Source organism: Serratia sp. H1w (assembly GCF_000633355.1).
Classification (GTDB): Bacteria; Pseudomonadota; Gammaproteobacteria; order Enterobacterales; family Enterobacteriaceae; genus Chania.
The window spans coordinates 115,344-173,014 of sequence record NZ_AYMQ01000054.1 but is presented as its reverse complement, the minus strand read 5'-3'; the positions used below and the strand labels follow the sequence as shown (position 1 = coordinate 173,014).

The 57,671-nt window shown below is 55.4% G+C and carries 48 protein-coding genes; 21 read left to right on the top strand and 27 right to left on the bottom strand.

All coding sequences use genetic code 11. The annotated features are described in order from the left end of the window. The first annotated feature begins 345 nt into the window (after nucleotides 1-345). The 4 genes from U869_RS0112500 (at nucleotide 346) to celB (ending at nucleotide 3,783) form a co-directional block, all read left to right on the top strand. A complete protein-coding gene (locus U869_RS0112500; protein ID WP_025119895.1) occupies nucleotides 346-651 on the top strand; it encodes a PTS sugar transporter subunit IIB in 306 nt (101 codons plus the stop codon). A gap of 43 nt (nucleotides 652-694) precedes the next feature. Then, nucleotides 695-1,015, top strand: coding sequence for a PTS lactose/cellobiose transporter subunit IIA (locus U869_RS0112495; protein ID WP_025119896.1), 321 nt, complete (start codon nucleotides 695-697; stop codon nucleotides 1,013-1,015). Beyond that, complete coding sequence (locus U869_RS0112490; RefSeq protein WP_025119897.1) at nucleotides 1,012-2,316, top strand: 6-phospho-beta-glucosidase; 1,305 nt, start codon at nucleotides 1,012-1,014, stop codon at nucleotides 2,314-2,316. Before U869_RS0112495 ends, U869_RS0112490 begins: the two co-directional genes overlap by 4 nt. A gap of 102 nt (nucleotides 2,317-2,418) precedes the next feature. Beyond that, nucleotides 2,419-3,783, top strand: coding sequence for a PTS cellobiose transporter subunit IIC (gene celB / locus U869_RS0112485; RefSeq protein ID WP_025119898.1), 1,365 nt, complete (start codon nucleotides 2,419-2,421; stop codon nucleotides 3,781-3,783). 40 nt (nucleotides 3,784-3,823) lie between these two features. On the opposite strand, the gene U869_RS29395 is transcribed toward celB, so the two are convergent. Next, entirely contained in the window at nucleotides 3,824-4,120 is a 297-nt protein-coding gene (locus tag U869_RS29395; protein ID WP_232785355.1) for a response regulator transcription factor, read from the bottom strand. A 66-nt stretch (nucleotides 4,121-4,186) separates the two neighbouring features. After that, complete coding sequence (locus U869_RS0112475) at nucleotides 4,187-5,083, bottom strand: LysR family transcriptional regulator (RefSeq protein WP_025119900.1); 897 nt, start codon at nucleotides 5,081-5,083, stop codon at nucleotides 4,187-4,189. A gap of 272 nt (nucleotides 5,084-5,355) precedes the next feature. Between U869_RS0112475 and U869_RS0112470 the strand changes: the two genes are divergently transcribed. The 4 genes from U869_RS0112470 to U869_RS0112455 all read left to right on the top strand — a co-directional run bounded on the left by U869_RS0112470 (nucleotide 5,356) and on the right by U869_RS0112455 (nucleotide 10,700). Further along, the gene (locus U869_RS0112470) at nucleotides 5,356-6,672 is read left to right on the top strand and encodes a M20 family metallo-hydrolase (protein ID WP_025119901.1); all 1,317 of its coding nucleotides are present in this window, start codon (nucleotides 5,356-5,358) and stop codon (nucleotides 6,670-6,672) included. Next, a complete protein-coding gene (locus U869_RS0112465; RefSeq protein WP_025119902.1) occupies nucleotides 6,669-8,120 on the top strand; it encodes a M20 family metallopeptidase in 1,452 nt (483 codons plus the stop codon). The genes U869_RS0112470 and U869_RS0112465 overlap by 4 nt, the downstream gene beginning before the upstream one ends. Nucleotides 8,121-8,209: 89 nt before the next feature. Further along, complete coding sequence (gene abgT / locus U869_RS0112460) at nucleotides 8,210-9,736, top strand: p-aminobenzoyl-glutamate transporter (RefSeq protein ID WP_025119903.1); 1,527 nt, start codon at nucleotides 8,210-8,212, stop codon at nucleotides 9,734-9,736. Nucleotides 9,737-9,881: 145 nt separating this feature from the next. Beyond that, a complete protein-coding gene (locus tag U869_RS0112455) occupies nucleotides 9,882-10,700 on the top strand; it encodes a shikimate 5-dehydrogenase (protein ID WP_025119904.1) in 819 nt (272 codons plus the stop codon). Nucleotides 10,701-10,759: 59 nt separating this feature from the next. On the opposite strand, the gene U869_RS0112450 is transcribed toward U869_RS0112455, so the two are convergent. From U869_RS0112450 to exbB, 3 genes are all read right to left on the bottom strand, one after another. Then, on the bottom strand, nucleotides 10,760-12,949 hold the full coding sequence (locus U869_RS0112450; protein ID WP_025119905.1) for a TonB-dependent siderophore receptor: 2,190 nt from the start codon (nucleotides 12,947-12,949) through the stop codon (nucleotides 10,760-10,762). 325 nt (nucleotides 12,950-13,274) lie between these two features. Next, nucleotides 13,275-13,697: a TonB system transport protein ExbD gene (gene exbD / locus U869_RS0112445; RefSeq protein WP_025119906.1), complete on the bottom strand. Its 423-nt coding sequence runs from the start codon at nucleotides 13,695-13,697 to the stop codon at nucleotides 13,275-13,277. Nucleotides 13,698-13,700: 3 nt separating this feature from the next. After that, nucleotides 13,701-14,693 (bottom strand): tol-pal system-associated acyl-CoA thioesterase, encoded by a 993-nt coding sequence (exbB, locus tag U869_RS0112440; RefSeq protein ID WP_081795913.1) that lies wholly within the window; start codon nucleotides 14,691-14,693, stop codon nucleotides 13,701-13,703. Between the two features lie 557 nt (nucleotides 14,694-15,250). On the opposite strand from exbB, the gene U869_RS0112430 reads away from it, so the two are divergent. Beyond that, entirely contained in the window at nucleotides 15,251-15,907 is a 657-nt protein-coding gene (locus U869_RS0112430) for a DedA family protein (protein WP_025119908.1), read from the top strand. A gap of 14 nt (nucleotides 15,908-15,921) precedes the next feature. On the opposite strand, the gene U869_RS0112425 is transcribed toward U869_RS0112430, so the two are convergent. After that, complete coding sequence (locus tag U869_RS0112425) at nucleotides 15,922-16,827, bottom strand: LysR family transcriptional regulator (protein WP_025119909.1); 906 nt, start codon at nucleotides 16,825-16,827, stop codon at nucleotides 15,922-15,924. 105 nt (nucleotides 16,828-16,932) lie between these two features. Here U869_RS0112425 and U869_RS0112420 point away from each other — a divergent pair, with 105 nt between their 5' ends. After that, nucleotides 16,933-17,955 carry an NAD(P)-dependent alcohol dehydrogenase gene (locus U869_RS0112420; protein ID WP_025119910.1) on the top strand — a complete coding sequence of 341 codons (1,023 nt, stop codon included), beginning with the start codon at nucleotides 16,933-16,935 and terminating at the stop codon, nucleotides 17,953-17,955. On the opposite strand, the gene U869_RS0112415 is transcribed toward U869_RS0112420, so the two are convergent. Continuing rightward, the gene (locus U869_RS0112415) at nucleotides 17,952-18,836 is read right to left on the bottom strand and encodes an AraC family transcriptional regulator (RefSeq protein ID WP_232785357.1); all 885 of its coding nucleotides are present in this window, start codon (nucleotides 18,834-18,836) and stop codon (nucleotides 17,952-17,954) included. The two genes, U869_RS0112420 and U869_RS0112415, sit on opposite strands and share 4 nt — an antisense overlap. A gap of 221 nt (nucleotides 18,837-19,057) precedes the next feature. Here U869_RS0112415 and yqhD point away from each other — a divergent pair, with 221 nt between their 5' ends. The 3 genes from yqhD (at nucleotide 19,058) to dkgA (ending at nucleotide 22,312) form a co-directional block, all read left to right on the top strand. Beyond that, nucleotides 19,058-20,221: an alcohol dehydrogenase gene (gene yqhD / locus U869_RS0112410; protein WP_025119912.1), complete on the top strand. Its 1,164-nt coding sequence runs from the start codon at nucleotides 19,058-19,060 to the stop codon at nucleotides 20,219-20,221. A gap of 141 nt (nucleotides 20,222-20,362) precedes the next feature. After that, nucleotides 20,363-21,409 carry an NAD(P)-dependent alcohol dehydrogenase gene (locus tag U869_RS0112405; RefSeq protein ID WP_025119913.1) on the top strand — a complete coding sequence of 349 codons (1,047 nt, stop codon included), beginning with the start codon at nucleotides 20,363-20,365 and terminating at the stop codon, nucleotides 21,407-21,409. An 87-nt stretch (nucleotides 21,410-21,496) separates the two neighbouring features. Further along, the gene (gene dkgA / locus U869_RS0112400) at nucleotides 21,497-22,312 is read left to right on the top strand and encodes a 2,5-didehydrogluconate reductase DkgA (protein WP_025119914.1); all 816 of its coding nucleotides are present in this window, start codon (nucleotides 21,497-21,499) and stop codon (nucleotides 22,310-22,312) included. Nucleotides 22,313-22,355: 43 nt separating this feature from the next. Here the strand turns inward: dkgA and U869_RS0112395 are convergent, their stop codons facing one another. The 3 genes from U869_RS0112395 to U869_RS0112385 are packed head-to-tail and all read right to left on the bottom strand — an operon-like array spanning nucleotide 22,356 to nucleotide 27,920. Then, nucleotides 22,356-23,201: an aldose 1-epimerase gene (locus tag U869_RS0112395; protein ID WP_029987306.1), complete on the bottom strand. Its 846-nt coding sequence runs from the start codon at nucleotides 23,199-23,201 to the stop codon at nucleotides 22,356-22,358. Further along, nucleotides 23,198-24,622: a sugar porter family MFS transporter gene (locus U869_RS0112390; RefSeq protein WP_025119916.1), complete on the bottom strand. Its 1,425-nt coding sequence runs from the start codon at nucleotides 24,620-24,622 to the stop codon at nucleotides 23,198-23,200. Before U869_RS0112390 ends, U869_RS0112395 begins: the two co-directional genes overlap by 4 nt. After that, nucleotides 24,615-27,920 (bottom strand): DUF5107 domain-containing protein, encoded by a 3,306-nt coding sequence (locus U869_RS0112385; RefSeq protein ID WP_025119917.1) that lies wholly within the window; start codon nucleotides 27,918-27,920, stop codon nucleotides 24,615-24,617. The genes U869_RS0112390 and U869_RS0112385 overlap by 8 nt, the downstream gene beginning before the upstream one ends. A gap of 108 nt (nucleotides 27,921-28,028) precedes the next feature. On the opposite strand from U869_RS0112385, the gene U869_RS0112380 reads away from it, so the two are divergent. Further along, nucleotides 28,029-29,234 carry an ROK family protein gene (locus tag U869_RS0112380; RefSeq protein ID WP_025119918.1) on the top strand — a complete coding sequence of 402 codons (1,206 nt, stop codon included), beginning with the start codon at nucleotides 28,029-28,031 and terminating at the stop codon, nucleotides 29,232-29,234. Nucleotides 29,235-29,352: 118 nt separating this feature from the next. Beyond that, a complete protein-coding gene (locus tag U869_RS0112375; protein WP_025119919.1) occupies nucleotides 29,353-29,958 on the top strand; it encodes a transglycosylase SLT domain-containing protein in 606 nt (201 codons plus the stop codon). A 14-nt stretch (nucleotides 29,959-29,972) separates the two neighbouring features. Here U869_RS0112375 and U869_RS0112370 read toward each other — a convergent pair whose 3' ends face one another. The 4 genes from U869_RS0112370 to U869_RS0112355 all read right to left on the bottom strand — a co-directional run bounded on the left by U869_RS0112370 (nucleotide 29,973) and on the right by U869_RS0112355 (nucleotide 34,765). Continuing rightward, nucleotides 29,973-31,280: a type II toxin-antitoxin system HipA family toxin gene (locus U869_RS0112370; RefSeq protein WP_025119920.1), complete on the bottom strand. Its 1,308-nt coding sequence runs from the start codon at nucleotides 31,278-31,280 to the stop codon at nucleotides 29,973-29,975. Continuing rightward, nucleotides 31,280-31,549 (bottom strand): type II toxin-antitoxin system antitoxin HipB, encoded by a 270-nt coding sequence (gene hipB / locus U869_RS0112365; RefSeq protein WP_037408351.1) that lies wholly within the window; start codon nucleotides 31,547-31,549, stop codon nucleotides 31,280-31,282. The genes U869_RS0112370 and hipB overlap by 1 nt, the downstream gene beginning before the upstream one ends. A 228-nt stretch (nucleotides 31,550-31,777) precedes the next feature. Further along, nucleotides 31,778-33,943: a YgiQ family radical SAM protein gene (locus tag U869_RS0112360; RefSeq protein WP_025119922.1), complete on the bottom strand. Its 2,166-nt coding sequence runs from the start codon at nucleotides 33,941-33,943 to the stop codon at nucleotides 31,778-31,780. A gap of 87 nt (nucleotides 33,944-34,030) precedes the next feature. Next, nucleotides 34,031-34,765 (bottom strand): GntR family transcriptional regulator, encoded by a 735-nt coding sequence (locus U869_RS0112355; RefSeq protein WP_025119923.1) that lies wholly within the window; start codon nucleotides 34,763-34,765, stop codon nucleotides 34,031-34,033. A 218-nt stretch (nucleotides 34,766-34,983) separates the two neighbouring features. Between U869_RS0112355 and U869_RS0112350 the strand changes: the two genes are divergently transcribed. From U869_RS0112350 to U869_RS0112340, 3 genes are read left to right on the top strand one after another with little or no spacing between them, the layout of a single operon-like run. Beyond that, nucleotides 34,984-36,000 carry an ADP-ribosylglycohydrolase family protein gene (locus tag U869_RS0112350; RefSeq protein ID WP_025119924.1) on the top strand — a complete coding sequence of 339 codons (1,017 nt, stop codon included), beginning with the start codon at nucleotides 34,984-34,986 and terminating at the stop codon, nucleotides 35,998-36,000. Nucleotides 36,001-36,008: 8 nt separating this feature from the next. Continuing rightward, nucleotides 36,009-37,406 (top strand): cytosine permease, encoded by a 1,398-nt coding sequence (locus U869_RS0112345; RefSeq protein ID WP_025119925.1) that lies wholly within the window; start codon nucleotides 36,009-36,011, stop codon nucleotides 37,404-37,406. Beyond that, nucleotides 37,403-38,332, top strand: a complete 930-nt coding sequence (locus U869_RS0112340; RefSeq protein ID WP_025119926.1) for a PfkB family carbohydrate kinase — start codon at nucleotides 37,403-37,405, stop codon at nucleotides 38,330-38,332. The genes U869_RS0112345 and U869_RS0112340 overlap by 4 nt, the downstream gene beginning before the upstream one ends. Nucleotides 38,333-38,368: 36 nt before the next feature. On the opposite strand, the gene U869_RS0112335 is transcribed toward U869_RS0112340, so the two are convergent. After that, the gene (locus U869_RS0112335; RefSeq protein ID WP_025119927.1) at nucleotides 38,369-39,628 is read right to left on the bottom strand and encodes a nucleoside permease; all 1,260 of its coding nucleotides are present in this window, start codon (nucleotides 39,626-39,628) and stop codon (nucleotides 38,369-38,371) included. Nucleotides 39,629-39,700: 72 nt separating this feature from the next. Next, a complete protein-coding gene (gene xapA / locus U869_RS0112330; protein ID WP_024529143.1) occupies nucleotides 39,701-40,522 on the bottom strand; it encodes a xanthosine phosphorylase in 822 nt (273 codons plus the stop codon). A 135-nt stretch (nucleotides 40,523-40,657) separates the two neighbouring features. Between xapA and U869_RS0112325 the strand changes: the two genes are divergently transcribed. Beyond that, nucleotides 40,658-41,572 (top strand): LysR family transcriptional regulator, encoded by a 915-nt coding sequence (locus U869_RS0112325; protein WP_025119928.1) that lies wholly within the window; start codon nucleotides 40,658-40,660, stop codon nucleotides 41,570-41,572. Here the strand turns inward: U869_RS0112325 and ftsP are convergent. The 3 genes from ftsP to parC all read right to left on the bottom strand — a co-directional run bounded on the left by ftsP (nucleotide 41,569) and on the right by parC (nucleotide 46,317). Beyond that, nucleotides 41,569-42,984, bottom strand: a complete 1,416-nt coding sequence (gene ftsP / locus U869_RS0112320) for a cell division protein FtsP (protein WP_025119929.1) — start codon at nucleotides 42,982-42,984, stop codon at nucleotides 41,569-41,571. The two genes, U869_RS0112325 and ftsP, sit on opposite strands and share 4 nt — an antisense overlap. 95 nt (nucleotides 42,985-43,079) lie before the next feature. Next, a complete protein-coding gene (locus tag U869_RS0112315; RefSeq protein WP_025119930.1) occupies nucleotides 43,080-43,811 on the bottom strand; it encodes a 1-acylglycerol-3-phosphate O-acyltransferase in 732 nt (243 codons plus the stop codon). A gap of 232 nt (nucleotides 43,812-44,043) precedes the next feature. Next, nucleotides 44,044-46,317 (bottom strand): DNA topoisomerase IV subunit A, encoded by a 2,274-nt coding sequence (gene parC, locus U869_RS0112310; RefSeq protein ID WP_025119931.1) that lies wholly within the window; start codon nucleotides 46,315-46,317, stop codon nucleotides 44,044-44,046. Nucleotides 46,318-46,601: 284 nt separating this feature from the next. Between parC and U869_RS0112305 the strand changes: the two genes are divergently transcribed. Continuing rightward, nucleotides 46,602-47,183: an NAD(P)H-dependent oxidoreductase gene (locus U869_RS0112305; protein WP_025119932.1), complete on the top strand. Its 582-nt coding sequence runs from the start codon at nucleotides 46,602-46,604 to the stop codon at nucleotides 47,181-47,183. A gap of 45 nt (nucleotides 47,184-47,228) precedes the next feature. Then, a complete protein-coding gene (locus U869_RS0112300) occupies nucleotides 47,229-47,534 on the top strand; it encodes a putative quinol monooxygenase (RefSeq protein WP_025119933.1) in 306 nt (101 codons plus the stop codon). Nucleotides 47,535-47,720: 186 nt separating this feature from the next. Here the strand turns inward: U869_RS0112300 and U869_RS0112295 are convergent, their stop codons facing one another. From U869_RS0112295 to nudF, 8 genes are all read right to left on the bottom strand, one after another. Next, a complete protein-coding gene (locus U869_RS0112295; RefSeq protein WP_025119934.1) occupies nucleotides 47,721-49,379 on the bottom strand; it encodes a ShlB/FhaC/HecB family hemolysin secretion/activation protein in 1,659 nt (552 codons plus the stop codon). Nucleotides 49,380-49,451: 72 nt separating this feature from the next. Continuing rightward, the gene (locus tag U869_RS0112290; protein ID WP_025119935.1) at nucleotides 49,452-51,590 is read right to left on the bottom strand and encodes a filamentous hemagglutinin N-terminal domain-containing protein; all 2,139 of its coding nucleotides are present in this window, start codon (nucleotides 51,588-51,590) and stop codon (nucleotides 49,452-49,454) included. A gap of 412 nt (nucleotides 51,591-52,002) precedes the next feature. Next, nucleotides 52,003-52,902 carry a LysR family transcriptional regulator gene (locus U869_RS0112285; RefSeq protein WP_025119936.1) on the bottom strand — a complete coding sequence of 300 codons (900 nt, stop codon included), beginning with the start codon at nucleotides 52,900-52,902 and terminating at the stop codon, nucleotides 52,003-52,005. 92 nt (nucleotides 52,903-52,994) lie between these two features. Further along, nucleotides 52,995-54,890: a DNA topoisomerase IV subunit B gene (parE, locus tag U869_RS0112280; protein WP_025119937.1), complete on the bottom strand. Its 1,896-nt coding sequence runs from the start codon at nucleotides 54,888-54,890 to the stop codon at nucleotides 52,995-52,997. An 89-nt stretch (nucleotides 54,891-54,979) separates the two neighbouring features. Next, nucleotides 54,980-55,555 carry an esterase YqiA gene (gene yqiA / locus U869_RS0112275; RefSeq protein WP_025119938.1) on the bottom strand — a complete coding sequence of 192 codons (576 nt, stop codon included), beginning with the start codon at nucleotides 55,553-55,555 and terminating at the stop codon, nucleotides 54,980-54,982. Continuing rightward, the gene (cpdA, locus tag U869_RS0112270) at nucleotides 55,555-56,382 is read right to left on the bottom strand and encodes a 3',5'-cyclic-AMP phosphodiesterase (protein ID WP_025119939.1); all 828 of its coding nucleotides are present in this window, start codon (nucleotides 56,380-56,382) and stop codon (nucleotides 55,555-55,557) included. Before cpdA ends, yqiA begins: the two co-directional genes overlap by 1 nt. A 27-nt stretch (nucleotides 56,383-56,409) precedes the next feature. Then, the gene (locus U869_RS0112265; protein ID WP_021179514.1) at nucleotides 56,410-56,835 is read right to left on the bottom strand and encodes a DUF1249 family protein; all 426 of its coding nucleotides are present in this window, start codon (nucleotides 56,833-56,835) and stop codon (nucleotides 56,410-56,412) included. After that, on the bottom strand, nucleotides 56,836-57,468 hold the full coding sequence (nudF, locus tag U869_RS0112260; RefSeq protein ID WP_025119940.1) for an ADP-ribose diphosphatase: 633 nt from the start codon (nucleotides 57,466-57,468) through the stop codon (nucleotides 56,836-56,838). Nucleotides 57,469-57,671: the final 203 nt, after the last annotated feature.

Genomic DNA, 57,671 nt, shown 5'->3' with positions numbered 1-57,671 from the left:
TGAGGCTCCCTGAACCAGGATGAAAAATGACGCACTGAACTGATGCCGAATTTGCGGGCGTAAATGGGCATATGTTCGGCTGACAGGCATGGTGCAATCGCTCCATGATAAAGCCTTGAAAATATTTTTCAATTTTTACTTTTGCCCCTAAAAGCAGCCAGAAACAACCTAATGCAATGATAAGTATAATATTATCCTATTCTCGATTACATGCAGTGACACAGAAACGCAACATCCATCACATTCGTGAAAATTATTTTCAATAACAATTCATTTTATCCCCGCAACGTGAAATAACTTTTCACAGCAAAGTTCGTCACCATCGAAAACACCAAGGGGAATTCCATGCAGAAAATTGTGTTGTGCTGTGCCGCTGGCATGTCCACCAGCATGCTGGTGCAGAAAATGAAAACCGAAGCCACCAAGCGTGCCTTAGCGCTGGAGATCGAAGCCGTGCCGGTTTCCGAGATCGAAAGCCTGCTCGCCAATGCCGATATCGTGCTGCTCGGCCCGCAGGTGCAGTATGAGTTCCAACGCCTTGCGGCACTGGCCGCCCCGCTTGGCAAGCCGGTCGCGGTGATCGACATGATGGATTACGGCACCATGCGCGGCGACAAGGTGCTGGATAAAGCCATTGCCCTGATGGCCTGACGCCCGCCCTTTTCCCCTCATCCACCCTCAACAGGAGAGCGGCATGGAAGAAACCATTATGGAGCTGCTGGTACAGGCTGGCAGCGCCCGCAGCAGCGCGTTAAGTGCCTTACGTTATGCTCGTCAGGGCGACTTTTCCCAGGCAACTAGCGCCATGGCCGAGTCACACTGCGCCGTCAAACTGGCCCATGCCAAACAGACCGAGCTGATCGGGCTGGACGAAGGCTGCGGCAAACTGACCGTTACCCTGATTACCGTACATGCTCAGGACCACCTGATGAACGCGATGGTGATCCAGGATCTGGCGCAGGACATGATCGAGCTTTACCGCCGTTTACCCGTAGCCGTGGGAGCAACCCGATGAAAATTACCGTCGTTGGTGGGGGCAGCAGCTATACCCCGGAACTGATTGAAGGGCTGATTGCCCGCCATGCCACACTGCCTCTCAGCGAGCTGGCACTGGCCGATGTGGAAGGTGGGCGGCATAAGGTGGAAATTATCGCCGGGCTGGCTCGCCGCATGTTGCGCCATCAAGGGTTGGAGCAGGTGAAAGTCACGGTGCATTTTGAACTGGATGCCGCCATCAGCGGAGCCAGCTATGTACTGACTCAGTTGCGTGTCGGCCAACTGCCCGCCCGCGCTGCCGATGAACGACTCGGCCTGCAGCATCTGATGTTGGGGCAGGAAACCACCGGCGTCGGTGGCTTTGCCAAGGCGTTACGTACCATCCCGGTGCTATTGGATATCGCTCAGCGGGTAGAACGCCTGGCACCAGACGCCTGGATCATCAACTTCACCAATCCGGCGGGGATGGTTACCGAAGCCGTAGCCCGTTACAGCAAAGCCAAGATTATTGGTTTATGCAATGTGCCGATCACCATGCACCATATGATCGCCAGTATGTTACAGCTGCCGCGTGAACGCGTTGCGCTGAGCTTTGCCGGGCTCAATCATATGGTCTGGGTGCACCGGGTATTGGCAGACGGGCAGGATGTCACCGAACAGGTCATTGAGCTGATGTGCGATGGCGAATCCCTGTCGATGAACAACATCAAGGCCACGCCTTGGCCCCCGGAGTTTCTACGGGCGCTGAAGGTGATCCCCTGCCCTTACCACCGCTATTTCTGGCAGACCCGTACCATGCTGGCAAAGGAGCTGGAGTCGGCCAAAGGCAAAGGCACCCGGGCCGAGCAGGTGATGAAGGTGGAGGCAGAACTGTTCGAACTGTATGCCGATCCGGCGCTGGATCATAAGCCGGAACAGCTCAGCTTCCGCGGCGGGGCCTATTACTCGGAGGTGGCCATCGAGCTGATCAACGCGCTGCACAATAATCTGGGCAGCCAGATGGTGGTCAATACCCAGAATCGTGGGGCAATCCAGGGTCTGCCGGACGATGCGGTGGTCGAAATCAACTGTGTGATCGATGCACAAGGGGCGCATCCTCTGGCCTTCGGCGCATTGCCGCCGCTGATGAATGGCCTGACCCAGCAGGTGAAAGACTATGAGAGGTTGACCATTGAGGCGGCGGTCAAGGGCGATAAACAGCAGGCATTGCTGGCCTTGGTGGCCAATCCGTTGGTTGGCGATGTCAATGAAGCACAAACCATATTGGACGAAGTGCTCAGCATCAACCAGGCATGGCTGCCGCAGTTTTCTCAAGCTTAAGCGTTCACAACTACCCCACTCGTGCTTCCAGCGGTGGGGATAAATAACAATAATCATAACCGCAAGCCTGGCTAAGACCGGGAAAGAGGGGTGCCTGTGTCAATGGGAAAAACAATTCTTGAAAAATATGTGCTGCCAGCAGCACTGAAGGTCGCCGGGCAAAAACACGTGCTGTCGGTACGTGACGGTATCATTCTGAACATGCCGTTTATGCTGATTGGCTCGTTCTTTCTGATCTTCGCCTATCTGCCAATTCCCGGTTATGCCGAACTGATGAGTCAGCTGTTTGGTGCGACCTGGCAGGATAAGGTGCTGTATCCGGTGAAGGCCACTTACGACATCATGGCGATCATCTCCAGCTTTGGTATTGCCTACCGGCTGGCGGAAAAATACCGCACCATCGATCCGCTCACCACCGGTGCAGTGTCTCTGGTGGCCTTTGTGCTGACGGTGCCGCAGCATACCTGGTTTGCTCCCGTACAGGGCGCTGCCGAGCAGATTATCAAAGGCGTCATGCCGATGAAGCTGGTCGGTAGCCAGGGGCTGTTTGTGGCGATCATTATCGCCCTGCTGTCGACCGAGATTTATCGTTTTGTCAGCAACCGCAATTGGGTGATCCGCATGCCGGAAGGCGTTCCACCCGCGGTGGCGAAGTCCTTTATGGCGCTGATCCCCGGCTTTTGTGTGTTGGCGGTGGTGCTGGCGCTACGCCTGATCGTTGAGGCCACACCGTTTGGCGACATCAATACGCTGATCTCTACCCTGGTCGGCATTCCAATGAGCCATGTCGGTGGTTCGCTGCCGGGAATGATCTTCGCGGTGATCCTGATTGGCGTGTTGTGGATGCTAGGCCTGCACGGCGATGCCATCGTGCTGGTCTTTATCCGCCCGGTCTGGCTGGCGAACATGTCGGAAAACCTGGAGGCCTTCCAGAACGGCTTGCCGATCCCACATATCATCACCCAGCAGTTTTACGATCTGTGGATCGCCCCTGGCGGCACCGGAGCACTGCTTGGTCTGGTGATCTTCATGCTGATCCGCAGCCGCAGCGCGCAGATGAAACAGTTGGGTAAAATCGCCGCACCGGGCTGTCTGTTCAATATCAGTGAGCCGCTGGTGTTCGGCATCCCGCTGGTGATGAACCCTTATCTGGTCGTGCCGTTTATTGCCACGCCGGTGGTGCTGGTGATCGTTTCCTACAGCGCCATGGCCACCGGATTGGTAGCGCCACCGGCCGGGATCGCCCTGCCGTTTACCACCCCGATCGTGATCAGCGGCTATCTGGCCACCGGTGGCCATATCTCCGGGGCTATCTTGCAGATCGTCAATCTGGCGATTTCGCTGGTGATGTACTATCCATTCTTCCGGGTGTGGGACAACCTGAAGTTCCGCGAAGAGCAGGCCAGCCGCGCTGCCAGCACGCAACAAGAAGCACTGGTTTCCAGCCGCTTGGCCGCAGGGGACTAATTTTGACTACCGGGGTCTGCCCTGCGGATCCCGGTATTTTTTATCGCGTACTCTTTTCCAGTGCCAGCCTCCCTTGCCGCAACCAATAATATAATTCGCTATTACGCTTGAAGCCCAGCTTACGCATCGCCGTGAGTTTATGGGTGCTGACGGTCTTGACGCTAAGCGACAGTTTATTGGCAATTTGGCTGGGCGTGAGCTCTTTGCTGATCCCCTGCAAAATATCCCGCTCACGCGCAGTCAGTTGCAGTCTAAAACGCGTTCTTTCTTTTACTGCCTGCAAATGCAGCAAGCACGCCCGGTCAAACATCTGCTCTAGCAAAGATAGCGCTGCCATTATTATCAAAGGTTTTTCCAATCCACTGATCGTCTGCATCCGCCGATAACGGCTCCAATGGAGCTGTTAGCGGCAATGCTGCCGGAACAGGCGAGCCAGGTAGGCCCCCATAGGCGTCAGCGTCGTATCCTTGCGCTGGATCAGGTAGAAGGTGGCTCGCGGTAAGACTTCTTCCAGTTCCAGCGCCACCAGATGGCGGCCCAGGATAGGATCGGAGATCACATCGACCGACAGAATGCTGACAAAGTCACTCTGCGCTACCAGGCTGGTACAGGCCATAAAAGTCTCGCAGGTCACGCTGATCGACGGTGCCATCCCCATATCACCAAACAGTTCATGCAGCAGGCGGTAATAACTGCCATTAGGGGTTGGCATGGTCCAGTCGCAATGTTGCAACGCCTTCAGCGAGCGGACGTTCTCACAAGGGTGCCCTTTGCGTACTACCACCTTGTATTCTCTTTCCATCAATCGCTCAAAGCTCAACTCATTGTCCATGCTGCTGGGGTAGTAGGTATTAATGGTAAAATCCAGTTCCCCCTGGCGTAACTCTGGGATCATCGAGACCAGTTGTCCTTCCACAATCCGTACCTTCACGTTGGGATATTCGCGGTGAAACTGGGTGATCACCTGCGGCATCACCGTGCGGGCAACGCTGCCCCCGACGCCGATATTGACCGTGCCCCCCGCCAGCCCTAACCGCTGCTGAATATCCTCCTGCGCCACCCGCAACTCCTCGAGGATCAGGCTGGCATGCTGAAAAAAGTTATCACCGCAGTCGGTCAATACCACTCCTTTACTGCGACGGACAAACAGCTTGGCACCCAGCACCTCCTCCAGCTCCTGAATCGATTTGGTCAAGGCTGGCTGGGAAAGGTTACAGCTACGGCTGGCAGCACGGATGCTGCCCTGACGGCTGACTTCTACAAAGGCGCGTAATTGGTGCAATTTTATCGAGGCTGGCATAGGCGATTGATGATAACCGTTGTTTATCAGTAGCAAGATATTGGCATCTTATTTAACCCGATACCATTGTGTACATTCGAAAAAAACATAATAAATAACCAAATCGTCATTTCGCTTATTTAGCCGCAATATCGCCGCTGATAAGTGCCTTTCACGGCCTTTTATTAACTAAATACGTAAAGATTAAATTTAAATTTAATTGCCTGACCTTCGTCAGCGCACCACTGCTGCCTGAAAACGCTTCAAGGCGTGATAACTAATGGAAAACCGCGATGAACAACCCGCTCTCAATGTTGGTGACCGATCTGTATCCGCAACTGCAAACCTGGCGACGTGACTTTCACCGTCATGCCGAATCTGGCTGGTTTGAATTTCGTACCGCTTCGTTAGTGGCCGAAGAGTTGGATCGTTTAGGTTATCGGTTGCAACTAGGCCGCGAGGTGATTAATGCAGAGGCCCGCATGGGGCTACCTTCCGCACAGCTCCTGGAGGAACAAGAGCAACGCGCTATCAAACAGGGTGCCTTGACGAAATGGCTGCCCTACTTTTCCGGCGGTTTTACCGGCATTGTTGCCACAATGGACACTGGCCGCCCCGGCCCCACCATCGCCTTTCGCGTCGATATGGACGCGCTCGATCTCAACGAACTGCTGCATCCCGACCACCAGCCCTTCCGTGAAGGCTTCGCCTCCTGCAATGGCGGCATGATGCACGCCTGTGGACATGACGGGCATACCACTATCGGTCTGGGTCTGGCACGAGTATTCAAAGACCTGGAGCCGCAGTTGCATGGCCGCATCAAGCTGATCTTCCAACCGGCCGAAGAAGGGACTCGCGGGGCCAAATCAATGGTGGAAGCAGGCGTGGTGGATGACGTCGACTTCTTTACCGCCGTGCATATCGGCACCGGCGTTCCGGCCGGGGAACTGGTGTGTGGCAGCGACAGCTTTATGGCGACCACCAAGCTGGATGTCACTTTCCGTGGCGTTGCCTCCCACGCCGGAGCCAAGCCGGAGGATGGACGCAATGCTCTGTTGGCGGCGGCGCAGGCCAGCATTGGGCTCTATGCCATCCCCCGCCATAGCGAAGGCAGCTCACGTATTAACGTTGGCGTATTGCAGGCGGGTACCGGCCGTAACGTCATCGCTGATCATGCCTTTATGAAGGTAGAAACGCGGGGCGCAACCAATGAGATCAACGAGTTCGTCTACCAACAAGCGCTCAACGTAATACAAGGGGCTGCCACCATGCAGGGGGTGGAATATGACCTATCCCTGATGGGCGCGGCGCAAAGCAGTGAGCCAACCCAACCTTGGGTGGAATACATCCATCGCCAGGCGCTCGGCATCAGCGGGCTGGATTCGGTGGTCGATCGCCGTGAACAGGCAGCAGGTTCAGAGGACGCGACCTACATGATGGAACGGGTGAAATCTCACGGCGGGCAAGCGTCCTACGTCATCTTCGGCTGCGAACTCAGCGCCGGGCACCACAATGAGAAATTCGATTTTGACGAGCACGTCATGGCAGTCGCAGTGAAAACGCTGGCCACACTGGCCCTGAACCTACCGACTTTTGGGAGCAAATCATGAAACCGACGGAACTGGTCTCTTTTATCCACCATTACATCGATAGCCACCAGGCCCGCTTCAGTGCCTTGAGCGATGAGATCTGGGATCACCCGGAAACCCGCTTTACCGAAACCCACTCCGCCGAGTTACTGGCAGGCGCGCTGGAGCAGGAAGGTTTTCAGGTTGAACGCGGCGTCGGCGGTATCGAAACTGCCTTTATCGCCAGCTTCGGCAGCGGCCATCCGGTGATCGCCTTATTAGGTGAGTATGATGCGCTGGCTGGCCTGAGCCAACAATCTGGCTGTGCCACACCGGCCCCGTTGGTGGAAAACGGCAATGGCCATGGCTGCGGTCACAACCTGCTCGGTACCGCGGCGTTAGCCGGTGCCTTTGCGGTAAAAGCTTGGATGGAGCAGCAGCAGTTAACCGGCACGGTACGCTTTTACGGCTGTCCTGGTGAAGAGGGTGGCTCAGGGAAAACCTTTATGGTGCGTGAAGGGCTGTTCGCCGATGTGGATGCCGCCCTTACCTGGCATCCGGAAGGTTTTAGTGGCATGTTCAACACCAGCAGCCTGGCCAACATTCAGGCCGCGTTTCGCTTCAAAGGGATCGCCGCTCATGCGGCCAACTCGCCGCATCTTGGCCGCAGCGCGCTGGATGCCATAACGTTGATGAATACCGGAGCCAACTTCCTGCGTGAGCATATCGTGCAGGAAGCCCGATTGCATTACGCCGTCACCAATACTGGCGGCAGTTCCCCTAACGTGGTGCAGGCCGATGCCGAAGTGTTGTACCTGGTACGCGCCCCACAGCTCGATCAAGTTCAGGACATCTACCAGCGTCTGGTCAACGTTGCCAAAGGCGCAGCGCTGATGACCGACACCCAGATGACGGTGCAGTTTGAAAAAGCCTGCTCTAACTACGTCCCCAATCGCCACCTGGAAAAGGCCATGTATCAGTATGTATGCGATTTCGGATTACCTGCTTACAGCGATGAAGAGCGGCGTTTTGCCACCGAGATCCGCCAAACGCTCAGCAAGGATGACCTGCGCAATGCCAAACTGAACATTTCACGTACTGGCGGGGAAGCCGGGCAACAATGGGTACGGCAGTTGGGCGATAAGGTGTTGATGGACGAGGTAGCCCCGTATGTAGAATCACAAGAATTACTGTATGGCTCGACCGATGTCGGCGACGTCAGTTGGGTTACGCCCACGGCTCAGTGCTTCAGCCCCTGCTTTGCTTTAGGGACGCCGTTGCATACCTGGCAGTTGGTCGCCCAAGGCCGCACCTCCATTGCCCATAAAGGCATGTGCCTGGCGGGTAAGGTGATGGCCGCCACCGCCGTCGCCCTGCTAAGCGATAACGTCCTGCTGGAAGCTTGCCAAGAGGAGTTCCGTCAGCAACGTGCCGAACAGCCTTATCAGTGCCCTATTCCTGCTGGGGTGAAACCGTCTCCATTGAAGTAAAGCCCGACCGGCCTGGCTCCCGTTCCGAGCCAGGCAACCCTAACGATAAAAAATAATAAAAATCTTAAACCGGACACGAGGGTCATATCATGAGTGAGGTTACATCTTCCGCCAATAAAAGCCCTGGGCGTATTTTTTACTGGGTAGAACGTATCGGTAATAAAATTCCCAATCCCTTCCTGTTATTTGTTTATTTAATCGCGGTGTTAATGCTCGCCACCGCGCTCATCTCCTGGCTGGGTCTGGTGGTGAAGAACCCGGCCACCGGGGAAATGATCCAGGTGAAAAATCTGATGAGCGTGGAGGGAATGCAATGGATTTTCCCCAATATCATCCACAACTTCAGCGGCTTTGCCCCGTTAGGAGCGATCCTGGCGCTGGTGATCGGTGCCGGTCTGGCGGAAAAGGTCGGCCTGTTACAGGCACTGATGTACAAAATGGCGTCCCACGTCAGCGCTGGCTACGCCAGCTATATGGTGCTGTTTATCGCCTTCTTCAGCCATATCTCTTCCGATGCCGCGCTTGTGGTGATGCCGCCGCTGGGGGCATTGATTTTCCTGGCCGTCGGTCGTAACCCGATTGCCGGGCTACTGGCCGCGATCGCCGGTGTCGGTTCGGGTTTTACCGCCAACCTGCTGATTGTCACCACCGATGTGCTGCTTTCCGGCATCAGTACCGAAGCGGCCAAAGCGGTGGACGGCGCAATCCACGTCAGCGTGATCGATAACTGGTACTTTATGGCCACCTCGGTGATCGTGCTGACCATTACCGGCGCGTTGCTGACGGATAAATTCGTCGAGCCACGGCTGCCAAAGTGGCAAGGCACTGCCGAAGACAAACTTGAAGCGCTCACCCCTTTACAAAACCGTGGCCTGCTGATGAGCGGTATCGCCGCGCTGGTGTTTATCGCCGTGATGGCCGCCCTGGTGGTACCAGAAGGCGCTCCGCTGCGCGATCCTCATACCGGTTCGGTGATCCCCTCCCCGTTTATTAAAGGCATTGTGCCGATCATCATCCTGTTCTTCTTCACCGTCGCCATCACTTACGGCGTGGTCACCAAGAGCATCCGCCGCCCGGACGATATCCCCAACCACCTGGTCGAACCGATGAAGAATATGGCGGGCTTTATCGTCATGGTGTTCCCGTTGTCGCAGTTTGTGGCGTTCTTCAACTGGAGCAACATGGGCAAGTTCATGGCCATCGGCCTGACGGATCTGCTGGAGGCGGCCGGCATGAGCGGCGCACCGGCGTTCCTGGGCCTGATGTTCCTGTCCGCCTTCCTGTGCATGTTTATTGCCAGCGGTTCCGCCATCTGGTCGATCCTGGCCCCGATTTTTGTGCCGATGTTTATGCTGTTGGGCTTTCACCCGGCCTTTGCCCAGATGATTTTCCGCATCGCTGACTCCTCCGTGCTCCCCCTGGCACCGATGTCACCGTTCCTGCCGTTATTCCTTGGTTTTTTGCAACGCTACCTGAAGGACGCCAAGCTCGGCACCTACTACGTGCTGATCATGCCGTATCCGCTGGTGTTCTTCGCCGTCTGGATCCTGTTGCTATTGGTGTGGTACGCGCTGGGGCTGCCTATCGGGCCTGGGGTCTATCCGAAACTGGGATAAGCCCCTCACCCTGACCCTCTCCCACGGGGAGAGGGAAAATATTTTGTGCTCAATCACGCGACTTTTGGCGTAAGCTGAAACGATTATCCTCGCCGGATGCTTGCCAACCAGCGAGGGACCTATCTCAATGCGCTAAGGGCCCGTCATGAGTCGTGAAATCAATAAAGATACCCAGCTGTGTATGTCACTGGCCGGTCGGCCAGGCAATTTCGGCACCCGTTTCCACAACTATCTGTATCAGGAACTGGATCTGAACTTCATCTACAAGGCATTCACGACCAAAGATATTCAGGCTGCGGTCGGTGGCGTACGTGCCTTGGGGATCCGCGGCTGTGCGGTTTCCATGCCGTTCAAGGAAAGCTGTATTCCGTTCCTTGATGAGCTGGATCCTTCGGCCACGGCGATTGAGTCGGTCAATACCATCGTCAACGACGACGGTTTCCTGAGGGCCTATAACACCGACTATATCGCTATCGCCAAACTGCTGGCGAAATACCAAATCCCCCCAACCACCTCGTTTGCCCTGCGTGGCAGCGGTGGTATGGCCAAAGCGGTCACTGCCGCCCTGCGCGATGCCGGATTCAAGAACGGCCATATCATTGCGCGCAATCCACAGGCAGGCCAGGCACTGGCAGTGCAGTATGGCTATCAGTGGCAAGCAGAGGTTGGGGATTTGCAGGTTGAGATGGTGATTAACGTCACCCCGATCGGCATGACAGGCGGCACCGAGAGCGAGCAGTTATCCTTTGAATCGACCACCATCAAGGCTGCCAAGATCGCCTTCGATGTGGTGGCGCTGCCAGCGGAAACCCCGCTGATCCGTTACGCCCGCGAACAAGGCTTGCAGGTGGTTACCGGGGCCGAAGTGATCGCCTTACAGGCCTTGGAGCAGTTCGTGTTGTACACCGGCGTACGCCCTACCGATGAGCAAATCACCCGTGCTGCGGCACATGCGCGTGGGTAGGTTAATGCTGCTGAATTGGTAGGGGCGCAGCATGCTGCGCCCGTTGAATTAGTCGATGATTAGAACGACAGGGTCAGGCCAGCGTAATAGGCCCGGCCCGGTTCGTTGTAGGTCGAAGCCCCTTCGTTTTCACGATAGATCTGCTTGTCGAACAGGTTGGTGACGCCGGTTTTCAGGCTCAGATCCTTCATCAGATCATAATTGACGCCAATGCCCACCACCGAATAAGCCCCGACCTCCTGAGTGGAGAGCGTGCCAGCTTCATTACGGATCTCGGCATATTCACGCGGTTTCTGTCGGCCATACATCGTCCAGTTCAGGTTGGTAGACAGCTTATCGGTGACCTGATAATCCAGCAGGGTATTCACCGTGTATTTCGGGATCACCGACAGAGGGTTGCCGGTATCCTTGTTTTCGGAGGTGATCATATAGGTCGCGTTGGTGCGCCAGGTGAGCATATCCTCAACCACGGGCACCACCAGGTTAGCCTCCAGCCCTTCAACCAACGCCTTACCACCGTTTTCCCAACGCAGGATGTTGTAACCGTTAGATGCAATGCCAACAATCTCGGTGCCCGCCACGATCTTATTTTTATAATCGTTGCGGAAGTAGGTGATACCGGCATCGTAACCCGCCCAGGTAAACTCCAGGCCGATCTCTTTGTTGACGCTGATTTCTGGCTCCAAATCGTTATTGCCCAGCAGATAGCAACTGCCAGTAGCAATGTCCTTCGGACATCCATTGCCACGGGTAGATAACAGATAGCCTTCGCTGGATTGGTACAGGTTCGGCGCTTTAAATGCCCGGGCAATACCCGCCTTCAGTTTGAAATACTCGCCTAACTCCTGCGAAACGTTCAGGCTTGGGCTCCAGTTAGCGCCATATTTGTTGTGATAATCGAAACGCAGGCCGGGGATCACGAAGGTGCCTTCTATCGGCTCAATATTGTCCTCAAAATAGAGGGCGCCGATCTCGGCACTGTTTTTAGCGCTGCGCTCTGAGGGATCGCCAGAGACGCCATTAATGACGACCCCGCTGACATCCGTCATCTGCATAGAGGATGGATCGTTGAGTTCTTCGCGGTTCCACTCAGCCCCTAGCGTGACGTTTTGCTCGAACAGCAGATCCAGCGGGAGGTTCAGCTCACCCCCGGCACGATAATTCTCCAACCTGCTGGTGTTATAGGTGTCGTCGTTGATCATGCCCTCAACGCGGCCAGTGGTGCCTTCCGCCAGACGGGTATTGTTGGTTTTCTCATAGTTGAAGTTCAGGCGGGATTGGCCCCAGTCCCAGATACCATTATGGGTAATGCCATAGGTCTGGCGATACAACCGGTTAGTTTCCTGACCATACAGTGAAGCCACCAGATCGCCCGGGCTGAGATTACCATTGCTGTACTGGGTATCGCCAGCGTAGATATTGCCCTGGCGGCTGTAGGCATAGTCAAAGTTGAGGATCTGCTGCGGATTGATTTTCCAGGCAAGCGAGGTGTTAATGTCTTTGTTCCTGACCCCTTCGCGGCCTGCGGCATAGGAGCCGTTTTGTTGGGTGTTGATATCATAGGCATCGGCATCGGTTTTATTGATGTTACCGAACAGACGCATGGTCAGCACATCACTGACCAGTGGGCCACTCAGGCTGAAGTTGGCGCGATTGGTTGCCCCCTCCTTGTTATTTTCTGGCTGGTTGGTAAACAGCGAGAGCGTACCATGCCAATCTTTGGTGGGGCGTTTGGTAATGATATTAACCACGCCCCCTGCCGCACCTGAGCCATACCGAGCTGCAGCAGGGCCACGCAACACCTCAATACGTTCAACCATCTCTGCGGGTACCCAGTTGGTATCGCCACGGGTATCCCTCTCACCACGCCAGCTGTAACGCACTGAATCACGGGAGGTGGCTGGCACACCGTCAATCAGGATCAAGGTGTTTTCTGGCCCCATTCCCCGGATATCAATCTGTCGATTATTGCCGCGGCTACCGCTGGCGCTGTTACCGGTGAGGTTGACACCCGGCATTCTGCGGATGATGTCGGAAAGATCGTTTACCGGTGGCGTTCTGCGTATATCTTCGGCAGTGATAATCGAAACCCCTGGCTGCTGCTTCAGTTCTTCAGCGGCGGTGGCACGCACCACCATGGTTTCGTTATCCTCCGCAGGGGCTTCCTCCGCCGCAATCCCGGCGGTACTGAAAAGCCCAGCCAGCAGGATTGCACAAGGTCGCAGTCTGTTGTTGTCAGGTATAACCATCGAAATAATCCCTTTTACTTAAAGTAGTTAATAATAATTGTAACCATTTTTGTAATTGAGAATTGTAATGATAATTATTACTGTTTAAACGCAGGAAAGCGTAAATTCACAATTTCTCCATACTTCTGGCGGGATATTTTCTAAGCGGATGAAACACAAATTTGGCGACCGTTGGGTATGCAAAGGGCAGCGCATTAGCGGGATATGAGATAAAAAAGAGGTGGGTGTAGAAATGACAATCGAGCAGGAAGCAGTTCGAGGATTTTTCAGCAGTCAAAAGGGGCTAAATAGCCCCTTCGGATGTTTTTAACCGCGTTGTGCAGCGTTACTTGGCAACGCCTTCCATCCCCACCAGCCCCACTTTCAGGTAACCGGCTTTGCGTAGCGTATCCATCACGCTCATCAGCGTTTCATAGTCTACGGTCTTGTCCGCCTGGAAGAAGATGGTGGTTTCTTTATTCGACTGAGTGCGTTGATCCAGCACCGCTGTCAGTTGTTCCGCCGTTACCGGCTCATCACCGACATACAGCTGCTTGTCTGCCTTCACCGACAGGAACACCGGCTTTTCCGGACGCGGCTGAGGTTTAGCGGTAGAAGCAGGCAGGTCAACACGAATATCTACCGTTGCCAGCGGCGCAGCCACCATAAAGATGATCAACAGCACCAGCATGACGTCGATAAACGGCGTCACGTTGATTTCATGCAGTTCGCCGCTGTCGTCCAGATCTTCATTTAAGCGCATCGCCATAACTCACCCCACTCGCAGTTGATGCGCATGCTGGGAACGTTTGGCGTCGGCCGAGGCCGCCAGATCCAAATCGCGGCCCAGCAGCAGCAGAACCTGCGCCGCCACATCACCCACCTGAGCACGGTGGCCGCCGATAACGCGAGCAAAGATGTTGTAGATCACTACCGCAGGGATCGCCGCAACCAGACCAAGCGCGGTAGCCAGCAGGGCTTCCGCAATACCCGGTGCAACGACCGCCAGGTTGGTGGTTTGCGAGTGGGCGATACCGATAAAGCTGTTCATGATGCCCCATACGGTACCGAACAGGCCGACAAACGGTGAGATAGCACCAATGGTTGCCAGGAAGCCATTACCGCGCCCCAGTTGACGACCATAAGCCGCTACGCGACGTTCCAGACGGAAGCCGGTACGCTCTTTAATCCCGTTGTTGTCGTTAGAGGCCGCCGACAATTCCAGCTCGTTCTGTGCATCTTGCAGCAGCACCGCACTGATGCTCTCTTCCGAGAAACTTTGTGCCAGTTCTGAGGCGTCGTCCAGGGAGCGCACATCGGCCAGCGCCAATTGCTCACGGCGCAGACGGCGCTTGGAACGGAACAGTTCGCAGCCTTTGGCAAACAGAATGGTCCAGGTGACGATAGACGCCAGCACCAGGCCAATCATCACGATTTTCACCACGATATCGGCGTGCTGATACATGCCCCAGACGGAAAGGTCCATGCCGCGAGTTTCTGGCGGTTGGATAGTCGGTTCAGGATTAACCGGGGAGGTAGTCTCCGGGCTACCCGCCACTGGGGTTACCGTGGCGGGTGCAGCCGGTGCCGTTGCCGCAGCAACGCTTTCAGCAACTGCTGGTGCAGTGGCCGGTGCCGCCAAAGCGTTACCCGCCAACCCCACCATCAATACCAGTGAGGCGATCACACTGCGCCCCAATGCGCCCCATTGCCCACGGCCTGCGCCCTGAGCACTTTGATTTGTCATTTTGCCAGCCGTTTTCACGCTGTGCCTCCACCCATTTCAACATTTAAGGAAGAATTCAGCGTGCGATCATATCAAACCAATCAGGGATTGATAGTAGTTATCATTATTATTTACTGAATAACGCATCGACGGGCAAAAAATGATACAACCCCAGTCACTATCAGGGTTTGCGGGTCATTTAGCATAACATTGCTCCCCCAATACGCTAACAAAGTCATCACTCAGGCTGCCGATTTTTGCGCCAACAGGACATAAACAACGTGAATAATTCACTTGAGCGCCCCCTGAGAGATTACCGATCGATGATGAGCAGCTAGACAAAAATCGCACGGCAAGACGTGAAGCTTTATGATATTTTTTCCTGATTACTCACCCATTCACCCACACCTTTTCCGAGTTTTTCAGCCTTCGGCACATTTCTGCACTCTGTTTAATGTCCACTTAAGCTAATAGCGGTACACTATAACTGTGCTCTAGGGTCACGGCGCATGTCTGTCGCCTAGATTCATTTGTGAGCATGGCTATAAATGCACGGTAGCCTATAGAAAGTCAGCCCAGGCACCCCAGGACGAAAAATGGATGTATTAAGAGAGATTGTTCACGCACTGTGGACGCAGGATTTTACTGCACTTGCCGATCCCAGCGTGATTTGGGTGGTTTATGCCGTCCTTTTTACCACTTTATTCTTAGAAAACGGCTTATTACCCGCGTCCTTCCTGCCCGGCGATAGCCTGCTGCTGCTGGCCGGTGCCTTGATTGCCAAAGGCGTGATGAGCTTCCTGCCGACGCTGATTATTCTGACGGCCGCCGCCAGCCTTGGCTGTTGGCTCAGCTATCTGCAAGGGCGATGGCTCGGCCATACCTCGGTGGTAAAAGGCTGGCTGCTACAGTTACCGGCCCAATACCACCAACGCGCGCACATGCTGTTTAACCGCCACGGTTTGATGGCGCTGCTGATTGGCCGTTTCCTGGCATTTGTCCGCACGCTGTTGCCAACTATGGCCGGCATCTCGGGCCTAAATAGCGCCCGTTTCCAGATCTTTAACTGGCTCAGCGGCTTATTGTGGGTAACTTCAGTGGTCACACTGGGCTACGCCTTTAGCCAAATTCCGTTGGTTAAGCGGCATGAGGATCAGGTGATGGCCGGGCTGATGATCCTGCCGATGGTTCTGTTAGTCCTTGGGCTGCTAGGCGTAATGCTGGTCATTTGGCGCAAGAAACGCGCCGCCTGAGGTGGATGACGCGGCTATAGCGTCATCCGAACAGGCAATTGATTGACCAGCGCATCCACCGCCAGCCGCACTTTCAAGGGTAAATGCGGCGTTAGCGGCCAGACGGCATGCATCTCAAAAGCTTCCCCTGGCACCGTCCCCAGGACAGGTTGCAACTGACCTTGCATTAATGGCTCGCGGATTAACCAGCATGGCAGCCAGGCAATGCCAAAACCAGCCACAGCCGCATCGGCAACCGCCTGTAAGTCGTCCATCAATAAACGTGTTTTTAGCATGACCTCACGGGTTGTGCCATCTGCCTGCGGGATCAACCAACTGCGGATCGCATGAGCATAGCGATAACAAATAGCATCATGCCGTGCCAGATCCTCAACGTTATCCGGCGTGCCGCAACGGGCCAGATATTCCGGTGAGGCACACAAGGTCATGCGATTGTCCCCTAATTTGCGCGCCACCAGCCCTGCGCTGTCCGGCAAAGCACCATTACGTATCGCCAGATCAAATCCCTCTTCAATCAGATTCACCACGCGATCGCTGAATGACAGATCGAGCTCCAACCCTGGATGTTCTCGCGCCAATGCGGTTAACACCGGGGCAATATACATCCGACCCACCAGTACCGGCATAGAAACCCGTAAACGACCACTAACCTGCTGCTTGCCGCTTTCCAGCAGGCTCTCTGCGATGCGGATCTCCTCCAGCGCCCGTAGGCAATGCTCATAAAACAACACTCCATCATCAGTTAGGCTCAGACTACGGGTGGTACGATGAAAGAGCCGCACGCCCAGCCGCTGTTCCAACCGAGCAATGGTTTTCCCCACCGCCGAACGGGAAAGATGCAGCCTGCTGGCCGCCAGCGCAAAACTGCCCGCCTCCACCACGCTAACCAATACCGAAATACCGCTTAATCGATCATTCATCTGTTGTAGCCTTTAAGGAAACAATCCTGGGAAATCTTATCGCCACTGGTGATTTTAAATCAACGCTATTATCTCCAGACACAGTCAATCAATCTGGAGCACATCATGGCCGAAACCATGCAACATTGGACGATGAATGCCGTAGGGCGTGAACACCTGCAATTAACCGAGAGCGCCATTCCGCAGCCCGGCCCACATCAGGTACGGGTGAAAGTGAACGCCGTCGCGCTGAACTACCGCGATAAGATGGTGATCGAAGGCACCATGCCGCTGGATCTGCCGCTGCCGTTTATCCCTGCCTCGGATATGGCGGGCGTAGTAGATGCGGTGGGGAGTGGCAGCACACGTTTTCGCCCTGGCGATCGGGTGATCTCAACTTTTAACCCGGATTGGATCGACGGCAAGCCTAACGGTGATGCCCGCACTCCGCCTTATCGTTCACTAGGCGGTTTTTATCAGGGGATGCTGGCCGAATATGTCGTGGTCGATGAAGCCTGGCTAACTGCGTCACCCACTACCCTCGACGATGCCCAGGCCAGCACCCTGCCCTGCGCCGGGCTGACGGCCTGGTTCGCGCTGGTTGAGCGTGGTCATTTGCGTGCCGGAGAGTCGGTACTGGTACAAGGCACCGGTGGCGTTGCGCTGTTTGCACTACAGATTGCCAAGGCCCACGGGGCACAGGTCTTCGTCACCTCCGGCAGCGAAGAGAAACTGCAACGTGCCAAGGCATTAGGTGCCGATCACGGCATTCACCGCCTGCAAGAAGATTGGGTGGAGTCGATTTACTCACTGACGCAAGATCGCGGTATCGATCATATTGTCGAAACCGTTGGCGGCAGCAATCTGGTCAACTCATTACGTGCCGTGGCGATCCATGGCCGTATCTCGGTCATTGGCGTGCTGGAGGGCTTTGATATTGCCATTCCGGCTAGCCTGTTGCTGTTGAAGTCACCGCAGATCCAGGGCATCGGCGTAGGCCACCGCCGCGCGCTGGAAGATCTGGTACGTGCCGTCGATGCCAACGGAATCAAACCGGTCATCGACCAACGTTACCACTTCGATCAATTGCCAGCGGCACTCGATCACCTCGATCGCGGTGCGTTCGGCAAAATCGTGCTGACGCGTTAACCCTGCATTAATACGCTATTGTCCCGCAGCCGGGCGATCTCATCGCTCGGCGTGGTGCCAAACAGCCGTTTAAACTCGCGGCTGAACTGCGAAGCACTCTCGTAGCCCACGCGGATCGCCGCCGTGCTGGCCTTCAGGCCGTCATGCACCATCAGCAAGCGCGCTTTATGCAGGCGATAGGACTTCACATATTGCAGCGGCGAGGTGTTGGTCACCGCCTTGAAGTTATGGTGAAACGCCGACACGCTCATGTTCACCTCATACGCCAACTGCTCGACGTTGAGGTTCTCGGCATACTGGTTTTCAATCCGCCGCAATGCCTTGGCGATCTGGCTGAAATGGGTATGCCGATTAACCAGTTCCTGCAACGAAGCACCACAGCTACCACGCAGCACATGATAAAGCAGCTCGCGCACAATCTGCGGCCCCAGCACCCGAGCATCCAGCGGCTTCTCCATCACGTCCAGCAGACGTTCGGTAGCACACAGCATTTCATCGCTCAGCGGTGAGAGGTTTACGCCGCTGCTTTCGCCTCTGGGCTGCATCAAGTAATCGTCATCCCCGATATCGATCAGCAGATCCTGGAGCATTTGGGTGTCGATATTGACCGCCAGCCCCACCAGCGGCTGTTCTGGGCTGGCAAAGGTTTCACACTCAAACGGCAGCGATACCGTCATCAGCAGGTAATTGCTCGGATCGTATTGAAACATCTTGCTGCCGCAGTAGCCCACCTTGTGACCCTGAAAGATGATCACAATACCAGGTTCATACATCACCGGCTGACGCGGGCAATACTCGTCGACATACAAGACCTTCACCATCGGCACGGGCGTTGAGCTGTAGCCTTTGGCGGCGGCAAAGCGCAGCGCCTGTTGCGCCATACGACTGCGCAGTTCTACGTTCTCCATCAGCAAGCCCTCTAGTCGTCTGAATAATTCGACACGGATAATAACCATAAAGCGGCGTTTTCTACAGTGTAGTGTAGGAATAGGCAAGACACCGGCAGGAATGTGCATTGTGCGATCGGGCCAGGTTACTGACAATAGACTCCAGTTATTTTTGCGCTTCTGGCGCTTCCCTGATGCCAATAGAGAGTACAAGCATGCAAAACTTCATCCTTCATACCCCAACCAAAATCCTGTTCGGTAAAGACCAGATTGCCGAATTAGGCAAACAAATCCCGGCGGACGCCCGCATCCTGATCACCTATGGCGGTGGCAGCGTGAAGAAGAATGGCGTGCTGGATCAGGTGTATTCCGCGCTGGCTGGCCGCAACGTGCAAGAGTTCTCCGGCATCGAACCTAACCCGACCTATGAAACCCTGATGAAAGCGGTTGAAATCGTGCGGGCAGAAAAGATCGACTTCCTGCTGGCGGTAGGCGGTGGTTCGGTGGTTGATGGCACCAAATTCATTGCGGCCGCGGCCGACTACCAGGCCGATCGCGATCCTTGGCATATCCTGAAAACGGTGGGCAGCGAGATCGTCAGCGCGGTACCAATGGGCTGCGTGCTAACCTTGCCAGCAACCGGTTCAGAATCCAATAGCGGTGCGGTGATCACACGCAAGAGCAGCGGTGACAAACAACACTTCTTCTCTCCACTGGTACAACCGCTGTTCGCCGTACTGGATCCAGTCGTCACCTATTCGTTGCCACCACGCCAGATCGCCAACGGCGTAGTAGACGCCTTTGTCCACACCATCGAGCAATACCTGACTTACCCGGTCGATGCCAAAGTGCAGGATCGCTTTGCCGAAGGTCTACTGCTGACGCTGCTGGAAGATGGCCCACGTGCGCTGGCCGAGCCGGAAAACTACGCGGTACGCGCCAACGTGATGTGGAGCGCCACCATGGCCCTGAATGGCCTGATCGGTGCCGGTGTGCCACAAGACTGGGCAACGCATATGCTCGGCCATGAACTGACCGCCATGCACGGTCTGGATCATGCGCAAACCCTGGCCGTCGTCCTGCCTGCCCTGCTGGTAGAGAAGAAAGCCCAGAAGCGCGAAAAACTGCTGCAATACGCCGATCGCGTCTGGGGCCTGCGTGAAGGTTCCGAAGAAAGCCGTATCGACGGTGCAATTGCCGCCACCCGTGCCTTCTTTGAACAAATGGGTGTGCCAACCCGCCTGTCTGACTACCAGCTCGACGGTAGCTCCATCCCTGCGCTGATCGACAAACTGCATCAGCACGGCATGACCGCATTGGGTGAGCATCAGGACATTACGCTGGAAGTCAGCCAACGCATTTACCAGGCAGCACGTTAATTCATCGCAACATCACAGTTTCCTGCTAGGCTTTAGTTTCTACTTACCGTGCCCGACCGATCATCGGGCACGGTTCTGCGTCTTACCCACGCTTTCGATCGCATCGCATAACATCGTCTCGTTAACCCATGGGAGAATTTTATGGCGAACCACTCCAGCCCTGCATCCGACAATCACATTCGTGCCTGGGCCGCGCCCGGCAAGGGACAGCCGCTTGAACCTTTTACCTTCGACGCCGGAGCCTTGGGCGACGATGAGATTGAAGTCGCTATCGATTACTGCGGCGTCTGCCACTCCGACCTCTCGATGCTCAATAACGAATGGGGCATGACCCACTACCCGTTCGTGCCCGGCCATGAAGTCGTGGGCAAAGTGACCAAACTCGGTGCCCATGCGCAGAACAAAGGGCTGAAGGTGGGCCAGGTGGTGGGCGTTGGCTGGAACCGCGGTAGCTGTATGCACTGCCACCCTTGTATGTCTGGCGATCAGCATCTGTGCAACGAGGTGCAGCCCACCATTATTGGCCGCCACGGTGGCTTTGCCGATCGCATCCGCAGCCACTGGGCCTGGGCGATCCCATTACCGGAAGGCGTCGACGTTACCAGCGCCGGGCCGTTGTTCTGCGGCGGGATCACGGTATTCAATCCGTTATTGCAATACGACGTGCGCCCGACACAGCGCGTTGGCGTGGTCGGTATCGGTGGCCTTGGCCATATGGCGATCCGTTTTATGAACGCCTGGGGCTGTGAAGTCACCGCCTTCACCTCATCCAACAGCAAACGAGACGAAGCGCTTTCACTTGGTGCTCACCGTGTCGTCGCCAGCAACGACAGCGCCGCGTTGCAAGCCATCGCCAATCAGCTCGACTTTATTCTGGTGACCGCCAGCGCCTCACTGGATTGGGATGCTTTTATCGGCACCCTGGCTCCGAAAGGCAGGCTGCACTTCGTTGGGGCGATCCCAGACCCGGTGCCGGTTCAGGTATTCTCGTTTATCAGCAAACAGGCCGAGCTTTCAGCATCGCCTACCGGTGCCCCTTCCCGTCTGGCCGACATGCTGGCGTTCTGCGCCCGGCACGACATTGAGCCGCAGGTAGAGCATTTCCCACTGAGCAAGGTCAACGATGCCATCGCGCATCTGGAAGCGGGCAAGGTCCGTTACCGTATCGTACTGGATATGCACGCTTGAGTTCGCAAACTCGGCAAACACTGAGGTTGCGAACTAAAATTCATGTAAACAGGCCTTGGCCTGGAAGTCGTCATAAGGAGATAGCGCATGCAACCCATCATCAAACTCCACGATGGTAATCTGATGCCGCAGTTGGGTCTCGGCGTATGGCAAGCCAGCATTGAAGAAACCACTCAGGCCGTCACCAAGGCGCTGGAAGTGGGTTACCGTTCCATCGATACCGCTGCCATCTACAAAAACGAGGAAGGGGTGGGTGCAGCACTGCAAGCCACCAGTATTCCGCGTGAAGAGCTGTTTATTACCACCAAGCTGTGGAACGACGATCAGGGCGATCCGCAGGCAGCCCTGGAAACCAGCCTGAAAAAGCTGCAACTCGATTACGTCGATCTCTATCTGATCCACTGGCCTAAACCGGCACAGGATCAATATGTCGATGCCTGGCGCGGTTTGATCAAGTTACGTGAGCAAGGGCTGGTGAAAAGCATTGGCGTCTGCAATTTCCATACGCCACACCTGCAACGCCTGCTGGATGAAACCAACGTCGCGCCGGTGATCAACCAGATCGAGCTGCATCCACTGCTGCAACAGCGCCAGCTGCGTGCCTGGAACGCCACCCACCACATTGCCACAGAATCCTGGAGCCCGTTGGCCCAGGGGGGCGAAGGCGTCTTCGATCAACCGTTGATCAAGAAGCTGGCAGAAAAGTACAACAAGACGCCCGCACAGATCGTCGTGCGTTGGCATCTGGACAGCGGCCTGATCGTGATCCCGAAATCGGTCACGCCAGCACGCATTCGTGAAAACTTTGAGGTGTTTGATTTCAAACTGGATAAGGATGAACTGAGCGAAATCACCAGGCTGGATATCGGCAACCGCCTGGGGCCGGATCCGGATTCGCTGTAAGCTTGGCGGGGCCGCATTGCGGCCCCGTTGCTTTACTCGTTACTCAGTGGCACAGGATACGCATTGCCAACGTCACGCTTTCCCCCGCCCCAAGCACGCGCAACCCCGGTAACTGCGGATGGTTATGGGCATCTACCGGATGCGTCTGCGGTTCCAGGCAGATAAAGTCGGCCTGGCTTGCGGGCTGATAGACCATCAAATAGGGAGTCTGGCTCAGCAAAGTGATGCGCTGCCCGGTTGAGGGCGTCGATAGCTGTGCCTGCCCACTCCAGCCGCTGAACGCATTATTTATCCAGCCCTGCGGCGTTTGTGCGATCTGAAAGTCCAGTTCGGCAGGCAATGAAGATTGCCATCTCCCCGGCAGATGATGCTGGCATTCCGGCCAATACCCTTCGCAATCAAACTGTATCCGGGTGTCCGGCTGCCGGGCGAAAAAGGGATGAAAACCCAGGCCATACGGAAACGGTATTTCTGCCAGATGCGTCACTTGCAAGGTGGCGGAAAACACATTATCCCACAGCCCGTAAGTCAACAGCGCCCTATAGTGATACAACGCCTCAACCCGTGACTCCAAGACCAAAGTGACGTAATTCGCCGTTTTCTCCAACTGCCGCCAGGGCAGCAGCCAACCATCGCCATGTAAGAAGAACCGTTCATCCACCGGGCTGGCGGGTAACTGGCAGACTCTTCCCTGCCAGTGAAACGCGTTGCCCGACACCCGGTTCGCCAAAGGTAACATCGGGAACAGGGCACAGTCGCCGCTGGCGGTTGCTGCCGCAGGTGTGGGGCGCAGTATTTCGCTACCGCTGCGCCGATCGGTCAATTTCAGGATGGCTGCCCCTTGCAACCTCACTTGCAGGGACAGCGTTTCATTAGCCAGTTCAATCATTCAGCCTGGCGCACAGCGCCCTCCGCGCCGCTGGATTTGCCGCGAAACTTTTCCTCCAGCGCTTCCAGGGTGATCCCTTTGGTTTCCGGCACCTTGGCATGAATAAATACCAATCCTGCCAGACAGATCACGCCATACAGCAGGAAGCTCCCCGCCGCCCCCAGAGCCGCGTTCAGTAACGGGAACGTGTAGGTCAACACGAAGCAGGCGATCCACAGGGCAAAGGTGCCCACAGCCATGGCGGAGCCACGGATCCGATTGGGGAAAATCTCGGACAGCAGTACCCAGGTCACCGGAGCCAAGGTCAGTGCGTAGATCGCAATGGCAACCAACACCAGCAGCAGAACCGGCAGCCCCAACAGGCCATAAGCGTAGGCCGCCGCCATTAACACATAGATGATGGTCAGCCCGGCGGAGCCAATCAGCATCAGGCGACGGCGGCCGATCCTATCGACCAGCGGCAAGGCCAGCAGGGTAAACACCAGATTGATCAACCCGGTCGCCACGATCGACTTCAGCGTATCGTTGATATCAAATCCGGCAGAGGCGAAAATCTCCTGCGCATAGTTGAAGATCACGTTGATCCCGCACCACTGCTGGAACACGGCCAGGACAATGCCGATCACCAACACCGGACGCACATCACTGCGTAGCAACGCACTGAGCGGCACTTTTTTACCATCGTTGTTCAGCGTCAGGCGGATCTCGGCCAGCGTTTGCTGCGCGTAGTGAGCATTGCCAATACGCTGTAGCACCGCGAGTGCTCTTTCGTGGTACCCCATTTTGGCCAGCCAACGCGGAGACTCCGGCACGATCACCATCAGCAACAGGAAAACTACTGCCGGTACCAATCCGGCACCGAACATGTAACGCCACCCCATCTGGCCATTCCAGCTGGCTAACAGATCTGCGGTACTGGCATTGGCGGCGACCGGTTCGGCGATCATCAGGTTAATCAGCTGTGCGGCCAGTACGCCAATAACGATGGTCAGTTGGTTAACGGCGACAAAGCGCCCACGCTGGGCCGCAGGGCTGACCTCCGCGATATAGACCGGCGCAAGAGCAGAAGCCAGACCGATGCCTACTCCGCCCACGATGCGGTAAATAATAAAAGCCTCAAAGCTGGTGGCCATCGCCGTGCCCCAGGCGGAAATCACAAAGGTCAGGGCGGCAATCGCTAAAGGACGCTTACGGCCATAACGATCGGACAGCAGGCCTGAGACCAGCGCCCCGAAAATACAGCCGACCAACGCAGAGCTCATTGCCCAACCAGACTGGGCCGGATCGGTAATACCAAAATAGGCCTCATAAAACGGCTTGGCACCGCCGATCACCACCCAGTCATAGCCGAACAGCAGGCCACCGCAGGCCGCGACCAGGCAAATCGTCCAGATATACCCCATATTAAGTTGATTATTCATGCTGCGATCCTCGGACCAGGGTTTCTGCCAACAGGCTGAATAGCCGCGCTTTATCGTGACTTGGATTGGCTGCCAACAGCTCAGCCAGAGTGTGCTGCGCATCCAGCAAGCGTTCTGAGCCCAGTTGAGCCAGAGCCTGCACCAACAAACAGTGCTGCCGGTGTGCCTGTTGCAAATCGCCGTTCAACGCCATCAGATCCGGTAAAGAGACGGCGAAGAAATCGGCATTCACCTGCTGCCCGCGTTGCTGCTCGGCCCACTCTGCCATCTGTGTGAATAGCGCCATTGCCGCCGGCTGCTGCCCCAACTGCTTCAATGCCATGCCGCGATAGAACAGATAATCTACCGGTTGGTCGTTGTAATAACGGCTTTCGGTCATTTCGCTGTGTCCCGCACAGGCTTGCTGCCAGTAGCGTTCTGCCGCTGCCTGCTCCCCAAGCCGGGCGGCACAAATACCAAGCCAGTAATAGATGTCGTTGTCGCTCTGGCCTGCCAACCGCCCTTCCGCCAGGTTATGCGGATAGCGAAGAGCGCTGTGCAACAGCTTTGTAGCCTGCTGCGGTTGCCCTTGTTGCAGTGCGTGCAATGCCTGACGTTGCAGGTTGATCAGGTACTGGCCGGTCACCTTGCCCTCACCCCCTTCCCACGGATGGAACTCACGTTGTTGCAGGATGGCCTGCGCCGCCGCCAACTCGCCGCACTGGTTGTACAGGCTGAGTAATTCCGCCGTGAGATCGTCGCGCTTGGCAACCACCGGCAGCGACTGCATCAGACGCTCCAGACGCTGCTGCGGTGCGGTGCCGAGCAACTTGCTCAAGTGATCCAGTTCGAACAGCAGACGCGCATCCTGCGGTGCCAGATTGACGGCCCGCTGCAAATACTCCAGCGCCTTCTCACCCTGCTGATGTTTGTTGAAGGCGTCGATCCCCAGGTTACGCCAGGCATCGGCAAACTCCGGCTGTTGCTCCACGCAGCCCTGCCACAGCGCGACGGCCTGCTGATAGTTGCGCTTGCTGTAGTGGAAGCATCCCAACAGATACTGGGCGAAGCCGCATTCCGGCAGTTGCGCCAACATGCGGACTTCCGCCAGGCTGTTCGGGAAACGGACCTGTTGAGCAAAGCCTGCCTGGGCCCGGGCCAGAAGCCGCTGATACTCCTCGGAACTCAGTTCCGGCTTACGCAGGCTGGCCAACAGATACAGCGGCAGCGTTTCCTGGCTGTCTAACAGCGTCAACACCTCGATAGCCTGCTGCTGTTGCCCCCATTCACACAGTAGATTGGCGATATTGAGCGCGTTAATCCCACGGCAGCCGGTCACTTCACGCAGCACCTGCAAATCGCCAGCGCTGCGGGTCTGGGCATAACGCAGGTAGTACAGGGCATAGTGCAGCGGCAATGCGGCGATCTGCCGATCAAGGTAAGCCAGGCTCTGCTCCCCATCCCCGGTCAGCTGTAACAACCTCGCCTTCATGGCAATCAGCGGATAATGGCTGGCATGGTTTTTAAGACTGCTTTCGCAGAAGGCCAGAGCCTGGGCATACTCACCCTGACGCATCTTGATACGGGCCAAGCCATAGAAGCCCCCCGGTTTACCATTGCCGCTCCAGGTCGCACGGAAGAAATCCTCAAAGGCAGCGGTATCATCCCCAAGCTGTTCCAGCGCACAGCCACGCATCAGGCTGGCAAGCCCACATTGCGGATTGCGGTTGAGGTGGTGGGCGCGGGCCAATGCGCTATCGGCATAGGCGATGGCCGTTGAGAAGTTGGCACGATTGTACTCCAGCGTCGCCAACGCCAGATTGCAGCGATAGTCCTGGGCATCCAGTTCCAGACCGCGTTGATAATAAGCGAAGGCCGAGCGGCTGGCGTGGTTGTATTGCTCCAGATGCTGGCCAATAAACCAAGCCTCGTCCGCGCTGGTGATTTGCTCTGCCGGCAGCGGCGCTTTGGCAGGCACCGGCAAGATCTCGTTGGGATCGGGCTGGTGCTGGCTATAGCTGAGCACGCAGTGACCCTGCTCATTCAGCAGCTCGATGGTCAACCGGCCTTGGAAATCCCCGGTCAGTTGTTCCAGCAAGGCCGTCCCTGGCGCAAGATCGATGTTGCGGTCGAGCAGGATCTGCCGATCGCGATCCGAACGGATCACCAACCGATGGCGATCCAACGGCGCAACCGCATAGATCCCCCACATCAACTGTCGTTCTTCAGCTTCCAGCTTCAGCGCTGCCTGGGTATTGGCGTTCTGTACCATCCCCAGTTGGCTGTAAGGCAGGAAGTTCTGCACGAAGCACTTCTCTTCATAACCATCCAGCCAGGTAAAGTCCGGCTGGTTATCGGTGAACACCCCGGTCATCAGTTCGATATACGGGCCGTTGCTGTCGGTCAGGCTGCGATCCCAGGCCTGACCAAACTCGCTATGGCCCCAGCTCCACTGTTTTTTACCCGGCGAAACATGGTGATCGGCAACGTGTAGCAAGCCCCCCTGCTCGTCATGGCTATAAGCACCAACGAAGTCGTAGTCCGACTTATGGGCCATATAGGAGGTTGGCACCGGGATATTCTTGTAGCGGGAAATATCCACGCCCGCCGAATAATCGACTTTGTAGTAAGTCCCGGTCGCTATTGGGAAGGAAGAGACGTCACGTTTACCGTGATCGAATACCGCGGTGACATCTGGCGGGAATACGCTCTGGTGATCGTCACCGCCTTTCACTGCCGGGTTGGCCCACCACAGGAAATGGCGTGGCGTAGGGTTGGCGTTAAAGATCTTGGCGCTGATTTCGATCAACGCCCGATCCGGATACAGGGTAAAGCCTGCCATGACCTGTAGGCCACGCATCGGTTCCACTTCCCCCATCCACACTGTTTGCGCGCCGTTTTCATGCTGCTGGATACGATGATCTACCGGCATATAAGTGGTTGGGCGATGGTGCTGCGGCCAGTTGAATTCGATGCCGCCAGAGATCCAAGGCCCCAACAGCCCGACCAGCGCAGGTTTCACTACCTCGTTGTAATAAACAAAATCGCGCTGCTGCACTTTGTCATAGGCACGGTGGATACGCCCTCCCAATTCCGGTAACAGCATCACCCGTAGATAGTCATTCTCCAGCCAGATGGCCTGATAACGTTTTGCTGCCTGCTTTCCGCTCAGCGTATCGATCACACCGTAGGGATAAACCGCACCGGAAGATCCCTGATAGACCCGGTTTTCCAGGAACATCGGGTGGGGATCCTGCTCGCCGGTGGCGTAGGTAGGTAATTCGATCTGCTCTTGCCAAACTTTGACTGGTCCGTGCATGCTTTCCTCGCTATAAATACTGAACGTGGCATTTTAGGGCAGTCTAATTGACAGAATCGGTTACATTACGCGCACCGCTCACGCAATACAGTAAACGGAGTTTAGTGGATGAGACTACAGGGTCTGAATAATCAGCGGGTACGTAACTTCAATAAACGCGTGTTGTGCGCCCTGCTGTACCGGGAGAAGATCGCCAGCAAATCGACGCTGGCCCAGCTTTGCCAACTGTCCATTCCGGCGGTGGGTAAGATCCTTGATGAATTGCTGGCAGAAAAACGGGTAGAGCATGACGCGCAAAACCTGCATCGACGCGGACTGGGCGGGGGCAGCTATCGCATTGCCGCCTCCGGCCAGCGCATTTTATGCCTGAACGTTTCCCCCTACCTGATAGAAAGCATCGTGGTCGACAGCATGATCACCCCCTGCGGCCCGTTCAATCAGCTCGCCATTATCGCCACCACCCCACAGGCGCTGCTGCAAGAGATCGTGCAGATATATCATCTGCACCGCCAACAGCAAGGCTGCGAGCTGAAAATTGCCCTGTCGATCCACGGCCAGGTGAACCCGTTGACCGGCGTTTCGCAGCGGATGCCACAGGCGCCTTGGGAAGGCCCGGTCGAGATCAAATACCTGCTGGAAGAGCGGCTAAAAACCGAGGTGCTGCTAGATAACGACTGTGTGATGCTGGCACTGGCCGAAAAGTGGCAAAATGCGGCTAACGTGCAGGATTTCTGCGTGATTAACGTGGATTATGGCATTGGCTCTTCGTTTGTCATCAATCAGCAAATCTACCGTGGCAGCCTGTTTGGCAGCGGGCAGATTGGCCATACCATTGTCGATCCGGACGGTGGCATCTGCTCCTGTGGCCGCTACGGTTGCCTGGAGACCGTCGCCTCGCTGTCCGCTTTAAAGAAAAAAGCGCGTATTCAACTCAAGGCAACGCTCCCTTTGTTGCCAGAGGGCGAACGTTTGAAAACCCCCAGCACCGCCGAGCTGATCGCTCGTTATCACCAGGGAGATGCGGCCTTGCAGGTGTTGGTGCAACGGGCGGCACAGGCGATTGGCCTGAGCCTGTATAATTTTCTGAATATCCTGAATATCAACCGTATCTACCTTTATGGCCGCAGCTGCGGATTTGGCGAGGGCTGGCTGCAAACCATTATCGGCCAGACCGGTTTCAGCCCGTTCGACCGCCACGATCAAACCCAGGCCAACGCGACGTCGATCGGTTTTGGCCATCTGACGCGGCAGCAGCAGGTGGTAGGGATTGGCTATCTGTATGCCGAACAGGCACTGGCGGAAATGGCATGGTGATAAATCGTACATCGGGCGCAGCAGCCAGCGCAATTAATGTGGTTTTTTACCCAAGCACTTATCGGGCGCTAACGCTATGATATGCCACAGCGATCCGACCACAGCTGTATGGAGTTCCATGACCTTCTCTTTCTCATCTTTGCCGCGCCTTGCCGTGGTGTTAATGCTGTTGGTGCTGGCGGGCTGTTCCAGCAAACACCAGCGGACCAGCCACGATCCTCACGCCTATGACGATGAAATCGAAGACGCAGCCGACGAGTACAACGTCGATCAGAAGCTGATCGCCGCCATTATTCAGGTTGAATCCGGCTTCAACCCCAAGGCCGTCAGCCCTTCCAACGCGATCGGCCTGATGCAGCTCAAGGCCAATACCGCCGGTTGCGATGCCTATCGGTTTAAAGGTAAGCGCGGTTGCCCTGATGATGACGATCTGTTGGATCCAGAAACCAATATCGACCTAGGGGCGGCTTATATCGGGGCGCTGCAACAGCAGCAGTTGAAGTGGATTGACGATCCGGTTACCCGCCGCTATGCCACCGAAGTGGCCTATGCCAACGGCGCAGGTGCCTTGCTACGCACTTTCTCCAGCGATCGTAAGAAAGCCATCAGCATGATCAACAGCCTGTCACCGGAAGCCTTTCACTGGCATGTGCGTCAGTACCATCCTTCACCGCAGGCACCACGCTATATGCTGAAGGTCGAGGCGGCGTATAACAGTTTGTAGTCTGAATAATCAGGTTACTCTGGTAACCTGCGATGGAGTTTCTGCATATTTGATACGATTGAACGATAAACATGAGCTGAAAAATCATCAGGCAAGGTTTTCGCTACCACTTCAATGGCTCTCGGAACGTTCTCCGCGAAATAATGCAGGATCTCCACCATTTGTGCTGCAGGAAAATTCACCTCTTTTGCCGTCGCCAAAAAGTGTCGAGGATAGAGAGTTCCAATCTCGTTTTTCCTTCCTTTGCTGGCCTTCAGACTCATAGCCAACTTAAGGTCTCTCATATGTAAACCTTGTCCACCAAGCACGGGAAAGGCTGAAATAATATCGTAGAAGGGAGTTAATCTATAACTTCCGCCTGCCTGGATAAAAATGGAGAAGTTTTTCGCATGACCATCCGTTGCACCAAGCAACCATTGAAAAACCTGGAACTTCATAAAGTCATATCGATCTTTTAACGCAACGCTGGAACCGAGCAAAAAAGCCATAATCTTGGCGATCCCTGGGCCTCCGTCTGATTCATACTTCAATGATGAAGGAAGTCCAAAAACTTGACAGAGATCTTCTTGCGGCAATCGCAGCAATACAGATCTGCTCTTGGCCCAACGACGATCAAAGCGTTCAACGGCCAGGGCCCTGATGGTCTGAGTTCTGATGATTTCTGCATCAGGAACGTTAAATCCAAATTCACGCGCTAAAGCCAAACATAAATACTCATTATCAGCACTCTCTCGCAGATCCAGCGTAGCATTAGGCTGCTTTATTTCGCCTATCGGCAGTTTAATTATATGGCTGGTTGGGGTCATTCCGCTCGGGATACACCAATCTTCATCGATCTTCAGCAGTGCCGTTTTTTGCTGGGCACCAGCAACCGATATTCTGAAATCGTCTTCTTCATTAATCATGCCAAGCGGAATATCTGATTGGTATGCCGTAAGTAGCACTTCGAGCCGTTTTGCATCTAATGGCTGCCAAGTTAATTGCTGACTAGTCGCCCTCTCTCCCGGAGGAAGCAACGTCACCGCTCCCACACTATCTCTTCCTATCTCGGCCAGCAGATCAAAAGGTTGTTTCGATTTGGCGTGATACCGTTTAACAATTTGATCCCTCACCTTCGGGTTGTCCGGCAGCAGGTTATCAAAGTAGTTAATCACTGCATCAGAAGTGATGCTTCCATACTGTAAGGGCAACGATAATGAAAGCGGTCTGGTACGCACATTGCGTATCCAGCTATCATCATATTTGAATGTATGCGCACCGGTTGCCTGCTTCGTTAACTCACCGACAAGCTCGTTGTTCATCCACGTCATCAATTTCGCCATTACCAGTCAAGCTCCTGTTGGCCATCCTTTTCGCAGTCGGTTGTCATATCATTTTTTTCGAATACAGCCATCGACATTTCAAGTGATTGCAATATTTTAAACAACGTAGTCAGCGTTGTCTTTTCGGGATTGTTTTCGAAGTTGGAAATGGTTGCCTGCTTAATACCAATCCGACTGGCAAGGTCACTTTGCGTCCACAGATTTCTCTGTCGCACCAATTTTAGGTAGTTTGCCAGTTGGACTGGGCTATAAATCTTGGGTGGATTCATCACAGTTACCTTCTGAGTATCCGCACTAAAGGATAATCACCAGTATATCCTCTTATGGGGATAAAGAGATAGCTATCCTCACCAAGGGATAATCACGTAGATATCCCCTGAAAGGGATAAATAATGAGTTCTACTCCAACAGTTTTGATAACGTTTTCAGCGATGTGCAGGTAGCTATACCCCAAGGATCGGGTAAAAGAAAGGGAGCCAATTGGGCTCCCTTATCAATCAGGCCTTACCGTTGCGGATAGGCTTGCGCGGTGGCTTGTTGGACGGCGTGCGCTGGCGGGTGATATCCGTGTGCTTGGTCAACGCTGGGCGGGTATGCCGCTGTAGGCGCTTGGCCTCGCGCTGCTCATCAATGCTCGGTGCTGGCACCAAGCATTCACGACGACCACCAATCAGGTGCTTCATCCCCATCTCTTCCAGCGCAGTACGGATCAGCGGCCAGTTGAGCGGATCGTGATAGCGCAGCAATGCCTTATGCAGGCGGCGTTGACGATCGCCCTTCGGAATAAATACGTCTTCGCTCTTGTAACCCACCTTGCCCAACGGGTTCTTGCCGCTGTAATACATGGTGGTTGAGTTCGCCATCGGCGACGGATAGAAGTTCTGTACCTGATCGAGACGGAAACGGTTTTTCTTCAGCCACAGCGCCAGATTCACCATGTCCTCATCGCGGGTGCCCGGATGCGAGGAGATGAAATAAGGGATCAGGTACTGCTCTTTACCCGCCTGCTTGGAATACTGATCGAACAACTGTTTGAAGCGATCGTAGCTGCCCATCCCCGGCTTCATCATCTTCGACAATGGTCCTGTTTCGGTATGCTCCGGCGCGATCTTCAGATAGCCGCCCACGTGGTGGGTCGCCAGTTCCTTGATATAGCGCGGGTCTTCAACCGCCAGATCGTAACGCACCCCGGAAGCGATAAGGATCTTCTTGACCCCTTCCAGCTCACGAGCGCGGCGGTACAGCTTGATGGTCGGCTCATGGTTGGTATCCATGTAGGTACAGATTTCCGGATACACACAGGAGGCACGGCGGCAGGTTTGCTCCGCACGCGGATTGGTACAGCGCAACATATACATGTTGGCCGTAGGGCCACCCAGGTCGGAGATCACCCCGGTAAAGCCCGGCACCTTGTCGCGGATCTCTTCGATTTCCCGCACGATCGAGTCTTCTGAACGGCTTTGGATGATGCGCCCTTCATGCTCGGTGATCGAACAGAACGAACAGCCGCCGTAGCAGCCGCGCATAATGTTCACCGAGAAGCGGATCATGTCATAGGCCGGGATACGTTCTTCACCATAGGAAGGGTGCGGCACACGCTGATAGGGCAGGGCAAATACGCTGTCCATTTCCGGCGTGCTGAGCGGGATCGCCGGTGGGTTGATCCACACATAGCGGTCGCCGTGTTTTTGCATCAACGCACGGGCGCAGCCAGGGTTGGTTTCGTGGTGCAGGATACGCGAGGTATGGGCGTACAGCACTTTATCCGCCTTCACTTTCTCGAAGGAAGGCAGCAGCACGTAGGTTTTCTCCCACGGCTTGGGCTTGGCGGCACGCACGGTGACAGGTTTGGCCTCTGGCTCTGGCGTGCTGCCATCGGCACAGGGCAAGTCTTCACCGTAAGGGTTAGGGATCGGCTCAATGCGGCCCGGCTTGTCCAGGCGAGTAGAGTCCACCCCACTCCAGCCCGGCATGGCCCCTTTACGCATCACGGCGGTGTTGCGGATATCGTGGATATCCTGAATTTTTTCACCCGCAGCGAGGCGATGCGCCAACTCTACCAACGGGCGTTCGCCGTTACCGTAGATCAGCATATCGGCTTTGGAATCCACCAGCACCGAACGGCGCACGGTATCCGACCAATAATCATAATGCGCAATACGGCGCAGGCTGGCTTCGATACCGCCCAGGATAACCGGCACATCCTTATAGGCTTCTCTACAGCGCTGGCTATAGACCAAGGTGGCGCGATCCGGACGTTTACCGCCCAGGTTACCGGCGGTGTAGGCATCGTCATGACGTAGCTTACGGTCGGCGGTATAGCGGTTGATCATCGAATCCATATTGCCCGCGGTCACGCCGAAGAACAGGTTCGGTTTACCCAAACGCATGAAGTCTTCTTTGTTGCTCCAGTCCGGCTGGGCAATGATCCCCACGCGGAAGCCCTGAGCCTCCAACATGCGGCCAACGATCGCCATACCAAAGCTTGGGTGGTCGACATAAGCATCGCCGCTGATCACAATCACGTCGCAGCTATCCCAGCCTAATTGGTCCATCTCCGCACGCGACATCGGTAGAAACGGCGCGGGGCCAAAACATTCGGCCCAATAAGGCTCGTAGGAGAACAGTTCACGTTCGGGTTGGATCAGGCTGGTAGTGCTCATTCGGGTGCTCTTGTGCAGGTTAATTTATCGCCGGGCGGCGATTATACGCACTCTCAACCAAAAGAGCATGGTTATTTCTCGGATCCCTTAGCTATGGACCTCAAACTCGTACACATCGCTGCGGCACAGCGTCTCACTGAACTCCAGCACGTCTCCCTGAGCGTTGCGGGTGGTTTGGACGATGCGTAACAGCGGCGAACCCGTTTGCACATTGAGCAAACTGGCGTTTTCGTCACTACAGGCAACCGCCTTCAACAGAAAATGCCTGCCCTCCGGCACAATACCTCGCGACTGCCACAGGGCGTACAAAGAATGTTCCAGCTCTTCAGGATCGGGCAGGAAACGGGTCGGGATATAGGTGGTTTCCAGCGAAACCGGGTTGCCATCCATCAAGCGCAAGCGACGTAGCTTGACGACGATAATGCCGCTTGTCAGTTCAAGTGCTTCAGCCACTTCTTTGGACGCCGTCACAGAGGTACGCAACAGCCATTGGTTACTGACGCTGCTGCCACTGCGCAACACCTGGGCGGTAAAGCCGCTATCCTGATTGAGGGAATAACCGATGTGCATTGCCACACGCGTACCAATTCCCTGCTGGCGCGAGACCAGCGATTTTTCCTCCAGTAACTTCATTGCCTTACTGACGGTGACGCGGGATAAATCCAATGCCTCAGCCAGCACTCGTTCCGGCGGCAAAAAATCGCCAGCGGCCAGCACACGCTGTTTGATGGCATCTTCCAGGGTGTTCGCCAGTTGGATGTAACGTGGCGCCGCCGTTGCCTGAGAGAACTGCTGACGCAGCCAGGCAATAAAATCATTCATCGGACCCGCCTTCTCAAATGTGTTCGCATTTCTCTACGGCCTCGTTTTTATCATATTAGTCACATTCAGGATAATGACATCATACGCGCTTGCATTGGACTTAGATTGGAGTCACATTTTTCATCTATTGGACTTTAATTGGATTCATTTCACGGATAACATTAGCCGTACTGATGTTTTACATCGGTATGCACCAACACCAGGGAACACCCAGATAAATGAAAAATATAAAAAATCCTCACCACGCCATACTCGGGGCGCTCTATGGACAAGCCGTGGGCGATGCGATGGGGATGCCGTCAGAACTGTGGCCATTACAAAAGGTGAGTGATTATTTTGATTGGATCACCCACTTCCTGCCTGGCCCGGCAGAAAACAGTGCAGCAAACGGCTTTATCGCCGGGGAATACACGGATGATACCCAGCAGGCTGTCGCCTTGATGGACGCACTGCTGGCCGCCGAGGGCCGGGTCGAGCCGGAACGTATCGCTCACCACATTATGCTGTGGGCGGAACGGGTCGGTGCCTTTGAGAAAAATATCCTCGGCCCCAGCTCCAAAGCCGCGCTGTTGGCGTTCCGTGCCGGGACACCGGTGGCAGAAATTGCCGCAAACGGCGTGACCAACGGGGCCGCCATGCGTGTCGCTCCGTTAGGTTGCCTGCTGCCAAGCGGGGATTTGCCCGCATTTATCGAGGCAGTTCGGCTGTCTTGCAGCCCGACCCACAAGTCGGATATCACCGTAGCCGGTGCTTTTGCCATCGCCTGGGCCGTTAGCCGGGCTATCGAAGGCGCAGATTGGGCCACCATCAAGCAAGAGTTGCCTACACGGGTTGAACAGGTGCAACAGCAGCACATCACCACCTTCAGCCCCTCGCTCAGTCGTCGCTTGGTGTGGGCATTGGAGTTCACTGCCAGCCTTGGCCATCGGCAGGATAGTGAAGCATTGGCGGAGCTTTACCACACCGTCGGTGCCGGGATGGACATCATCGAGTCAATCCCGATGGCGTTAGCGCTGGTTGAGCTGGCAGATACCGATCCACAACGTTGTGCGATCCTGGCAGCCAATCTGGGTGGCGATACCGATACCATTGGCGCCATGGCAACGGCAATTTGCGGAGCCTTACGCGGCGTGGCTGCGTTCCCGCCGGAATGGATTGCCACGATCAACCACGCCAATCAAATAGATTTTGAGCCCTACGCGGCCGCTCTCCTCAGGCTGCGACAACTGGAATAAATCGCACCATGAGTGAAATCAACCGTAGTGAGACATGGAAAGTAGAAAGTACCGGGATCGATCGCGTACCGGACGCCGAGCAAACCGGTAAACCGCTCGAACTGTTCTGGATATGGTCTGCCGCCAACATCGGCATTCTCGGCGTGGTCTACGGGGCAATTATTGTCGCGTTCGGCCTGTCCTTTATCCAGTCAATCCTGGCCGCGCTGGTCGGCGTAGCCAGCTTTGCCTTGGTGGGTTACACCAGCTTCGCCGGAAAACGCGGCCGTACTTCCACTCTCACCTTATCGCGGGTGATTTTTGGCCTGAAAGGCAACATCGCCCCCACCACCTTCAGTTGGATCAACCTGATGGGTTGGGAAGCGGTCAACGTCATTACCGGCACGCTCACCCTGGCGGCGCTGTTCCAGGCGGTAGGCCTGGGTGAAAGCCACTCCCTTACCGCTCTCAGCCTGTTACTGTTTGGCGGCTTGACCATCGTGGTCAGTCTGCTGGGCCAGAACACGGTCGTCTGGATGCAGAGCTGGTTCAGCCGGATCTTCGGTACCATGACGCTGATTGTGGTGCTGTATATCGTCTTCACCACCGAATGGAGCAAAGTGCTGTCACTGCCTTCCGGCAGTTGGCTGACCGGCTTCCTGCCTGCGGTTTCGGTGATTGCCGCCGGTACCGGGATCAGTTGGGCCATTGCCGGGGCCGATTACAGCCGCTATCAAAGCTCGAAATCTTCAGATAAAAGTATCTTCGCCGCCGTGGTGGGCGGTGCCTGCCTGCCACTGATCCTGCTGATGTTCACTGGTATTCTGCTGTCGGTACAACTGCCGGATCTGGCCAGCGCCGCCAACCCGATTGCATTAATCGGCTCGGTGCTGCCAAAGTGGATGGCCATCCCTTATCTGTTGGCCGCAACCGCCGGTATCGTCACCATTGCCGTGCTCAGCCTCTACTCCGCCAGCCTTAACCTGCTAACGCTAGGGGTGAAGGTGAAGCAGTCACTGGCCGTTTCTATCGACGCCGTGGTGATCCTGGCTATCGCCATCTATGTGCTGTTTATCTCCGGCGACTTTATGGGACCATTTATCTCCTTCCTGGTGTTCTGCGGGGTCTTCCTTGCCGCCTGGGAGGCCATTTTCATTCTCGATTATGCTAAAGTGCGCCGTCATCATGGTTACGACGGTAATGCCCTGTACGGGCTGAACGGCCAGAACCGCGGCGTGCGTAAGGTACCCTTGTTCTGCTGGTTCCTCGGCGCGTTCTGCGGGCTGCTAGTGACCAAAACCGGCTTTATCGATGGCCCATTAGCCAAAGGCCTGTTCGCTGATTCCAGCCTGGGGCTGTTCGTTTCCTTCCTGGTCAGCCTGATTGCCTATGGCCTGTACCTGGCGAGTCAAAAAGGACGTCAATGAGTGAACTTGTCGCAGTAAAACCGATCCTGGTGATAGGCGGTGCCGTGGGGGACGTCGTTCTCACGCTGCCAAAACTCCCCACCAGCGGTGAAGATATCGAAGCGCAGCCGCAAGAGCGGCAGATTGGCGGCTGTGCCTTCAACGTAGCACGGGCGCTACGCCGCCTGGATGTTCCGGTGATCAACGGTATGCCGGTTGGCAACGGAGACTGGGGAGCAGCCATCGAAACCGCCATGCAGGAGTTGGATTTACCGGTGCTGCTCCGCCATGGTCAGATGGACAACGGTTGGTGTCTGGCGTTGGTGGAACCCAACGGTGAACGTACGTTTGTTACCGTAACCGGTTGTGAAGCCCAGTGGAATAAAGCGCAGTTGACCACCCTGCCGCTCACGCCGGAAACGGTGGTATATGCCAACGGCTACGAACTGGTGGGGGAACCGGGTGAAGCATTACGCGACTGGCTGACCCGTCTGCCGTTCGATCAGTGGCGGCTGCTGGATCCCGGCCCACGCGTCAGCCAATTGGGCGAAGAATTTTTTGCCATGCTGAGCGACAGCCACACCTTGCTCACCCTCAATCGTGACGAAGTCACAATCCTGTGTGGGGAAGGCGACGCAGTCAGCGCCGCGCAACGTTATGCCACTGCGCATAATATTACGTTGATTTGTCGACTGGATCGAGACGGTGCCTGGATTTGTGATGGCCGTAATGCACCGCAGCATGTGCCCGTTTACCCGGTGGAAGTCGTTGATACCATCGGCGCGGGCGATGCCCACTGCGCGGGTTTGTTAGCCGGGATTTCCGCGGGTCTGCCGCTGGTGCAGGCCGTCGATCTTGCCAACCGAGTCGCCGCCTACGTGGTAGCTAGCCGTGGTGCCGCCGGGGCGCCAGACTGGCAACAGTTGCAACAGCGTTTTCCTGCCTGATAACACAGGGGCTGAACTCAGCCCCTGAACCTTCCCCTAGTGCGCCTTCTGTAGATCGCCGTTCATCTCTTCCGGGCGATGCTGATAGTTGAACGACAGGGCAAAAATCACCCCCAGCACCAGCGTATAGGCGGCAAACACCAGCCAGATACTCTGCCAATCCTTCACGCCATTATCGGTGAAGAAGTCCACAACCTTGCCGCTGGCGATGGCTCCGACGTAAGCCCCAATACCGTTGACCATGGTCATAAACAGCCCCTGGGCACTGGCGCGGATGCGGTGGTCAGTTTCCTTTTCCACAAAGATGGCGCCGGAAATATTGAAGAAATCAAACGCGCAGCCATACACGATCATCGACAGCAGTAACAGGAGGAAGCCGAACCCGGCAGGCGTGCCGTAGGCCAGGAACAGGAAACGCAGCGTCCAGGCCGCCATGCTGATCAGCATCACCTGCTTAATACCGTATCTACGCAGGAAGAACGGGATGGTGAGGATGAAAAACACCTCAGAGATTTGCGACAGAGAGAGCAGCACCGAAGGATAGCGCACGCTCAGGCTGTCCTGATACAGCGGGTTGAGCGAGAAATCGTGCAGGAACGGGTTGCCGAAGGTGTTGGTGATTTGCAGCGCCGCGCCCAGCAGCATGGCGAACAGGAAGAACACCGCCATCCGCTTTTGCTTGAACAGCACAAACGCATCCAGCCCCAACATACTGACCCAGCTTTGCGAACGTTTCACCTTGTTGGTCGGGCAGTTTGGCAACGTCAAGGAGTAAACAGCCAATAGCAGCGATACCGTCGAAGCCAGATACAACTGCATATTGCTCAGTTCAATACGGCTAAAGCTGATCAACCACATCGCCAGAATAAAGCCCACGGTGCCATAAACCCGCACCGGCGGGAAATCCTTGACCGTATCAAAGCCGTGTTTTTCCAGGCAGAAGTAAGAGATGGCGTTGGAAAGTGCCATAGTGGGCATATAGACCATCGCGTTGAACAACATCACCCAGAACATCACCATCGGCTGATCGACCTGCGCGGCGTAGTACAACGCCACGGCCCCCAGCAGATGACACAGGCCATACAGGTGGTTGGCCTTGATCCAGCGATCGGCAATGATCCCGGCCAGGCTTGGCATGATCAGTGCGGCGATCCCCTTCGAACTGTACACCATGCCAACCTGCGCTCCGCTGAAGTGCAGGGTATTGATCATGTAGGAGCCTAACGTCACCAGCCAGGCGCCCCAGATAAAGAACTGGAGAAAAACCATCACCTTCAATCGTGTTTTTATTGCCATTACCATCACCTATTGTTGTGATTTACGCGGCAAGGTAGGGCTTGCCGCGGGGTAGTCAGATGGAAATAAGAATTACAGCGTTTTGAAGAACTCGCGGATCAGGCGCATAAAGTCGTCTGCGGCCAGTGCGGCACAGCTCAGCGTCTGCTCATGGGAAAGCGGCGTATCAGATAACCCTTCGGCATAGTTGGTCATCGCCGACACCACCAGCACTTTCAGGCCGCAGTGACGCGCCGAAAGCACTTCGGGTACGATCGACATCCCCACCACATCGCAGCCCAGCGTCTGCATCATGCGGATCTCGGCAGGCGTTTCGAAGTTCGGGCCGGTGTAGGCCGCAAACACCCCTTCGGCCAATGGAATACCAGCCTTGGCCGCAACCGCCGCCAGTTGCGCACGCAGATCGCGATCGTAGGCGTTGGCCAGGCTGAAGAAACGTGGACCAAAACGCTCGTCGTTGGCCCCCACCAACGGGGATTCCGGCATAAAGTTGATGTGGTCGGTCAACGCGACCAGACTGCCCGGTGCTACCGATTTACGCAGTGAACCGGCGGCATTGGTCGCCAACAGGAACTCACAGCCCAACAGTTTGAAGGTGCGCACGGCGGTGGTCATCACCTGCATGCCACGGCCTTCGTAGAAATGCCCACGCCCTTTCATGCACAGCACCGGCACGCCTTCCAGCCAGCCCGCCACCAATTGCCCTGCGTGGCCCACTACGCCGCTCACCGGGAAACCCGGCAGTTCGGTATAGTCGATGGTCACCGCGTCGGTCATTACGTCAGCCAGCGCTCCCAGTCCAGATCCCAGAATCAATGCGGCGCGAGGTTGAAAGCCTGGTAGTCTGGTGCGCAGCACATCGGCACAAGAAAAAGCATCATCTTGATTAAACATAGTATTCTCTTCTGTAGGGAGGATAATTTAATCCCCATAGTAGAGAGCGACAGCGGGTGGCGACCAATACATTGTTGCCCGCTGATTTATTCTGTTTACCTATAAATACCCTGCATCGGGAGGCCCCAAAAAACCATGAAAAAGCCACTACCCGACCCTAGCCGGATCAATTTTCGTCTGCTGCACTATTTCCGCGTGGTGGCGGAGGAGATGAACTTTACCCAGGCCGCACAGCGGCTGAACATGTCCCAACCGCCGCTCAGCAAGCATATCAAAGAGCTGGAAAACCAGCTGGGGGTGGAATTATTCAAACGCACCACCCGCTCCATGGCACTGACGCAGGCTGGCCGTACGCTGTTTCATAACGTCGAGATGCTGTTGGATCAGGCAGGCAATGCCCTCAACCAGGTGCAGCAACTGGGTCGCGGCGAGGCTGGCCATATGGTGGTTGGCGTGGTCGGCACCTCGGTCTGGGGCGGCCTGATCCCGGCACTAAAACGCTTTAGCGCACAGGAGGAGAAGGTGACCTGGACGTTGAATGAGCAAACTCCCAGCCAGCAGATTACCTCGCTACAAAAGCGACATATCGATATCGGGGTCTGGCGTGAAGCCAAGCAACAGGCGTTGCCGGGGCTAACCTGTCAGCTGTTGGCAAAGGAGAAGATCTCGGTGGTGCTGCCAACCGCACATCCGCTGGCTACGGGGGAAAACATCGAGCTGCAAACCCTGCGGCATGACAAATTTATCGTACTGCCACCCAACGAGGCCAGCCTGGGGCTGTATCTGCACAACCTGTGTCTGCAACATGGCTTTGCGCCGGACATTATCCATCAGGTCAATGAACCGCAAACCTTGATGGCGCTGGTAGCGGAAGGTTTCGGCATTACGTTACTGCCGGACAGCTACGGGCGCATCCCGTGGCCCGGTGTACGTTTCTGCCCGTTGCAGGCGGCCCCTTCGGCGGATCTATATGCGATCTATCACGCCGAAAGTGCCACGCCGGTGGTGAAGGCGTTCCTGAAAATGCTGCGCACGCCCGGAGCGACTTAAGCGGAAGCCTGGACCACAAACTGGCCGGTCGATCCGCGATCGGCCATTTCCAGCGTCTGGCTGTAGAACAGGAACGGGAAGTGCTCCGAGGAAACCTGGTTAAAGTACACCAGCAGTTCCACATCACCATCAACCCAGACGGTATCCTTCCAGCCACGATCTTCTGCCATCGGCTGCGCGCCGTTGACCCGTTTCACCAGGAACTGCACGCCTTGAATGTGGAACGCCTGCGGCGTGTCGGCATGGATATTCCAACGCTCCCAGGTGCCCTGCATGGTTTGTACGTCGATGCGATTCATATCCCAGATGGCACCGTTGACCCCAGCCATCTTGTCCCCCAGCCGGAATTCACGCGTACGGCTGACGTTGCCATCCAACAGTTGATCCGCCAGCAGACGCATTGGCAGATTGTCGGTGACCAGCGGTAACAGCCCCGTCGGTTTCAACGTCAGTACCTGGGTGGACACTAGCATGCTGGAAGGCTCAAACAGGCCGCGCAGACGATCCATGATCCCTGCCGCTTCACCAGCGGTGAGGGTAACCTCGGCCCCCTGCGACATGTCAATCAGCACTTCGCGACGTTCGCCCGGAGCCAGAGAAAGTTGCTGCACCGCGACCGGCGCAGGCAGGAACCCCTGATCGCTGGCGATCACGTTGATCGGCCGCCCATCGCTCAACTGCAACGAATAGCGCCGCGAGTTTGAGGCATTCAGCAGGCGCAGGCGCACCCAGCCGCGTGACACTTCGACAAACGGGTTCTGCACGCCGTTAACCACTAGCGTGTCGCCAATAAATCCGCCCTGCGCCGGAGGATCGTATTCCGGCGTGCCGAAGTTATCCAGGCGCTTGTCCTGAATGATCAGCGGGAAATCATCGACGCCGTAATGGTTCGGCAGCGGCAGGTTTTTACTGATTTCATCCTCGACCAACCATAGGCCGGCCAGGCCGTTGTAGACATGTGGCGCCATCCGGTTCGGCGTGTTGGCGTGATACCAACACGTTGTCGCAGCCTGACGGATCGGGATCACCGGCGACCAGTCAACATTAGGCGACATCATGCGCGGCGCACCGCCCATCAGAGTGCCCGGAACCTGCAACCCGCTGACGGTCATCGATACCGGCTCGGACAGACGGTTGCTGTAGATCAGTTTGACGTCGTCACCGTTGTAGACCCGCACCGTCGGCCCCAGATACATGCCATTGACGCCCCAGACGGACGCTTTGCGGTTGTCCATAAAGGCCCAATGGGCACGTTGCAGGGTTAAAAACAGCGGCTGTCCACGGCGGGATTCCAGCAGTGGCGGGATCGGTAACGGAGTTGGCATCCCGCTCGCTTCAGCTCTCAGCGACACGGTTCCTGCGCAGAGCGCCAAGCCCGATGCCTGAATAAACTGACGTCGACTGAGTGACATATCTTCTCCATGAAAACAAAGCTAAACCGTGTGCAAAGCCCCGCCAGAGCGGGGCATAAACGGCATGATGCCGTATGAAAATATCGAACCCTATATTATTTTTTGGCGGCGTTAAGTTGGGCTACTTCGGCATCCAACTGGTCAATCTTCGCCTTCATCAGTTCGCGGCAATGGGCCGCCAGCTCACGTACCTGCTCTTTACTGTAGTTACTGGTATCGACCGGCTCCAGGATCTCGACAATCACGTGGCCGTTATTCCAACGATTCAGCTTAACCTCGTTGGTTGAGGAAACGCAGATCGGCACAATCGGCACACCGGCTGAGATTGCCGCGTGGAACGCACCGGTTTTAAACGGCATCAGGCCACGGCCACGGCTGCGGGTTCCTTCCGGGAACATCCAGATCGAGATGTCTTGTTGTTTGAGGGCATCAACCACCTGGGCAATGGTACCGTGGGCTTTAGCGCGGTTATCCCGGTCGATCAGCAGGTTACCGGTCAGCCAGTAAAGTTGGCCGAAGAACGGGATCCACACCAGGCTTTTTTTACCCACGGTCACGGTGCGCGGCTGTACCGCATTGGAGGCCGTCACCATGTCGTAGTTGTTCTGATGGTTGGCAATGTAAATACACTTGCCGTTATTGTCCGCGCCGGCAGGCTTACGGAGTTCAAGCTTGATGCCGAACACGGTCGACAGGCGGCCAAACAGATGACCAAAGGTCGCAACATGGCGGGGGTTACGCGGGCTGAACAAGCAGTAAAGCGAACCGAAAAAACTCACCAAAAGGCAATAGATCGTGACAATGATCGCGCGTAATATCAATAACATAACAACCTCATTAGCACACTGCCAACCCAGGCACAGAGCGGCCGGGAAGATTTCTTTTTGTATGAGCAGCACAGGCGAAACCACACCGCGCCACTGCTAAGTTCTCTATTTTCCCGCCAGCCAGCAATCGGCACAATAAATTTATAGCCGGAAAAATTAATAGATTGAAATAATAGATAAAAATAAAAAAGTGGGCGCAATTTTTTGCGCCCACTCGGGGTCATACAATAGGTTACTCTTCGCTGTCGCCCAACGATTCGCGCTCTGGCATATCCACCTCAACCCGATCGATACGTTGCAAGCCACGCGGCAACAAGGTGCCCTTACGGCCACGCTCGGCGCGGAATTTTTGCAGATCTTCCGGGCGCAGCTTCAGCTTGCGTTTACCCACGTGCAAGGTGATCGAGGTCTGCGGTGGCAGTACGAACAGCCAGGCCAGCTTATCTTCACCGCTGGCGGCCTGCGCCGACGGTATCGAGATAATCTTGTTGCCCTTACCCTTCGACAACTGTGGCAGATCGGCGACCGGGAACATCAGCATACGGCCTGCGGTGCTGATCGACAGCAGCATATCGTCACTACCGTGGATTTCCATCGGCGGCAGCGCCTTGGCGTTGTCTGGCAAGGTGATCATCACTTTACCGGCGCGGTTACGGGCGACCAGATCGTTGAAGGTACATACGAAGCCGTAGCCCGCATCGGAAGCCATCAGCAGCTTCTGATCGTCCGCAGCCATCAGCACCTGCTCGATGGTGGCACCCGGCGGCGGCGTCAGCTTACCGGTTAACGGTTCGCCCTGGCCACGTGCCGAAGGCAACGTCAGCGGATCGAGCGCATAGCTGCGGCCGGTCGAGTCAATAAACACCACTGGCTGGTTGGTCTTGCCGCGTGCGGCGGCGAGGAAGCTATCCCCAGCCTTGTAGCTCAGGCCGCTCGGATCGATATCGTGGCCCTTGGCGCTACGCACCCAGCCCATTTGAGACAGCACAATGGTGACCGGCTCAGAAGGCACAAAGTCGTGCTCGCTCATCGCCTTGGCTTCTTCACGTTCGGTAAGTGGTGAACGACGATCGTCGCCATAGGCCTGGGCATCGGCCTGAATTTCTTTCTTGATCAGGTTGTTCAGCTTGCGCTCGGACGCCAGCAGCGCTTGCAGATGATCGCGCTCTTTTGCCAACTCATCCTGCTCACCGCGGATCTTCACTTCTTCCAGCTTGGCCAAATGGCGCAGCTTCAGTTCGAGGATCGCTTCTGCCTGGGTATCGGAGATGCCAAACCGCTGCATCAATACCGGCTTCGGCTCATCTTCGCTACGAATGATGTGGATCACTTCGTCGATATTGAGGAACGCAACCAGCAAACCTTCCAGAATGTGCAGCCGCTTGAGCACTTTTTCCAGGCGGTAATTCAGGCGACGGCGCACCGTATCACGACGGAACACCAGCCACTCGGTGAGGATCTCCACCAACCCTTTGACCTGTGGGCGGTTGTCCAGACCGATCATGTTCATGTTGATGCGGTAGCTGCGCTCCAGATCTGTCGTGGCGAACAGGTGGTTCATCACCTGGTCCAGATCGATACGGTTTGAACGCGGCACGATCACCAGACGGGTCGGGTTCTCGTGGTCGGACTCATCGCGCAGGTCTTCCACCATCGGCAGCTTTTTGGCGCGCATCTGGCTGGCGATTTGCTCCAGCACCTTGGCGCCGGAAACCTGGTGCGGCAAGGCGGTGATCACCGCGCTGCCATCTTCTTTCTTCCAGATGGCACGCATGCGTACCGAACCACGGCCATTCTGGTAAATTTTGCGGATCTCGTCGCGCGGGGTAATGATTTCCGCTTCCGTCGGGAAATCCGGCCCCTGCACAAATTCCAGCAGATCGTCGAGCGTGGAGCCCGGTTTGTCGATCAGGGCTACCGCGGCGGCGGCAACTTCACGCACGTTATGCGGTGGAATATCCGTTGCCATCCCTACCGCGATGCCGGTCGTCCCGTTAAGCAGGATGTTTGGCAAACGCGCAGGCAGCATTTTCGGCTCTTGCATGGTGCCGTCGAAGTTAGGCACCCAGTCCGTCGTGCCCTGGCCTAGTTCACCCAGCAGTACTTCGGCGTATTTCGACAGGCGCGATTCGGTATAACGCATCGCGGCGAAAGATTTAGGGTCATCCGGTGCCCCCCAGTTCCCTTGGCCATCTACCAGCGGGTAGCGGTAAGAGAAGGGTTGTGCCATCAGCACCATTGCTTCATAACAGGCGCTATCACCATGCGGATGATATTTACCCAGCACGTCACCGACCGTACGGGCCGATTTTTTGAATTTGGCGTTATTGCTAAGCCCCAGTTCCGACATGGCATAGATGATGCGACGCTGAACCGGCTTTAAACCATCGCCGATATACGGTAGCGCCCGATCCATGATGACGTACATGGAATAGTTCAGATAGGCGTTTTCAGTGAATGTGTGCAGCGGTAGACGCTCAACACCGTCATGAGTCAGTTCGCTCATTACTCAGATATCCTCAGACGACAAAGGGTCGATTCTGCCCGCGATAGTAACTCATCTGCGGGGTGGCTGTCACAGATGCTGCATGGATCGCCGCCTGATGCGGGCGATCTCCTCAGTTTATGCGAAATTCCGCCATCAATAGCGGTATTTATTGACTCACAGTCAACACTGTTGTGCGTTAGATCGCATTTTTCCCAGCTTCAGGAAGGATTACACTCCGTTTCAGCGATATGGCTTACACACTTCGGCCATACATTTTAAATTCTGACAGGAGCCTTACATCCATGAGCAATATCCTGATTATCAACGCCAAGAAACAATTCGGCCATTCCAACGGTGAACTGAACCAGACCCTGAGCGACGTAGCGGAAAGCTTCCTGCGCGATGCCAAGCACGATGTGCAGGTTACCGTCGTCGATGACGGTTATGATATCGACGCCGAAGTGCAGAAATACCTGTGGGCCGATACGGTGATTTATCAGATGCCAGGCTGGTGGATGGGCGAACCCTGGATCCTGAAAAAATATATCGACGAAGTGTTTACCGCAGGCCACGGCACCCTGTATGCCAGCGATGGCCGCACCCGCTCCGATGCCAGCAAAAAATACGGTTCCGGCGGGCTGCTTCAGGGTAAAACCTACATGCTGAGCCTGACCTGGAACGCGCCACTGGAAGCCTTTACCGATCCAGACCAGTTCTTCCACGGCGTGGGCGTAGACGGCGTTTATCTGCACTTCCACAAAGCCAACCAGTTCCTGGGGATGGAAGCGCTGCCGACCTTTATCTGTAACGACGTGATCAAACAACCGGATATCGCCAGCGATATCGCACGTTTGCGCGCGCATCTGGGCGAAGTCTTTGCTTAACTGTCATGGGTTTTATCCATCATGCTGTTAACCAATGAGGCCATAATGATCACCGTAATTGCAGAAATCAGAACCAGACCGGGCCATCGTGAAAGCGTACTGAAAGCGATTGAACAGCTGTTGCCAGCGGTGTTGGCGGAAGAAGGCTGTGGCGGCTATCAGCCGATGATCGACGCCGATACCCAGGCACCGTGGCAGAAGCGTTCGCCAGACTCCATCTTTATGCTGGAGAAATGGCAGAGCCAGGCGCATCTGGAACAGCACCTGCAGATGGATCACATGCTCAAGCATCGTGAAATCATCAAGGACAGCGTGCTGGATACCACGATTTACGTGTTGGATAACGCCTGAACGGCGGCCCTTAATACCGCGACACCTAAAGCCTGAGGCAGGTGGGGATGATGCAGGTTAGACGACCGTTGAGCGCATGGATGCGCGATTGCGAGCCCCCATGGACGGGTTTACGGCGTGTCGGCGTTCTGCGTCATCCCCACCTGTTACACGATTATCTGCAGCTATCCCCGAGTAGATATTCGATCAAAACTGCCACTGTACGGTGAACCCCAGACTCACCGGGCTGGTGACGAAATTAGCCGGTTTGGCGATGGGCACACCAACAAAAGCATCATAGCTGACCGCACCTGCCCCACCTCTGACACCAATAACGCCGCCCGCCAGATGACCCTGGGTAAAGTTGTTGCTGTTGCCGGTCACTTTGCCGTAATCAAGGCCGGCATACAGCTGCTGCCTCAGTTTAGGCAGGTTCAGGTTGATATCATTACGTATGAAATAGCCCTTGTTGGCCGACAGGTTGAATTCCCCGTCAAAGCCACGCACCGTCCAACGGTTGCCGATACTGAACTGATCCTGCGTCGCCAGCCGGTCCGGGCTGTATTGCTGCTGGTAGCGCGGTTGAAAGCTCATGGATTGCCCAAACAGGCTAAAAGGGATCAAGGCGCTGATATCAAGACTGACAATACGGCTTTGCGAACCCGTGCCCGCCTGCTGTTGGGCACCCAGCCATGACGTGTTACGCTGAAAACCCACCATCGCATCGATGATTGACTGGCCGACGTAATGTCGGTGGTTCAGCCTGGCAATCAGGTTAGTGACGTCCCGCTCCTGGATTTCAATTTCGGTATCGTTCAAATAGTAGTGCGAATTGTTCTTGAGCAGTTGGATGCTGCCCGTGGTTTTCTGATTTTCATTGCGATACAGCAGCCGGTTCACCTTCAGGCTCAGGTTGTCACTTTTGCCCTGGTATTGAAAATCGGTCAAGGTGCCGGAGATTTTCTGTAAATACTCACTGTGGCTGGCATACATATCCACCGACCAGAAACCGTAGGGAACGGAGTAATACAGCGAGCCATTCTTTGCATTACGCGACTTTTGAAAGTGCAAATCACGCCCAACGGACGCATAGAACAAATCATTCATTGAAGTCGGGTTATCCAGATAGAGCGCCACGCCGCTTTGATAACGGCCGGTATACTTGCTGCCAGCATCATCAAACCACCCGCCGATGCGCCAAGACGAGGGCTGGGTACGCTGGATTTCAATGTCGGTTTCCCCGGCATGCTCACCCGGCCGCAGGATCACATTAGCGTCAGCACCAGGCACGCGCTGGATATTCTCCAAACCCTGTTCAATGGCCCGTAGATCCAGAATATCGCCCGAACGCCCGGGAAAAGTGGTGTGCAGATTGACGTATTTGTCACTGTCAGCGCTTAAAGAGACATTGCCGATAGCGCCGGGCAATACCACCAGTGTCAGCACGCCATCTTTCAAGTCCTGCCGGGGCACGACCACTCGCGTAGTAATGTAGCCATGACCAATCAGTTTGTTCTGTATGGCGGTGGCTAATATGCGAATACCTTCGATCCCCAGACAACGATCTTCTGCCTGCGCGGTGAATTTGTGTAACGGTAACCACTGAGGAATTCTACCGTCCTTTTCAAGGATCACCTGACGGATTTGAAAACAGTTGGCCTCTGCGGGAAAAGCAATCTTGGAACTTTGTGGATCGCTACCGGCAGCGCGCACATCTTTGCCCTGGGTTTCTAATTGTTGGTAACGCGCCTTTTCCTGCTCCTGTTGATGGTTTACCTGTTGTTCTATCAGTTGAACATTTTCCGCTCCATGAGCGCTGAAAATCATTAATGCCAATAATCCGGAGCCGGAAAAGCGAACGAGCATGTTTCTATATCCTTATAGCGCGGGGTATCACTCTGGCAGGCAGCCTCTGTCCAGAGGCTGCCGCTCGACTAATTACTTAACCGATGTGATGGTGATAGGGCCTTGGATCGTGCCGCTATTGGTGAAGGTGCCTGGCGTGGCAAGTACCAAATTCAACCCTGACGGACTAGTGACAACCGCACCGCGCTGGTTATAGAAGCTGCGGGTGTTCACCATCGTCTGGCCATTGGTGGAGGACAAAGTGCCGTAGTTATAGACATAGCCTTTATCCGCGTTGATATTCACGCCTTGCTTGCCACTCAGGTTACCGTAATGGCTGTAGCTGCCGGAAAGCATCAGGGTAGCCTGTGCGTCGGCATCGATATTGCCCGCGCTGTTAGCGATCGAGTCGGCGGTAATAACGGTATCTTTAGCCGATTCAATCAAGCCATAGGTGTTATCAAGGCTTCTGGTCGTGATGACGATATTGCTGTCACTCTCGATCAGACTGTAGCTATTTTTCAGCAGCGAAGAGGTATTGGTAACAATATTCCCCTGCGAAGCAATCTTGCCATAGCTGTTATTGATGGTGCTGGCGATCAGCGTCGTCCCCCCAGTGCCACTAGACAACTCGGCATCATAGGCGCCTTTGGTCAGACCGGCATTGGTAATGGTGCCACCATTGGTATTGATATCGAGGTAATCACCCGCCAACACACGCCCGGAGGTGTTATTCAGGCTGGAGCTGTTGATGTAGACGTTTTTGCTACCGCGAATCGCTCCTTTGGTATTAGTCAAACTTTGTTTATTGGTGTTGACGGTAAGATTGTCTTGGGACTGTATCAGCCCGGAGCTGTTATTCAGAATACCGGTATTGAGCTTCAACTCTTTGCCCGCATTAATCGTCCCGTTAAGGTTGGTCAACGTATATCCGGCCGTGTTGATATCGACAGCACCGTCAGCGGCGTTGATAATCCCATTGGTGTTATCAAGGGTAGAGGAAGAAAGTACCACGCCTTTTCTGCCGCTAATCACGCCACCAGAGTTGCTTAACGTACGGACATAGCCATAAGCGTAGGGATCAATACGCGTATTGACCACGCCCACACCTTGAATGGTGCCAAACTTGTTATCAATAGCCGCACTGGTAATATTAATATTACCCTCGCCTTCGCCCGAAGTCATAATGGTGCCCCCCCCATTACTCAACTGACTTTTGGCAATATCGATATTGATATTATTCTTGGCTTTAATCACACCGTTAGCAGTGTTATTTAACGCGCGGCCATAGGCATAATAATAGCCATTGCCCGCATAGCGCCCACGGGTGGTATCGATATTCACGTCGTTTGCAGCATCGATAGTGCCTTTATTTTCCAGAATACCATCAGTGGTGATCCGGACATCACCGACCGCCGCGCCAATAGTGCCCGCGTTACGCACACCGACGCCACGGTCGGTGCTCACCAGGGTAATTTTGTTGGCATACATGCCGCCCAGTTTAGCAACATCAATCGCCAGCGTAGGAGCAACACCGGATGGCGTCAGTTCGCCAATCTGGGTGTTATCGACATTCACGTTGTTACGCCCGGTGGTCACTTTCAGGTCTTTGGCGCGAACGTCTGCGTTAATTTGTACGGCGCGAGAGATCACATCGGTATAGTTGGTATCCCCGGCTTGCAGGCCATTACCGTTAATGATGATGGTCCCTTTGTCCACGGTATAGCCAAGCAGCGTGCCATTGGCCACCTGCGCTTTACCGGTGGTCAAGGTGGCACGTTCAGTGTTGATAAAGCCACAACCGCTACAGGTGATCCCTGACGGGTTAGCGACGATAACCTGAGCCTTCTGCCCAGCAACTTCAATCATACCGTTCAGCTGACTGGCCTTGGTGGAGTTGACTTCGTTGAGGATGATTGAGGCAGAACCCCCTGCTAGATTGGCGTTACCGGCGATATTCCCGGCAAGTTGCGAGGTAGAGTTAGCCACACTGTTATTAAGGACAACGCCTCCTTTATCCACATCAAACTGTGTGTAGATATTATGGGAAACGCCACCGTTACCCGCCGCATTGATATTTATCACGGTGCTACCATTGGCTCCGGCATTAACTGCAGGCCCCCCGATGACCGACGGCGCGACTGCAGCATGCGCTACGGCCCCCCAGGCAACCAGGCTAAAAAAGCAAATAGGCTTGAGTTTGGCAATCAGTTGTTTTCTTTGTTTATTCATCAGAATAAATTCCTTTTTATTAATGGGTTATCAGCCATGCCAAATCCGCACTTATAAAATAAATGCTAGCGATTTAAATGACATTAAATAATGGCCAATTGAGTTATCCGTCATGCGGATTTCGGTACACTAGCACGTTAAATTTACGTTAATCAACGTTATTTAAATAATAAGTTTAAAATATAGTTTTATTGAAGAAAGGGTAGTAAGTTGATTATATTGCGATATTAAATATCGCAAGCAATATAGGCTTTATCTTATTATTTATTTAAACACCAATAATTATAGAAATAAACACCACAGGGTTGACCAGTGATTAAAATAAAGACGTTTTAATATCAGATTAGTATTATTAGCGGAAGAGGGTAATCACTGTGAGTGAGGTCTTCAGAAAACTGCCCTCCATACAGGTCTACAAGCTCTGCGCATCGCTGATATGTGCACTGACATAATCCAGAAAACAGGTAATACGTGCGGCTAGCTGGGCATTGCGGTAATACACCGCGTTAATCGGCTGACGAACATCCAGCGTCTCTGCCGCCAGCAACTGAACCAGACGCCCTTCCAGCTGATCTTCCCGCGTCATAAAATCGGCCAGTTGCGCGACCCCTTCGCCGCGCAGCGCCAGTTGCCGCAGCGTCTCGCCGCTGGAAGCCGACAGCGTTGGGGTAATGGCAAAGTGATCCGCCTGCCGATAGTGCAGCGGCCACAGGTTGAGCGACTCGGGTTGCGTAAAGCCCAGCAGGCTATGATGGCTGAGTTCTTCAACACTCAGCGGTTCCCCATGGCGGGCAATATACTCTGGGCTGGCAAGGATACGTAACTGGCTGGCCCCCAGCAGGCGCGCGTGGATGGTGGAGTCGCGCAATGCGCCAATCCGAATGGCGATATCGGTGCGCTTTTCCAGCAGATCGATAATCAGGTTATCGGTGTTGAGTTCTAATTCAATCTGCGGGAAACGTTGGCGGAAACCGGCGACCAGCGGCACGATCACGTGCTCCATAAAGGGCGCGGCAGCATTGACCCGCAGCCTGCCAGCCGGATTCAGACGACGCAGCGCCATCTGCTCTTCGGCATGCTCCACCGAGTTGATAATTTCCCGCGCGTGGGCCAAAAAGCTCTGCCCTTCCTCGGTCAGTTCCAGACGGCGGGTAGTGCGGCGCAATAAGGTGGTGTCGAGTTTCTTTTCCAGACGGCTCAGCGCCCGGCTGATGCCAGAGGTGGTTTGGCCAAGCTGTTCGGCGGCGGCAGTGATCGAGCCACTGTCTACCACCGAGGTAAACGCCAGCAATTCTTCGAGGGTGATTTTCATACATTACGCCCTGAGTTAGCGGGCGCAGCACGCGGTGCGCCTGGGATGGCACTGGTGTGAAAACTTGGGGCCGCATTGCGGCCCCACGGGTATCAGACGGAAAGCTCGGCGGTGTCGCCCTTGTCTTGCAGCCAGTTACGACGGTCTTCCGAACGCTTCTTCGCCAACAGCATGTCCATAATGGCCATGGTCTGATCGGTATTCTCGTCATCGATGGTCAACTGCACCAGACGGCGCGTGTTGGGATCGAGCGTCGTTTCACGCAGTTGCAGCGGGTTCATCTCACCCAGCCCTTTAAAGCGCTGGACGTTCGGCTTGCCTTTCTTACGTTTCAACTGCTCCAGCACGCCGGCTTTCTCTTCCTCGTCGAGGGCGTAATAGACTTCTTTGCCCAGGTCGATACGGTATAACGGCGGCATGGCAACGTGCACGTGACCGCCCTTCACCAGCGTACGGAAGTGGCGCACAAACAGCGCACACAGCAGCGTAGCGATGTGCAAGCCGTCGGAGTCCGCATCCGCCAGGATACAGATTTTGCCGTAGCGCAGTTGGCTGAGATCTTCGCTGTCGGGATCGATGCCGATCGCCACGGAAATATCATGCACTTCCTGTGAGGCCAACACTTCGTCTGAGGAAACTTCCCAGGTGTTGAGGATCTTGCCCTTCAGCGGCATGATCGCCTGGTACTCGCGATCGCGCGCCTGCTTGGCCGAGCCGCCCGCCGAGTCCCCTTCGACCAGGAACAGTTCGGTCATGCTCAGATCCTGCGAGGTGCAGTCCGCCAGCTTGCCCGGTAATGCAGGCCCGCTGGTCAACTTTTTACGCACCACCTTCTTCGCCGCACGCAGACGACGTTGTGCGCTGGAGATCGCCAGCTCGGCCAACTGCTCGGCCGCCTGAACGTTCTGATTCAGCCACAGGCTGAAGGCATCTTTCACCACGCCGGAAACAAACGCCGCGCACTGACGAGACGACAGCCGTTCTTTCGTCTGGCCAGCGAATTGCGGATCCTGCATTTTCACCGACAGCACGTAGGCACAGCGATCCCAGATATCTTCCGCAGACAGCTTCACGCCACGCGGTAGAATATTGCGGAATTCACAGAACTCGCGCATCGCATCCAGCAACCCTTGGCGCAGGCCGTTGACGTGCGTCCCGCCTTGCATGGTCGGGATCAGGTTGACGTAGCTTTCCGTTAGCAGTTCCCCACCTTCCGGCAGCCACAGCAACGCCCAGTCCACCGCTTCGGTATCACCGGCAAAATTGCCGACAAAAGCCTTTTCCGGCAGGGTGATCAGGCCGTTCACCGCTTCCATCAGGTAATCGGTCAGGCCGTCCTGGTAGCACCAGCGCTGTTCGGTATTGTTCAGCTTGTCGATAAAGTAGATTTCAACGCCGGGGCACAGCACCGCTTTGGCTTTCAGCAGGTGTGAAAGACGCGAAACCGAGAAGCGCGGGCTATCGAAGAACTGCTCGTCAGGCCAGAAGTGAATGCTGGTACCGGTGTTGCGTTTGCCGCAGCTCCCAGTTACCGCTAGTTCCTGCACCTTGTCGCCATTCTCAAAAGCGATGCCATAGACGTTACCGTCGCGCTTGACGCTGACTTCCACCCGCTTTGACAGGGCGTTAACCACCGAAATCCCCACGCCGTGCAGGCCGCCGGAGAACTGGTAGTTTTTATTGGAGAATTTACCGCCCGCGTGCAGACGACACATGATCAACTCAACCGCCGGTACGCCTTCTTCAGGGTGGATATCCACCGGCATGCCGCGGCCGTCGTCGATCACTTCCAGTGACTGATCGGCGTGCAGGATCACGTCGATACGCTTGGCATGGCCCGCCAACGCTTCATCGACGCTGTTATCTATCACCTCTTGGCCGAGGTGGTTCGGACGCGTCGTGTCGGTATACATACCGGGACGACGGCGCACTGGTTCTAGACCGCTGAGTACTTCAATGGCATCAGCGTTATAGCTGGATTGAGTCATCGTTGATTATTTTTTCGTGGTTGAGGGAAGGTGCCGAAATCGCCCGCTGCCTGTTCAGTATATCTGTGATAGCTGAAGTTGCTGCGGCGTCATAGCCCTAAAAAATCCACAATCTGGGGGAAGTAGTGCTCGAAACCGACGAAAGCGTGGTTTCCACCCGACTCCACCGTTTGCCGGCAAGCGGTGTAATAAGCCACTGCCTGACCGTAATCGAGAATTTCATCGCCCGTTTGCTGTAGCAACCAGATTAAATCCGGCGACTCCAAGGGATCGACCTGCATCACTTTCAGATCATAAACGTGGCGTGACTCTAACACATATTGCTGCCCGGTGTAGGGGTTCTCGTTGCGTCCGAGATAGTCGATCAGCAGCTCATACGGCTTCACCGCAGGGTTTACCACTACCGCAGGCAGGGAAAAACACTGTGATAACCAGGTGGCATAATACCCCCCCAGCGAGGAGCCTACGACACCCATCGTCTGGCCCGCCCGCGCCATCACCATATCTTCCAGCATTTCCGCTGCCTCCGCCGGATATGGCGGCAACTGCGGCACCAGCATGTCGATATTGGGATGATGTTCCGCCAGCCAGGCTTTGAAAGCCGTGGCCTTGGCCGATAGCGGCGAACTGTTGAAACCGTGCAGGTAAAGTAAGGTTGAAGGCATCAGTAGCCATCCGAATCCATGTCGGGGCGGAAGTCATCGTTTTCCAGCCGGAAGACCTGGGTTTCCACCCGGCCATCTGGCAACAGGTCGAGATAGCGCCAACCTGGGGAAACGTCGTCGATAGTAAAATTGGTGCAGTGCGGCTTGAATTGCACACAGGTAGATGGCGTAGCCAACAGCCGACGCCCGTGCCAACCCAGATCCAGTTCCTGATGGATATGCCCGCACAGCAGGGTATTCACTTTCGGGTAGCGCCACAACATGGCCGCCAGCGTATGCGGGTTGCGCAGACTGTGTTGATCGAGCCAGGTGCAGCCGGAAGGCAATGGATGATGGTGCAGCAACAGCAGCGTATAACGCTCTGGATTGGCCTCCAGGCAACGCTCCATCCACTCCAGCTGATAGTCGCTCAGCTCGCCGTGTGGCACGCCAAACACCTGGCTATCCAGCAATAGCACTTGCCAGTCGTCCCCCAGCAGCACCTGCTTTGAAGGCGAGATCCCGGCGGCGGCCAGCGCGTCTACCATCGCTGGCTGAAAATCATGATTACCCGGCAGCCAGACACAGGGCGCGGGTAAACGGGTGATACCATCGGCAAAGTGCCGGTATGCCGCCTGGGAATGATCCTGCGCCAGATCGCCGGTTGCTACGATCAGGTCACACTCACGCTGCTGCGCGATCACTGCATCCAGCACCGCGTGATAGCTGGCATAGGTGTTGATGCCGAGCAAGGTCTCATGCTTGCCAGCAAACAGGTGGGTATCAGTTATTTGTAGGATCCTGACCTTGGCCCCACTCGCCACGGGCAGTCTAAACAGGCTTTCCAAATATTGTCCTTTGTTATTGCACTCTGTCTAACAAGCCGGAACCGCCATTGCTCCATGCGCCAAACAGTAGCGCAACCAATCAGCAAGAAACTGGTTAATTTGATGCTTTTCGTCGCGTTGATGCAACTTTTTGTTCGGATAATCATAACGCGCTTTAAACCGATAGATCTGCTGGCTGGAACACACTTCCGCAACCATCGCGTCGTGGTAAAGCCGCACCGTCATCGCAGGCAGGCTCCAGTAGCTGACCGCAGGCGCAGTCTGCTCAATCTGCACCAGCGTAGTGTAACGGGTAGATTCAACAATAGTCAGACGATAATGGGCGCCATTCACCTGATAAGTGACGGTTTCATCGACTTCGTCGTTACGCGGCATCAAACGCCGCAATTGCGCGAAGTTGGTTTCACACAATCTCATCATTTCCGGGAAATCAGGGGTATAGCGCTTTTGCATTTAGTTGGCCCATTCTGCTCTAAGCGATTCATGGTGCAACGCCAGCCACTGCAATGCAATCACTGATGCGGCATTATCAATCGCGCCTTCTTCAACCCAGCGGTAAGCCTGCTCGCGGCTGACCACGTGGACACGGATATCTTCATGTTCTTCGGGCAATCCGTGGATCCCTTCGGCCGTCAGGGCGTCAACCTCGCCGACCATAATCGACAGGCGCTCGCTGGTTCCACCGGGGCTGGCCAGATAACTCAACACCGGTTTGCAGCGCCCGACGACCACGCCAGCCTCCTCCAACGCTTCACGGCGGCAGACGTCCTCAACGCTTTCTCCCGTTTCGATCATACCTGCAACCATTTCCAGCAGCCAGGGGGATGCTGAGCTATCGATGGCCGGGATGCGCAGCTGCTCAACCAACACCACCTCGTCCCTGATGGGATCATAAGGTAGCAACACCGCCGCATGGCCGCGTTCAAAAACTTCGCGGGTAACCTCATCGCTCATCTCACCATTGAACAGACGATGGCGAAAGCGATATAAATCGAGTGAAAAAAACCCACGGTATCGCGTCTCTCGTGCAATAATTTCTACATCATTTTTGTCGAAAGTAACGGGTGAAGGTTGCGAGCGGTTCATCTACGGATCCTCCTGTGTGATTGTGCCAGTAAAATAAAGGGATTTGATGACAGAAACGACGGGGTTATCTTCACCCGCTTTGTGTTAGATTGTGAACCATGATATCAGGTAGCGCCGATGCGAATAGACAAGTGTAAGTCAACGTAGCGTCCAGTAAGGTAAAAGTTCTGTGAGATGGCACATTAAGCCACCCTCAGCGATCG

What these genes read in the sequence shown, in the direction of transcription:
- U869_RS0112355 (WP_025119923.1), bottom strand. Translation starts at nt 34,765, where the DNA reads ATGAATGATTTTATTGCCTGGCTGCGTCAGCAGTTCTCTCAGGCAACG.
- U869_RS0112335 (WP_025119927.1), bottom strand. Translation starts at nt 39,628, where the DNA reads ATGGCAATAAAAACACGATTGAAGGTGATGGTTTTTCTCCAGTTCTTT.
- U869_RS0112375 (WP_025119919.1), top strand. Translation starts at nt 29,353, where the DNA reads ATGACCTTCTCTTTCTCATCTTTGCCGCGCCTTGCCGTGGTGTTAATG.
- U869_RS0112450 (WP_025119905.1), bottom strand. Translation starts at nt 12,949, where the DNA reads ATGGTTATACCTGACAACAACAGACTGCGACCTTGTGCAATCCTGCTG.
- U869_RS0112405 (WP_025119913.1), top strand. Translation starts at nt 20,363, where the DNA reads ATGGCGAACCACTCCAGCCCTGCATCCGACAATCACATTCGTGCCTGG.
- exbD (WP_025119906.1), bottom strand. Translation starts at nt 13,697, where the DNA reads ATGGCGATGCGCTTAAATGAAGATCTGGACGACAGCGGCGAACTGCAT.
- U869_RS0112415 (WP_232785357.1), bottom strand. Translation starts at nt 18,836, where the DNA reads ATGGCGCAACAGGCGCTGCGCTTTGCCGCCGCCAAAGGCTACAGCTCA.
- U869_RS0112425 (WP_025119909.1), bottom strand. Translation starts at nt 16,827, where the DNA reads ATGAATGATCGATTAAGCGGTATTTCGGTATTGGTTAGCGTGGTGGAG.
- U869_RS0112360 (WP_025119922.1), bottom strand. Translation starts at nt 33,943, where the DNA reads ATGAGCACTACCAGCCTGATCCAACCCGAACGTGAACTGTTCTCCTAC.
- U869_RS0112395 (WP_029987306.1), bottom strand. Translation starts at nt 23,201, where the DNA reads ATGATTGAACTGGCTAATGAAACGCTGTCCCTGCAAGTGAGGTTGCAA.
- U869_RS0112265 (WP_021179514.1), bottom strand. Translation starts at nt 56,835, where the DNA reads ATGCAAAAGCGCTATACCCCTGATTTCCCGGAAATGATGAGATTGTGT.
- U869_RS0112495 (WP_025119896.1), top strand. Translation starts at nt 695, where the DNA reads ATGGAAGAAACCATTATGGAGCTGCTGGTACAGGCTGGCAGCGCCCGC.
- abgT (WP_025119903.1), top strand. Translation starts at nt 8,210, where the DNA reads ATGAGTGAGGTTACATCTTCCGCCAATAAAAGCCCTGGGCGTATTTTT.
- U869_RS0112490 (WP_025119897.1), top strand. Translation starts at nt 1,012, where the DNA reads ATGAAAATTACCGTCGTTGGTGGGGGCAGCAGCTATACCCCGGAACTG.
- U869_RS0112430 (WP_025119908.1), top strand. Translation starts at nt 15,251, where the DNA reads ATGGATGTATTAAGAGAGATTGTTCACGCACTGTGGACGCAGGATTTT.
- U869_RS0112300 (WP_025119933.1), top strand. Translation starts at nt 47,229, where the DNA reads ATGATCACCGTAATTGCAGAAATCAGAACCAGACCGGGCCATCGTGAA.
- U869_RS0112475 (WP_025119900.1), bottom strand. Translation starts at nt 5,083, where the DNA reads ATGCCAGCCTCGATAAAATTGCACCAATTACGCGCCTTTGTAGAAGTC.
- U869_RS0112305 (WP_025119932.1), top strand. Translation starts at nt 46,602, where the DNA reads ATGAGCAATATCCTGATTATCAACGCCAAGAAACAATTCGGCCATTCC.
- celB (WP_025119898.1), top strand. Translation starts at nt 2,419, where the DNA reads ATGGGAAAAACAATTCTTGAAAAATATGTGCTGCCAGCAGCACTGAAG.
- dkgA (WP_025119914.1), top strand. Translation starts at nt 21,497, where the DNA reads ATGCAACCCATCATCAAACTCCACGATGGTAATCTGATGCCGCAGTTG.
- U869_RS0112465 (WP_025119902.1), top strand. Translation starts at nt 6,669, where the DNA reads ATGAAACCGACGGAACTGGTCTCTTTTATCCACCATTACATCGATAGC.
- U869_RS0112420 (WP_025119910.1), top strand. Translation starts at nt 16,933, where the DNA reads ATGGCCGAAACCATGCAACATTGGACGATGAATGCCGTAGGGCGTGAA.
- nudF (WP_025119940.1), bottom strand. Translation starts at nt 57,468, where the DNA reads ATGAACCGCTCGCAACCTTCACCCGTTACTTTCGACAAAAATGATGTA.
- U869_RS0112315 (WP_025119930.1), bottom strand. Translation starts at nt 43,811, where the DNA reads ATGTTATTGATATTACGCGCGATCATTGTCACGATCTATTGCCTTTTG.
- hipB (WP_037408351.1), bottom strand. Translation starts at nt 31,549, where the DNA reads ATGAATCCACCCAAGATTTATAGCCCAGTCCAACTGGCAAACTACCTA.
- yqiA (WP_025119938.1), bottom strand. Translation starts at nt 55,555, where the DNA reads ATGCCTTCAACCTTACTTTACCTGCACGGTTTCAACAGTTCGCCGCTA.
- U869_RS0112470 (WP_025119901.1), top strand. Translation starts at nt 5,356, where the DNA reads ATGAACAACCCGCTCTCAATGTTGGTGACCGATCTGTATCCGCAACTG.
- U869_RS0112340 (WP_025119926.1), top strand. Translation starts at nt 37,403, where the DNA reads ATGAGTGAACTTGTCGCAGTAAAACCGATCCTGGTGATAGGCGGTGCC.
- xapA (WP_024529143.1), bottom strand. Translation starts at nt 40,522, where the DNA reads ATGTTTAATCAAGATGATGCTTTTTCTTGTGCCGATGTGCTGCGCACC.
- U869_RS0112295 (WP_025119934.1), bottom strand. Translation starts at nt 49,379, where the DNA reads ATGCTCGTTCGCTTTTCCGGCTCCGGATTATTGGCATTAATGATTTTC.
- U869_RS0112350 (WP_025119924.1), top strand. Translation starts at nt 34,984, where the DNA reads ATGAAAAATATAAAAAATCCTCACCACGCCATACTCGGGGCGCTCTAT.
- U869_RS29395 (WP_232785355.1), bottom strand. Translation starts at nt 4,120, where the DNA reads ATGGCAGCGCTATCTTTGCTAGAGCAGATGTTTGACCGGGCGTGCTTG.
- U869_RS0112455 (WP_025119904.1), top strand. Translation starts at nt 9,882, where the DNA reads ATGAGTCGTGAAATCAATAAAGATACCCAGCTGTGTATGTCACTGGCC.
- U869_RS0112325 (WP_025119928.1), top strand. Translation starts at nt 40,658, where the DNA reads ATGAAAAAGCCACTACCCGACCCTAGCCGGATCAATTTTCGTCTGCTG.
- U869_RS0112390 (WP_025119916.1), bottom strand. Translation starts at nt 24,622, where the DNA reads ATGAATAATCAACTTAATATGGGGTATATCTGGACGATTTGCCTGGTC.
- U869_RS0112500 (WP_025119895.1), top strand. Translation starts at nt 346, where the DNA reads ATGCAGAAAATTGTGTTGTGCTGTGCCGCTGGCATGTCCACCAGCATG.
- parC (WP_025119931.1), bottom strand. Translation starts at nt 46,317, where the DNA reads ATGAGCGAACTGACTCATGACGGTGTTGAGCGTCTACCGCTGCACACA.
- U869_RS0112385 (WP_025119917.1), bottom strand. Translation starts at nt 27,920, where the DNA reads ATGCACGGACCAGTCAAAGTTTGGCAAGAGCAGATCGAATTACCTACC.
- U869_RS0112380 (WP_025119918.1), top strand. Translation starts at nt 28,029, where the DNA reads ATGAGACTACAGGGTCTGAATAATCAGCGGGTACGTAACTTCAATAAA.
- U869_RS0112345 (WP_025119925.1), top strand. Translation starts at nt 36,009, where the DNA reads ATGAGTGAAATCAACCGTAGTGAGACATGGAAAGTAGAAAGTACCGGG.
- parE (WP_025119937.1), bottom strand. Translation starts at nt 54,890, where the DNA reads ATGACTCAATCCAGCTATAACGCTGATGCCATTGAAGTACTCAGCGGT.
- yqhD (WP_025119912.1), top strand. Translation starts at nt 19,058, where the DNA reads ATGCAAAACTTCATCCTTCATACCCCAACCAAAATCCTGTTCGGTAAA.
- U869_RS0112370 (WP_025119920.1), bottom strand. Translation starts at nt 31,280, where the DNA reads ATGGCGAAATTGATGACGTGGATGAACAACGAGCTTGTCGGTGAGTTA.
- U869_RS0112290 (WP_025119935.1), bottom strand. Translation starts at nt 51,590, where the DNA reads ATGAATAAACAAAGAAAACAACTGATTGCCAAACTCAAGCCTATTTGC.
- U869_RS0112285 (WP_025119936.1), bottom strand. Translation starts at nt 52,902, where the DNA reads ATGAAAATCACCCTCGAAGAATTGCTGGCGTTTACCTCGGTGGTAGAC.
- ftsP (WP_025119929.1), bottom strand. Translation starts at nt 42,984, where the DNA reads ATGTCACTCAGTCGACGTCAGTTTATTCAGGCATCGGGCTTGGCGCTC.